The 57671-nt window shown below is 62.5% G+C and carries 56 protein-coding genes (2 of these 56 running past the window's edge); 19 read left to right on the plus strand and 37 right to left on the minus strand.

The window, feature by feature from the left end:
- A protein-coding gene (gene glyA, locus QMK32_RS00785; RefSeq protein WP_084346083.1) for a serine hydroxymethyltransferase crosses the window boundary here: on the minus strand, window positions 1-297 show its 5' end (the start). Its footprint begins 987 nt before the window's first position; the window shows 297 of its 1284 coding nt (coding positions 1-297); it begins with the start codon at window positions 295-297; its stop codon lies beyond the left edge, outside the window.
- 45 nt (window positions 298-342) lie between these two features.
- Window positions 343-1539: a DUF885 domain-containing protein gene (locus tag QMK32_RS00790; protein ID WP_283472406.1), complete on the minus strand. Its 1197-nt coding sequence runs from the start codon at window positions 1537-1539 to the stop codon at window positions 343-345.
- Between the two features lie 169 nt (window positions 1540-1708).
- Between QMK32_RS00790 and coaA the strand changes: the two genes are divergently transcribed.
- Window positions 1709-2632 (plus strand): type I pantothenate kinase, encoded by a 924-nt coding sequence (gene coaA / locus QMK32_RS00795; RefSeq protein WP_283472407.1) that lies wholly within the window; start codon window positions 1709-1711, stop codon window positions 2630-2632.
- An 8-nt stretch (window positions 2633-2640) separates the two neighbouring features.
- On the opposite strand, the gene QMK32_RS00800 is transcribed toward coaA, so the two are convergent.
- On the minus strand, window positions 2641-3423 hold the full coding sequence (locus QMK32_RS00800; protein ID WP_269305057.1) for an isoprenyl transferase: 783 nt from the start codon (window positions 3421-3423) through the stop codon (window positions 2641-2643).
- Between the two features lie 126 nt (window positions 3424-3549).
- On the opposite strand from QMK32_RS00800, the gene trhA reads away from it, so the two are divergent.
- Window positions 3550-4215, plus strand: coding sequence for a PAQR family membrane homeostasis protein TrhA (gene trhA, locus QMK32_RS00805; RefSeq protein WP_283472408.1), 666 nt, complete (start codon window positions 3550-3552; stop codon window positions 4213-4215).
- A 6-nt stretch (window positions 4216-4221) separates the two neighbouring features.
- Here trhA and QMK32_RS00810 read toward each other — a convergent pair whose 3' ends face one another.
- Genes QMK32_RS00810 through mca form a run of 3 tightly spaced genes read right to left on the minus strand, consistent with a single transcriptional unit; the run spans window position 4222 to window position 7400 of the window.
- Window positions 4222-6231, minus strand: a complete 2010-nt coding sequence (locus tag QMK32_RS00810) for a thioredoxin domain-containing protein (protein ID WP_283472410.1) — start codon at window positions 6229-6231, stop codon at window positions 4222-4224.
- A 2-nt stretch (window positions 6232-6233) separates the two neighbouring features.
- Window positions 6234-6524, minus strand: a complete 291-nt coding sequence (locus QMK32_RS00815; RefSeq protein ID WP_283472411.1) for a hypothetical protein — start codon at window positions 6522-6524, stop codon at window positions 6234-6236.
- Window positions 6525-7400, minus strand: a complete 876-nt coding sequence (mca, locus tag QMK32_RS00820) for a mycothiol conjugate amidase Mca (RefSeq protein WP_269305049.1) — start codon at window positions 7398-7400, stop codon at window positions 6525-6527.
- Between the two features lie 136 nt (window positions 7401-7536).
- Here mca and QMK32_RS00825 point away from each other — a divergent pair, with 136 nt between their 5' ends.
- The 3 genes from QMK32_RS00825 (at window position 7537) to QMK32_RS00835 (ending at window position 10051) form a co-directional block, all read left to right on the plus strand.
- Window positions 7537-7959 carry a DUF4307 domain-containing protein gene (locus QMK32_RS00825; protein WP_283472412.1) on the plus strand — a complete coding sequence of 141 codons (423 nt, stop codon included), beginning with the start codon at window positions 7537-7539 and terminating at the stop codon, window positions 7957-7959.
- A gap of 237 nt (window positions 7960-8196) precedes the next feature.
- Window positions 8197-8691, plus strand: a complete 495-nt coding sequence (gene greA, locus QMK32_RS00830) for a transcription elongation factor GreA (protein ID WP_084346091.1) — start codon at window positions 8197-8199, stop codon at window positions 8689-8691.
- A 106-nt stretch (window positions 8692-8797) separates the two neighbouring features.
- Window positions 8798-10051 carry an acyl-CoA thioester hydrolase/BAAT C-terminal domain-containing protein gene (locus tag QMK32_RS00835; protein ID WP_283472414.1) on the plus strand — a complete coding sequence of 418 codons (1254 nt, stop codon included), beginning with the start codon at window positions 8798-8800 and terminating at the stop codon, window positions 10049-10051.
- On the opposite strand, the gene QMK32_RS00840 is transcribed toward QMK32_RS00835, so the two are convergent.
- The 4 genes from QMK32_RS00840 to QMK32_RS00855 all read right to left on the minus strand — a co-directional run bounded on the left by QMK32_RS00840 (window position 10041) and on the right by QMK32_RS00855 (window position 14368).
- Window positions 10041-10835 carry an ABC transporter permease gene (locus QMK32_RS00840; RefSeq protein ID WP_269305043.1) on the minus strand — a complete coding sequence of 265 codons (795 nt, stop codon included), beginning with the start codon at window positions 10833-10835 and terminating at the stop codon, window positions 10041-10043. The two genes, QMK32_RS00835 and QMK32_RS00840, sit on opposite strands and share 11 nt — an antisense overlap.
- The gene (locus tag QMK32_RS00845) at window positions 10832-11800 is read right to left on the minus strand and encodes an ATP-binding cassette domain-containing protein (RefSeq protein WP_283472416.1); all 969 of its coding nucleotides are present in this window, start codon (window positions 11798-11800) and stop codon (window positions 10832-10834) included. Before QMK32_RS00845 ends, QMK32_RS00840 begins: the two co-directional genes overlap by 4 nt.
- 215 nt (window positions 11801-12015) lie before the next feature.
- Window positions 12016-13170 carry a threonine ammonia-lyase gene (ilvA, locus tag QMK32_RS00850; RefSeq protein ID WP_283473133.1) on the minus strand — a complete coding sequence of 385 codons (1155 nt, stop codon included), beginning with the start codon at window positions 13168-13170 and terminating at the stop codon, window positions 12016-12018.
- A 52-nt stretch (window positions 13171-13222) separates the two neighbouring features.
- A complete protein-coding gene (locus tag QMK32_RS00855) occupies window positions 13223-14368 on the minus strand; it encodes an NAD(P)/FAD-dependent oxidoreductase (RefSeq protein WP_283472417.1) in 1146 nt (381 codons plus the stop codon).
- Between the two features lie 124 nt (window positions 14369-14492).
- Between QMK32_RS00855 and QMK32_RS00860 the strand changes: the two genes are divergently transcribed.
- From QMK32_RS00860 to QMK32_RS00880, 5 genes are read left to right on the plus strand one after another with little or no spacing between them, the layout of a single operon-like run.
- Window positions 14493-14936, plus strand: a complete 444-nt coding sequence (locus QMK32_RS00860) for an Asp23/Gls24 family envelope stress response protein (protein WP_084346097.1) — start codon at window positions 14493-14495, stop codon at window positions 14934-14936.
- Complete coding sequence (locus QMK32_RS00865) at window positions 14933-15262, plus strand: hypothetical protein (protein ID WP_283472419.1); 330 nt, start codon at window positions 14933-14935, stop codon at window positions 15260-15262. The genes QMK32_RS00860 and QMK32_RS00865 overlap by 4 nt, the downstream gene beginning before the upstream one ends.
- The gene (locus QMK32_RS00870) at window positions 15259-15444 is read left to right on the plus strand and encodes a DUF2273 domain-containing protein (RefSeq protein WP_136171231.1); all 186 of its coding nucleotides are present in this window, start codon (window positions 15259-15261) and stop codon (window positions 15442-15444) included. The genes QMK32_RS00865 and QMK32_RS00870 overlap by 4 nt, the downstream gene beginning before the upstream one ends.
- Complete coding sequence (locus QMK32_RS00875) at window positions 15437-16372, plus strand: DUF6286 domain-containing Asp23/Gls24 family envelope stress response protein (protein ID WP_283472420.1); 936 nt, start codon at window positions 15437-15439, stop codon at window positions 16370-16372. The genes QMK32_RS00870 and QMK32_RS00875 overlap by 8 nt, the downstream gene beginning before the upstream one ends.
- A complete protein-coding gene (locus QMK32_RS00880) occupies window positions 16369-16929 on the plus strand; it encodes a hypothetical protein (protein WP_283472421.1) in 561 nt (186 codons plus the stop codon). The genes QMK32_RS00875 and QMK32_RS00880 overlap by 4 nt, the downstream gene beginning before the upstream one ends.
- 147 nt (window positions 16930-17076) lie before the next feature.
- Here QMK32_RS00880 and tuf read toward each other — a convergent pair whose 3' ends face one another.
- From tuf to QMK32_RS00950, 14 genes are all read right to left on the minus strand, one after another.
- On the minus strand, window positions 17077-18267 hold the full coding sequence (gene tuf, locus QMK32_RS00885; RefSeq protein ID WP_269305034.1) for an elongation factor Tu: 1191 nt from the start codon (window positions 18265-18267) through the stop codon (window positions 17077-17079).
- Window positions 18268-18388: 121 nt separating this feature from the next.
- Window positions 18389-20491 (minus strand): elongation factor G, encoded by a 2103-nt coding sequence (gene fusA, locus QMK32_RS00890; RefSeq protein ID WP_269305033.1) that lies wholly within the window; start codon window positions 20489-20491, stop codon window positions 18389-18391.
- Window positions 20492-20623: 132 nt separating this feature from the next.
- Window positions 20624-21094 carry a 30S ribosomal protein S7 gene (gene rpsG / locus QMK32_RS00895; protein ID WP_072805598.1) on the minus strand — a complete coding sequence of 157 codons (471 nt, stop codon included), beginning with the start codon at window positions 21092-21094 and terminating at the stop codon, window positions 20624-20626.
- Window positions 21094-21468 carry a 30S ribosomal protein S12 gene (rpsL, locus tag QMK32_RS00900; RefSeq protein WP_072805599.1) on the minus strand — a complete coding sequence of 125 codons (375 nt, stop codon included), beginning with the start codon at window positions 21466-21468 and terminating at the stop codon, window positions 21094-21096. The genes rpsG and rpsL overlap by 1 nt, the downstream gene beginning before the upstream one ends.
- 305 nt (window positions 21469-21773) lie before the next feature.
- A complete protein-coding gene (locus QMK32_RS00905) occupies window positions 21774-22292 on the minus strand; it encodes a DUF3558 domain-containing protein (protein ID WP_283472422.1) in 519 nt (172 codons plus the stop codon).
- Window positions 22289-22807, minus strand: coding sequence for a DUF3558 domain-containing protein (locus QMK32_RS00910; RefSeq protein WP_283472423.1), 519 nt, complete (start codon window positions 22805-22807; stop codon window positions 22289-22291). The genes QMK32_RS00905 and QMK32_RS00910 overlap by 4 nt, the downstream gene beginning before the upstream one ends.
- Window positions 22808-22840: 33 nt before the next feature.
- Window positions 22841-23476, minus strand: coding sequence for a TetR/AcrR family transcriptional regulator (locus QMK32_RS00915; RefSeq protein ID WP_283472424.1), 636 nt, complete (start codon window positions 23474-23476; stop codon window positions 22841-22843).
- Window positions 23477-23481: 5 nt separating this feature from the next.
- Window positions 23482-24246, minus strand: coding sequence for an enoyl-CoA hydratase family protein (locus QMK32_RS00920; protein ID WP_283472425.1), 765 nt, complete (start codon window positions 24244-24246; stop codon window positions 23482-23484).
- Window positions 24246-25406 (minus strand): acyl-CoA dehydrogenase family protein, encoded by a 1161-nt coding sequence (locus QMK32_RS00925; RefSeq protein WP_283472427.1) that lies wholly within the window; start codon window positions 25404-25406, stop codon window positions 24246-24248. Before QMK32_RS00925 ends, QMK32_RS00920 begins: the two co-directional genes overlap by 1 nt.
- Window positions 25403-27445 (minus strand): acetyl/propionyl/methylcrotonyl-CoA carboxylase subunit alpha, encoded by a 2043-nt coding sequence (locus QMK32_RS00930; protein WP_283472428.1) that lies wholly within the window; start codon window positions 27443-27445, stop codon window positions 25403-25405. The genes QMK32_RS00925 and QMK32_RS00930 overlap by 4 nt, the downstream gene beginning before the upstream one ends.
- Before the next feature lie 5 nt (window positions 27446-27450).
- Complete coding sequence (locus tag QMK32_RS00935) at window positions 27451-29049, minus strand: acyl-CoA carboxylase subunit beta (RefSeq protein WP_283472429.1); 1599 nt, start codon at window positions 29047-29049, stop codon at window positions 27451-27453.
- Window positions 29046-30194, minus strand: a complete 1149-nt coding sequence (locus QMK32_RS00940) for an acyl-CoA dehydrogenase family protein (RefSeq protein ID WP_283472432.1) — start codon at window positions 30192-30194, stop codon at window positions 29046-29048. The genes QMK32_RS00935 and QMK32_RS00940 overlap by 4 nt, the downstream gene beginning before the upstream one ends.
- A complete protein-coding gene (locus QMK32_RS00945; protein ID WP_283472433.1) occupies window positions 30191-31885 on the minus strand; it encodes an acyclic terpene utilization AtuA family protein in 1695 nt (564 codons plus the stop codon). The genes QMK32_RS00940 and QMK32_RS00945 overlap by 4 nt, the downstream gene beginning before the upstream one ends.
- Window positions 31882-32679 carry a TIGR03084 family metal-binding protein gene (locus tag QMK32_RS00950; protein WP_283472434.1) on the minus strand — a complete coding sequence of 266 codons (798 nt, stop codon included), beginning with the start codon at window positions 32677-32679 and terminating at the stop codon, window positions 31882-31884. Before QMK32_RS00950 ends, QMK32_RS00945 begins: the two co-directional genes overlap by 4 nt.
- Before the next feature lie 732 nt (window positions 32680-33411).
- On the opposite strand from QMK32_RS00950, the gene QMK32_RS00955 reads away from it, so the two are divergent.
- Window positions 33412-35436 (plus strand): HNH endonuclease signature motif containing protein, encoded by a 2025-nt coding sequence (locus QMK32_RS00955; RefSeq protein WP_283472436.1) that lies wholly within the window; start codon window positions 33412-33414, stop codon window positions 35434-35436.
- Window positions 35437-35528: 92 nt separating this feature from the next.
- On the opposite strand, the gene QMK32_RS00960 is transcribed toward QMK32_RS00955, so the two are convergent.
- Both QMK32_RS00960 and QMK32_RS00965 read right to left on the minus strand, forming a co-directional pair.
- Window positions 35529-37217: an MDR family MFS transporter gene (locus QMK32_RS00960; protein ID WP_283473135.1), complete on the minus strand. Its 1689-nt coding sequence runs from the start codon at window positions 37215-37217 to the stop codon at window positions 35529-35531.
- A 190-nt stretch (window positions 37218-37407) separates the two neighbouring features.
- On the minus strand, window positions 37408-38685 hold the full coding sequence (locus QMK32_RS00965; RefSeq protein WP_283472438.1) for an MFS transporter: 1278 nt from the start codon (window positions 38683-38685) through the stop codon (window positions 37408-37410).
- Between the two features lie 56 nt (window positions 38686-38741).
- Here QMK32_RS00965 and aroQ point away from each other — a divergent pair, with 56 nt between their 5' ends.
- The 3 genes from aroQ to QMK32_RS00980 all read left to right on the plus strand — a co-directional run bounded on the left by aroQ (window position 38742) and on the right by QMK32_RS00980 (window position 40620).
- Window positions 38742-39215, plus strand: a complete 474-nt coding sequence (aroQ, locus tag QMK32_RS00970; protein WP_283472439.1) for a type II 3-dehydroquinate dehydratase — start codon at window positions 38742-38744, stop codon at window positions 39213-39215.
- An 83-nt stretch (window positions 39216-39298) separates the two neighbouring features.
- A complete protein-coding gene (locus tag QMK32_RS00975) occupies window positions 39299-40021 on the plus strand; it encodes a DsbA family protein (protein ID WP_283472440.1) in 723 nt (240 codons plus the stop codon).
- A gap of 29 nt (window positions 40022-40050) precedes the next feature.
- Window positions 40051-40620, plus strand: a complete 570-nt coding sequence (locus QMK32_RS00980) for a vitamin K epoxide reductase family protein (protein WP_283472442.1) — start codon at window positions 40051-40053, stop codon at window positions 40618-40620.
- On the opposite strand, the gene QMK32_RS00985 is transcribed toward QMK32_RS00980, so the two are convergent.
- Complete coding sequence (locus QMK32_RS00985; RefSeq protein WP_283472443.1) at window positions 40617-40982, minus strand: RidA family protein; 366 nt, start codon at window positions 40980-40982, stop codon at window positions 40617-40619. The genes QMK32_RS00980 and QMK32_RS00985 overlap by 4 nt on opposite strands.
- Window positions 40983-41249: 267 nt before the next feature.
- Here QMK32_RS00985 and QMK32_RS00990 point away from each other — a divergent pair, with 267 nt between their 5' ends.
- Window positions 41250-42668, plus strand: a complete 1419-nt coding sequence (locus QMK32_RS00990) for a C40 family peptidase (protein WP_283472445.1) — start codon at window positions 41250-41252, stop codon at window positions 42666-42668.
- 56 nt (window positions 42669-42724) lie between these two features.
- A complete protein-coding gene (locus QMK32_RS00995; protein WP_283472447.1) occupies window positions 42725-43504 on the plus strand; it encodes an acyl-[acyl-carrier-protein] thioesterase in 780 nt (259 codons plus the stop codon).
- Here the strand turns inward: QMK32_RS00995 and QMK32_RS01000 are convergent.
- From QMK32_RS01000 to QMK32_RS01025, 6 genes are read right to left on the minus strand one after another with little or no spacing between them, the layout of a single operon-like run.
- Window positions 43423-44913 carry an AMP-binding protein gene (locus QMK32_RS01000; RefSeq protein ID WP_283472449.1) on the minus strand — a complete coding sequence of 497 codons (1491 nt, stop codon included), beginning with the start codon at window positions 44911-44913 and terminating at the stop codon, window positions 43423-43425. The two genes, QMK32_RS00995 and QMK32_RS01000, sit on opposite strands and share 82 nt — an antisense overlap.
- A 9-nt stretch (window positions 44914-44922) precedes the next feature.
- Window positions 44923-45525 carry an energy-coupling factor transporter transmembrane component T family protein gene (locus QMK32_RS01005; RefSeq protein WP_283472451.1) on the minus strand — a complete coding sequence of 201 codons (603 nt, stop codon included), beginning with the start codon at window positions 45523-45525 and terminating at the stop codon, window positions 44923-44925.
- The gene (locus QMK32_RS01010; RefSeq protein WP_269305375.1) at window positions 45522-46202 is read right to left on the minus strand and encodes an energy-coupling factor ABC transporter ATP-binding protein; all 681 of its coding nucleotides are present in this window, start codon (window positions 46200-46202) and stop codon (window positions 45522-45524) included. The genes QMK32_RS01005 and QMK32_RS01010 overlap by 4 nt, the downstream gene beginning before the upstream one ends.
- Window positions 46199-47326 carry a thiolase family protein gene (locus tag QMK32_RS01015; RefSeq protein ID WP_283472453.1) on the minus strand — a complete coding sequence of 376 codons (1128 nt, stop codon included), beginning with the start codon at window positions 47324-47326 and terminating at the stop codon, window positions 46199-46201. Before QMK32_RS01015 ends, QMK32_RS01010 begins: the two co-directional genes overlap by 4 nt.
- Window positions 47323-48429 (minus strand): class I adenylate-forming enzyme family protein, encoded by a 1107-nt coding sequence (locus QMK32_RS01020; RefSeq protein WP_283472455.1) that lies wholly within the window; start codon window positions 48427-48429, stop codon window positions 47323-47325. Before QMK32_RS01020 ends, QMK32_RS01015 begins: the two co-directional genes overlap by 4 nt.
- Window positions 48426-49043 (minus strand): biotin transporter BioY, encoded by a 618-nt coding sequence (locus QMK32_RS01025; protein WP_502943495.1) that lies wholly within the window; start codon window positions 49041-49043, stop codon window positions 48426-48428. Before QMK32_RS01025 ends, QMK32_RS01020 begins: the two co-directional genes overlap by 4 nt.
- A 127-nt stretch (window positions 49044-49170) precedes the next feature.
- Between QMK32_RS01025 and QMK32_RS01030 the strand changes: the two genes are divergently transcribed.
- Window positions 49171-49680 (plus strand): SixA phosphatase family protein, encoded by a 510-nt coding sequence (locus QMK32_RS01030; RefSeq protein ID WP_283472456.1) that lies wholly within the window; start codon window positions 49171-49173, stop codon window positions 49678-49680.
- Here the strand turns inward: QMK32_RS01030 and QMK32_RS01035 are convergent.
- Together QMK32_RS01035 and QMK32_RS01040 are read right to left on the minus strand one after the other, a co-directional pair.
- On the minus strand, window positions 49677-49880 hold the full coding sequence (locus QMK32_RS01035; protein WP_084346120.1) for a hypothetical protein: 204 nt from the start codon (window positions 49878-49880) through the stop codon (window positions 49677-49679). The genes QMK32_RS01030 and QMK32_RS01035 overlap by 4 nt on opposite strands.
- Window positions 49881-49950: 70 nt before the next feature.
- Window positions 49951-50958 (minus strand): MsnO8 family LLM class oxidoreductase, encoded by a 1008-nt coding sequence (locus QMK32_RS01040; protein WP_502943496.1) that lies wholly within the window; start codon window positions 50956-50958, stop codon window positions 49951-49953.
- A gap of 110 nt (window positions 50959-51068) precedes the next feature.
- On the opposite strand from QMK32_RS01040, the gene QMK32_RS01045 reads away from it, so the two are divergent.
- Window positions 51069-51446, plus strand: a complete 378-nt coding sequence (locus QMK32_RS01045; RefSeq protein ID WP_283472458.1) for a VOC family protein — start codon at window positions 51069-51071, stop codon at window positions 51444-51446.
- A 5-nt stretch (window positions 51447-51451) separates the two neighbouring features.
- On the opposite strand, the gene QMK32_RS01050 is transcribed toward QMK32_RS01045, so the two are convergent.
- Window positions 51452-52396, minus strand: a complete 945-nt coding sequence (locus QMK32_RS01050) for an endonuclease/exonuclease/phosphatase family protein (protein WP_283472459.1) — start codon at window positions 52394-52396, stop codon at window positions 51452-51454.
- 232 nt (window positions 52397-52628) lie between these two features.
- Here QMK32_RS01050 and QMK32_RS01055 point away from each other — a divergent pair, with 232 nt between their 5' ends.
- The gene (locus QMK32_RS01055; RefSeq protein ID WP_283472460.1) at window positions 52629-54251 is read left to right on the plus strand and encodes a GMC oxidoreductase; all 1623 of its coding nucleotides are present in this window, start codon (window positions 52629-52631) and stop codon (window positions 54249-54251) included.
- Window positions 54252-54393: 142 nt separating this feature from the next.
- On the opposite strand, the gene QMK32_RS01060 is transcribed toward QMK32_RS01055, so the two are convergent.
- Window positions 54394-57671, minus strand: partial view of a DNA-directed RNA polymerase subunit beta' gene (locus QMK32_RS01060; RefSeq protein WP_283472461.1) — the 3' portion only. 679 nt of this gene lie beyond the right edge of the window; only the last 3278 of its 3957 coding nucleotides appear in the window; its start codon lies beyond the right edge, outside the window; the stop codon is at window positions 54394-54396.

Below are 57671 nucleotides of genomic sequence, written 5' to 3' on the forward strand. Positions count from 1 at the left end.
ACCGGCGTGCGGCTGGACGTTGGCGAACTCGGCGCCGAAGAGTTCCTTGGCGCGATTGCGGGCCAAGTCCTCGATGACGTCGACGTGCTCGCAGCCACCGTAGTAGCGACGGCCCGGGTAGCCCTCGGCGTATTTGTTCGTCAGCACGCTTCCCTGTGCCTGCAGAACGGCACGGGGAACGAAGTTCTCCGATGCGATCATCTCGAGCGTGTCACGCTGACGCCCCAGTTCGCCTGCCATGGCCTCGGCGACCTCAGGATCGAGTTCGGCAAGGGACAGGTTGTTGACGTCAGTCATAACAGGGGTCTCCAAATGAGGGCAGCGATGTGGGCGACCTTTAGTTTACGAGATGCGTAATTGCCCCGGTGTCAGCGGCTCGTCGAGGAGGCGCCCGAACAACGCCGATCGCTCGCTGACGGTCTTGCCCTGAGCCAACCAACCGCCGAGAAGTTTGTATCCCTCGACGTAGGTGCTGCTGTAGGCACGCCACAACGGCGAGGACAAGAACTTCAGACTCTGCCGAGCACGCTTGGGCGATGCGAGGCCCCATTTTTCCAGGTACGCCGCGACGTCATCCTGACTCTTGTGTCGATCGTGCAGCAACAATGCCGCGTCCTGCCGCACCCCGAGTAACTGGCCCGACGCCGTCGACAATCGTTCGGCCTTCTCTCCGTCGAACCGCAGGCCGAGGTCGGCGTAGATTTCCTGCGCCCACACTCCCCATCCTGGTCCGACGATCGACTCGAGCGCCAGATCGGCAAGCCCCTCCGCCATCAGGCATTGCGGAGTGTTGACGAGAAACAGGGTCTGCTCCTGCTGCCCGGCCCCGACGAGGCCCATCTCTTTCCGGCAGTGCTCGGTGTGATGTCCGGGATAAGCCTCATGCGCGATGAGGTGCGGGAGGTTCGCCATGTGCTGTTCGAGATCGGAGTTGATGGCCACGGTGGACTTGAAGTCACCGAGGTAATAGTTGAATCCCGACCAAGGCTTGTCCCCCACAACCTCGTAACGCACCTGCTCGATTTCGGGCAGCGAATACTCTGCTCGCACGCGATCACGCAAGGCACTCGAGAAGGCCTCGACGCAGTCCTGGAGCCGATCGGCCGGGATTACGTCTCTGGCGCGGTGAGCGGCCAATCGCTCGGCGAGCGAACCCGGACCCGACAACACCTCGTCCATCTTTCGATGTGCCTGCGCATAGTGGTCCTGATCCCCGGGTTCGATGCGGACATCGAAATATGCGAAGACTTCGTCGACGAAACCGATATCTTCTCCCGCGAACTTGCGGCCCGAGCATTCCAGCGCACGCAAGTGGACATCGATGAATTCGGCACGTTGCGCGGAGAGATCGGTATTGGCCAGCTCGGCCCGCAATGCGACGGCCTGCCGCGCGAGGGCAGCGGGATCCGGAGCCGGCGCATTCTCGGTCTGTCGACGCAACTCGGGATCACCGGTGTACGCGTCGACGAAGCCCTCTTCGAGTCGGTCGAATTTCAGACCGAGTTGTAGATACTCACGGACGAGAGAATCGGCATTCATAAGATTCGACGATAGTGGCAGCAGTGAGATGAACGAACAGTGAACTACCCCGCCCGTGTGCGTACCAGTGGCACCAAGCACAATCTGAAGCCATGCGACTTCAGTGTCCCTCGTGCGCCTGGTGCGTACTCCCAGGTACGCACCAGGCACACGAGGTGTGTACCTCCGAATGAGCGAACCCAGCCCCTACGTCGAGTTCGATCGCGCTCAGTGGCGCACTCTTCGGCAATCGACGCCACTGGTGCTCACCGAGGAAGAACTCGTCGGCCTCCGCGGCTTGGGTGAGCAGATCGATCTCGAAGAAGTCGCCGAGGTGTATCTCCCTCTGGCTCGGCTTATCCACCTGCAGGTCGCCGCGCGGCAACGGCTGTTCGCGGCCACGGCAACATTTCTCGGCGAGAAGCACCCGGATCGTCAGGTGCCCTTCGTCATCGGAGTCGCTGGCAGTGTCGCAGTAGGAAAGTCGACCACGGCCCGAGTTCTGCAAGCACTCCTCGCGCGATGGGATCACCATCCACGCGTCGACCTGGTCACCACCGACGGCTTCCTGTATTCGACGACAGAGTTGATGCGTCGCGGCATCCTCCATCGCAAGGGATTTCCCGAAAGCTACGATCGCCGCAAGCTGCTCCGCTTCGTCACCGAAGTGAAGTCGGGAGCCGAAGAGGTTGCCGCACCGGTCTATTCACACGTGTCCTACGACATTCTGAAGGGCCAGTTCCACATGGTTCGTCAGCCGGACATTCTCATCGTCGAAGGCCTCAACGTTCTGCAGACCGGTTCACGTTTGATGGTCTCGGATCTGTTCGACTTCTCGATCTACGTCGACGCCAGAATCGAGGACATCGAGCGCTGGTATGTGAAGCGTTTTCTCGCGCTGCGTAAGACATCGTTCGCCGATCCCGACGCGCACTTCCATCACTACGCGAATCTGCCCGACGAGCACGCACGTCTGGCAGCCGAGGATCTCTGGCATTCGATCAACCTGCCGAACCTCGTCGAGAACATTCTGCCGACGCGTCCTCGGGCCACAATGGTGCTGCGCAAAGACAGCGATCACGCCATCAACAGGCTCCGATTGCGCAAGTTGTAGATCGGTATTCAGATTCCGAATCGGCGATGCCTGGCTGCATAGTCACGCAGCGCCCGAAGGAAGTCGACTCGGCGGAATTCGGGCCAGTACGCCTCGGTGAACCAGATTTCCGAATACGCGCTCTGCCACAGCAGAAATCCGGAGAGCCGTTGTTCACCCGAAGTACGAATCACCAGATCAGGATCGGGCTGGCCGGAGGTGTAGAGGTGAGTATCGATGCCCTTGACATCGATGGAATCCACCAAGTCGTCCCCGGTGAGTCCCTCGGCAATCTTCTCTCTCACCAATAACTGCACTGCGTCGGCGATTTCCTGACGACCGCCGTAGCCCACTGCGACGTTGACGTGTGTTCCGGTTCGCCCCGCGGTGTGAGCGGCGGCCTCTTCGAGCCTGCGCGCCGTCGAAGGTGGAAGGAGCTCGAGGGTGCCGACGATCTTGACCCCCCAATTCTGCTCGGGTCCGCAGATCTCCTCGACGACGTCGGTGATGATCTCGAGCAGTGAATCGAGCTCGTCGGGGTCGCGGGACAAATTCTCGGTCGAGAGTAGATAGATGGTGGCCATCTCGATTCCCGCGGCGTCGCACCAACCGAGCATCTCGGCGATCTTCAGTGCACCCATGCGATGACCGTGCGCGACGTCGGTGAAGCCGTTCTCACGTGCCCATCGGCGATTTCCATCACACATCACTGCAACGTGACGCGGATGGCGCATGCCGTCGAGCTGCATGAGCAAGCGCCGCTCGTACACGTTGTACAGCACGTTACGTACGTTCGTCGGGAGAATTTTCACCGAGACATCACCACAGTCGGATCACCACGGAGCACAACCTTACGCCGACGCAACGAAGCTACTCGCCGGTAGAGTACGGACCGAACCTACGGTTGCGTAGGTTCGGAGTCGAGAGGAAGTGATCGCATGACGATGTTCGGGATCGACCAACTACCCGCGAAACCTCGGATGCGCGGGTGGATTCATCTCTACGCTTTCGCGGTCTCCGTCGTGGCGGGCATCGTCCTGGTCACGTTGGCCTTCAGCTTGGTCTCCGTCAGTGCCGGAATCGCGACGGCGGTCTACGCGAGCACCGTCTGCGGTGTCTTCGGAGTGAGCGCTACGTACCACCGAATTCACTGGAAGACTCCTGCCACTCGCACGTGGATGAAGCGTGCCGATCACTCGATGATCTTTCTGTTCATCGCCGGCAGCTACACGCCGTTCGCCGTACTCGGACTCCCGGCAGCAACCGGCAGAACGCTGCTGATCGTCGTCTGGATCGGTGCACTCGGCGGCGTTGCACTCAAGATGCTGTGGCCTCTCGCACCCGTCTGGGTGGGCGTACCTCTGTATCTGATTCTCGGCTGGGCCATCGTGCCGGTCGCACCGACACTGATCGAGCAAGTGGGCTTCGCACCGTTCATTCTCTTGCTCGTCGGCGGTGTCCTGTACAGCATCGGAGCCATCCTGTACGCGACGAAATGGCCCAATCCCTGGCCCACCACATTCGGGCATCACGAGTTCTTCCACGCGGCCACTGTGCTTGCCGCGATCTGCCACCTCGTCGCCGTGTGGTTGGTGCTGTTCTAGCTCGAGTCAGCGCTGCAATGCGGCGATGAGCTCGACCTCGGTGGTGACGGGGCGATCACACACGAATCCGCGACACACGTACGCCGCCTCGTTGCCGTCGATCATGGGTCGATCGGCCAGCAGCGCGCTGGAATTCTCCACTCCGGCCATGATCGTCGTTCCTCCAGGAGCGTTCGCGCGAGCAACGGCGAGCAACCTGCTGTTCCCGACGCTCGATACCGCCACCTGCAGTGGTCCCCGTACCGACGCCTCGGCAACGGCAAGCCAGTGGCCACCCGATCGCGGTGCCCGCTCGAGAATCAAAGCCGCACGGGCAAGCCCCGCCGAGGCGAGTTCCCCGTATCGAGCCGACACTTCGAGCGGCACAAGCGCCTCTGCCGTCAGAAGAGCCTCCGTCACCGTCGATGCTCCCGACGGGGTTGCATTGTCGAGTGGGTCTCGTGGCCTCGTCACCAACGCTTCGGCGTCATCAGCGGTATCGAACCAACTGCCGGGATGATCCGGGTCGGCGAAGTGTTCGATCGCAGCGTCGAGAATCGCCTGAGCCCGAATCGACCAGATCTCCTCTCCGGTGGCCTGCAGAAGCGCGAGCGAGGCGACGGCGAGGCAGGAGTAGTCCTCGAGCACACCCGTTGCGACGCCGACGTGTGTGCCGAGCGAGGCGCGTCGCAGTCGTCCGTTCTCGAAGTGTGTCGCGAAGATCTGTTCACCGCAGACGACAGCGGCATCGACCCACTCCGGACGTCCCAGTCCCGCACCCACTTCGGCGAGAGCTGTGATTGCCAGGCCGTTCCAGGCGGTGACCACCTTGTCGTCGCGGCCTGGCTGCGGGCGCTGATCCCGAACCGAAAGCAGCAGTTCGGCCACGCGCCGGTACCGCTCGAGATCGTCCGGATCCTCGGGCAACTGCAAAACCGACATGCCGGCTTCGAATGTCCCTGCGCTGTCGACGACGAACAAGCCTGCAGCCCAGACGCCATCTTCGAATCCGAGAACGTCTACGAGCTGTTCCGGCGTCCACGCGTAGGTCGATCCCTCCACACCGTCTGTATCGGCGTCGAGAGCGGAGGCGAAACACCCATTGTCGGTTCGCAGTTCGCGTAGCAGGAAGCCCGCAGTCGCCTCGGCTACGCGAACGGCCAGCGGATCCCCCGTCACTCGGGCGAGGTGCCCGTACAAACGAAGTAGAAGCGCGTTGTCGTAGAGCATCTTCTCGAAATGTGGCACGACCCATTCCGCGTCGACCGAGTATCGCGCGAACCCGCCACCGATCTGGTCGTAGATTCCGCCGCGAGCCATTGCTGCCGCAGTGCGTTGGACCGTCTCGAGTACCGCTGCCGAGCCGGTGCGCTCGTAATGCCGCAGCAGGCCCTCCAACAGTGCACCTGGCGGAAACTTGGGTGCCCCGCCGAAGCCACCAAGATCTACGTCTTCGTCCTCGAGTACCGAGGCCACGGCGTCGGCCATCAGGTCGACGTCGATCGGACGGTCCGATGTCGGCATCTGTCCGGAGGTGTTTCGGAGGGCCGCAACGATCGCAGCGGAGGCGTCGAACACTTCTTCCCGACGCGTATTCCAGGTGTCCGATATCGCGGTCAGCAACTGCTCGAACGAGGGCATACCTCCGCGCGGTCTCGGCGGGGAGTACGTGCCGCAGTAAAACGGTTCGGCGTCGGGTGTCAGAAAGCACGTCATCGGCCAGCCGCCCTGACCCGTCATCGCCACCGTCGCGTTCATGTAGACGGCGTCGAGGTCGGGCCGTTCCTCGCGATCGACCTTGATGCACACGAAGTTGGCGTTCATCAGTGCCGCAACCGTCTCGTCTTCGAACGATTCGTGCGCCATCACGTGACACCAGTGGCAGGCCGAATATCCGATCGAGAGCAGGATCGGAACATCGCGTTCTACGGCCGAGTTCAACGCCTCGGGCGACCACTGCTGCCAATGCACCGGATTGTCCGCATGCTGAAGCAGGTAGGGGCTGGACGATACTCCGAGTGCGTTGGCACCGAGCACGGCTAAGTCTCGTCCTTGCCGGACCGCTTGTCCGTGGTCGACGTCTTGTCCGTGGTCGACGTCTTGGGCGGATCTGTCGTCAGCGCGCCGCGATCGGTCCCCTCGTCGAGTTCCTGATCAGGCCTCGGGTCTTCCTTCTCGAAAGTTTCGGGAAGCTTCTTGATTTTCTTGTTCATCGACCAGATCAGCAGAGCCGTACCGACGAGAAGCGCGACGATGATCACCAGCCCGACGGGCGAGGATTTACCGAACTCCGGGCCGGTCGGCTGCTGGGCCAGTAGCGAGGTGATCACTCAGACGTCCTTCGTTTCGATGCCGGCGAACAGATCGGTTTCGGGTAGCGACGTCTTGACCCGCGTCTTCGCCAATTCGAACTCCTCGGTGGGCCAGAGCTTGCGCTGCACATCGACGGGTACGGCGAAAAACACCCCGTTCGGGTCGATCTGCGTGGCATGCGCCCGCAATGCGTCGTCGCGCTGCTCGAAGTATTCGTCGGCAGTGACCTGAGTGGTGATTCTCTCCATGATTTCGTCGCGGTCCGTCGTCCACCGCTTCAACCAGTCGGCGAATGGGCTCTCTTCGCCGCGGTCGACGAACCAGTCGTTGAACAGTTGCATCCTCTTACGGAGGAAACCATGCGAGTAGTAGAGCTTGAGCGGTGTCCACGGTTCCCCGGCGTCGGGGAACTTCGTGGGATCACCTGCGGCTTCGAAGGCTGCAACCGATACCTCGTGACACCGGATGTGGTCCGGGTGCGGGTATCCGCCCTTCTCGTCGTACGTAGTCATCACGTGCGGTTTGAATTCGCGAACAACTTTGACCAGAGCCTCGGTGGACTCTTCGAGTGGAACCAGCGCGAAGCACCCCTCGGGCAGCGGGGGCAACGGATCGCCCTCGGGTAAACCCGAATCGACGAAACCGAGCCAGTGTTGGCGTACCCCGAGAATGCGGGCCGCCTCCGCCATCTCTTCCCGCCGCACTTCCTCGATGCGATCGTTCACACCGGGGATGTCCATCGCTGGATTGAGGATGTCTCCTCGTTCACCACCGGTCAACGTCACGACCAGGACATCGTTGTTCTCGGCGGCATACCGAGCCGTCGTCGCTGCGCCCTTGCTCGATTCGTCGTCGGGATGGGCATGCACCGCCATGAGCCGTAGTCCGGACACGTTCTTTCCTCACCTCAGCTTCGCCTGCTTCTTCCCTACACATATAGTTCCACTCGGCGCCGACACAGCGCGCACCGGCTGCCGTAGATCCACCAGCGAACACCGAGTTCCCCTGACCTTCACGACGAAAGCATGCATGACTTCCACGCTCCCCGAAGGCCGATATCCCGCGTCGACGTCACGGTCGGTTTCCCGCAGAACCAAGAACCTGCTGCTCATCGTGGTGCTCCTGGCAGGCCTGGGGATCGCCTACATCGGGTACGTGAAGTTTTCGGTGAAAGATATCGAGGGAACAGCGCTCGCGTTCGACCTGCTCGACGATTCCACCATTTCCATTCGTTTCAGCGTCACGCGCGCAGATCCTCAGGACGACGCGGTCTGTATCGTGAGGGCGCGTTCGCGTGACGGATCGGAAACCGGACGTCGCGAAGTCCTCGTAGCCGGCTCGGACGCACGCGAGGTCGAGGTAGTGTCGGTGATACGTACTTCTCAACCGCCCGCCGTCGGCGACATCTACGGATGCAGCCTGAAAGTCCCCGATTATTTGCGTGCAGGCTGACCTAGCGCCTGCTCGTGGTAAGATCGGCCGGTACACGGTTCCGCTTTGGAGCCGTGTATTGCTGCATTGACGGCCAGGGCGGCACTGTGGCCCGCGGCTGATGCTGCGCTCCAATGGCTCAAAAAACGGGCCTACCACGTTGGGGATTTGCACACTGCAATCCCCAGGTTTGCCGCGTGCGCCGTCCGCATAAAACTGGGAGTCCACCGCGACTTCTACTACAAGGGAGTGATCGAGATGACCGAGACCCAGGTGACCTGGCTTACCCAGGAGTCCCACGACAGGCTCAAGAGCGAACTCGACCAACTCATTTCCAATCGCCCGATCATCGCCGCCGAAATCAACGAGCGACGCGAAGAGGGCGATCTGAAAGAGAACGGCGGCTACCACGCTGCACGTGAGGACCAGGGCCAGCAGGAAGCCCGTATTCGCCAGTTGCAGGAACTGTTGAACTCCGCCAAGGTCGGCGAGGCCCCCACCCAGTCCGGTGTAGCACTCCCCGGGTCCGTGGTGAAGGTCTACTACGACGGCGACGAGTCCGACGCCGAGACTTTCCTCATCGCCACCCGCGAAGAGGGTTCCACCGACTCCAAGCTCGAGGTCTACTCCCCTAGCTCTCCGCTGGGTGGTTCACTCATCAATGCCAAGGTCGGCGACACCCGCCAGTACACCTTGCCGAACGGCAAGATCATGAAGGTCACGCTCGTCAGCGCGGAGCCTTACCACTCGTAGACATTGGTCTCGGTTCAGTCGAGTTTCCCCGGTCGGTAGTCATCCGACCGGGGAAACTTGCGTTATATGACCGACACCGAGCGCGGTCACGGCGCACACTTGGACAATGGATGCAGTGTCCCTGCAGGTCGACCCAGTCGAGGGCCCGATCGACGGCCCCACTACCTTTCGTGTCCTGGGCGTTTCCCCCGGCCTTCCGGTCCATCTCGATGTCGCCACAGTGGATGCGAACAACCACCACTGGGTGTCACATCAGGACTACAACATCGATGCCGAAGGTCGGCTTTTGATCACCGACCCCGACCGACCGTGGTGGAACATGTTCTTCGTCGACGAAGGGGTCGTGCCCGTCGCCTTCGCCGGATCGGACGGCGGACTCGACTACCGAATCTCGGTGCACGCAGTGGAGGGTTCGTCCAGCACCACGGTGCGTCGCACCTGGGGCGGAGATCTGGTTCGCGAGGATCTCGCGGGCGTCGGGTGGCGACTGCGGATCTATCTGCCCGATACCGGTGACGATGTCCTGGCCGGGGTCATCGTTCTCCCCGGCACAACAGGTGCACGAACGGCAGCGCCCACGGCGGCACTGCTCGCTTCACATGGATACGTGGCAGCCGTGCTGTCCTATATGGACGACACCGGTCTCCCCGAGCAGTTCGAGGAGATACCGGTAGAAGCGATAGCCGCAGGAATGGCAGCTTTCGCCGGCCACGAACGGGTCGACACACGCCGCATCGCGGTCTACTCCTGCTCGGTCGGGGTGTCGGTGGCGTTGTCGGCTTTGGCCCGCACTCCGAGCCTTCCGATCCGCGGCGTCATCGCGATGGCGCCCTCCCACGTCGTCCTGCAAGCCCGATCCAACGGTGGACCTCCACCCCGAACGTCTTCGCTGACCGTCTGCGGTAAACCGCTGCCGTACATGCCCATGCGAAGCGAACGGCTCATCGGGCAGCTGATCAAGACGGCCGCCCGACGGGTTTTCGCGACCGGCCCCACCTCACAAGCTCTGTCGTTACGACCCGCATACGCTGCCGGACTGAAAAACGACAAAGACGTCTACGACGCGACCATCCCCGTCGAGCGGATCGACGCTCCGCTGCTTGCGATCGCCGGCGATGACGACGCGGCGTACCCGTCCGACCGGATGGCGCGCGCGTTGATTGCCAGACGCAAACGCACTACGGACCGGTTGCTGATCCTGCCGAATGCCGGTCATATTCTGCGTCCCCCCGCAACGCCTACAACCGTCGACCGTAACTACGACACGGTGTCCGGTGGAACGCCCGCAGGCACCGCGAAAGCGCAGCGCCGAATGTGGACCGAGGTTTTGGATTTTCTCGAGACCAGCCTCAAGCAGTGAGAGTGCTCTCGTACTTACGCACCGACAACGGCACGAAGACTACAAGCAGAACGACAACCCAAATGAGCGTATAGAGCACTGGGTTTTGCAGTGACCACACGTCCGGCGGCGGCGCCAAAGGACTTGTGTTGCCGAACAACTCGCGCACCGCCTGGACAGTCGAGGAAATCGGATTCCATTCGGCGATCGTTTTGAGCAGCGGCGGGAAGCCGTCGATGGGCACGAATGTGTTCGCAATGAAGGTGACAGGGAATATAACGATGAACGAGGCATTGTTGAAAATTTCCGGTGACCGTACCGACAGCCCGACGAACGCCATCACCCAGGAGATCGAGTAGGCGAACAACAGCAGCAGGACGTACCCGGCAAGAGCCTCGAAGAACGACGTCGTAATGCGCCAGCCGACGATCAAGCCGGTGATCGACATGATCGTGATGGTCACCAGATTGTTGCCCACGTCGGCGGCAGTTCGTCCGATGACCACAGCCGAGCGTGCCATCGGCAGCGAACGGAACCTGTCCATCACACCCTTTTGCAGATCCTCTGCCAGCGAAGATCCGGTGATCGTGGCACCGAAGATCATCGTCTGAACGAAGATCCCACCCATCAAAAAGCTCTTGTAATCGCCGCCGCCAGGAATGTCGACGGCACTGCCGAACACGTACGCGAACAGAAGCACGAACATGATGGGCGACAGCGTCGCGAAGACCAGCAGATCCGGAACCCGCTTGATCTTGATCAGATTGCGTTTGCCGATGATCAGGGAATCGCGCACGACACTCATTTGGCTACCTCCACTGCAGCGTCCGACTCGGTGGCATGGCCGGTAAGGCTGAGGAACACGTCGTCCAGGTTGGGGCGTCTCAAGCCGACGTCGACCACGGAGATACCTGCTTCCCGCAACTTCACCAGGGCTGTCGTCAGGTCGTCCGCGCCACCGTCGACCGACATGACGATTCGGCGTGCCTGTGCGTCCCACTGCGGTTCATCGACACCGATCGGAGCCAACAACTCCTGGGCGCGTGCCCGATCGTCAGGATCGGTGAGGACGAACTCGAGCCGCTCACCACCGACCTGCGCCTTCAACTGATCCGCAGTGCCCTCGGCGATGATCGCCCCCTTGTCCAAGACGATGATCTTGTCTGCCAACCTGTCGGCTTCCTCCAGATACTGCGTGGTCAGCAGAATGGTCGTGCCGTCCTTGACCAGATCGGAGATGAAGTCCCACATGCCGATTCGGCTGCGCGGATCGAGACCTGTCGTGGGCTCATCGAGAAACAGCACCCGCGGCCTACCGATGAGACTGGCAGCGATGTCGAGCCTGCGACGCATACCGCCCGAATACTGCTTGGCGGTGCGGTCGCGAGCGTCGAGCAGATCGAACCGTTCCAACAGATTGTCCGCTCGCGAGCGCGCCTCGGCCTTCTTCAGTCCGAACAGGCGACCGACCATCTCGAGATTCTCGTATCCGGTGAGGTACTCGTCGACCGCGGCGAACTGACCGGTCAACCCGATGGTGGAGCGGACCTCGCCTGCCTGCTTTGCGACGTCGAGGCCGAATACCTTCGCGGTTCCCGAGGTCGCCTTCAACAGCGTCGCCAAGATGCGAACCGCCGTCGTCTTGCCTGCGCCGTTCGGTCCGAGAACTCCGAGAACCGTCCCCTCCGGCACCGAGAAGGTGATCCCGTTGAGCGCGACGTTCTTTCCGTACTCCAGTACGAGATTCTCTACTTCGACGGCATTCGCCACGACGTACCCTCCCTGTCGTTGTCATCAATACGTACTTCTCGTTACGGCAGACACTGAGGTCTCGAACAGTGCAGACTCTTGTCGCGTCGAAAACTGATCGGGCGCGTTCGCCCCACCTGAAGTCACGCTCGGATAGTACGGGCAGTCACCGACAAGTATCCGGGGAACTAATACCGCTCCGCAGATTTGTACGCGAACACTTGTGCAGGCCGGTCCTACAGCGTTCCGACGCCGAATGCCGATGCGTCGAGCGCGTCGAGAATCTCCTGACGGTGAATCGGGCCTCGGGTTTCGACGGTGAGCAGGACTTCGACCTCCTCCAAGCCGAGCTGACCACCGGTCCTCGAGTGCACGACGTCTACGACGCTCGCACCGAGTTTCTTGACGACCTCGAGCAGAGACAACAGCCCACCCGGTCGATCCGAAATCGTCACGCGGACAGCCAAATATCTGCCTGCCGCGCGCAGCCCGTGGGTGATGACATGGGTCAGCAGCAGCGGATCGATGTTGCCGCCGGACAGGATCGCGCAGACCGGCCCCCGGAGCTCGAGGTCGTCGCGGGTCATCAGTGCGGCCACCGCCGCCGCACCCGCGGGCTCGACGATGAGTTTGGCGCGCTCGATGCACAGCAGCAGCGCACGCGAGAGGGCGTCCTCGCTGACGGTGACGACTTCGTCGACCCAGTCGGCTACGTGAGCGAACGGAACTGCCCCCGGCAACCCTACTGCGATGCCGTCGGCCATCGTGGTCATCGATGCCGCTGCGATCGGGTGACCCGCACTCAGCGAAGCCGGCCACGCAGCCGCGCCCTCGGCTTGCACGCCGATGATCCGCACACCTGGTTTGTGGAAATGAAAGGCAGCAGCCACGCCTGCCAGTAGACCGCCGCCCCCGGTCGGAACGAGGACGGTACCGACCTCGGGCATCTGCCCGAGTAGTTCGGTTCCGAGTGTCGCCTGCCCGGCAACGATGTCCGCATGATCGAACGGGTGTATCAGGACGGCGCCGGTCCGCTCCGCGAACTCACGCGCGTGGGTCAGTGCCTCGTCGACGGTATCGCCGACGAGGTTCACCGTGGCACCGTAGGCCTTGGTGGCGACGAGCTTCGGCAGCGAGGCACCCGCCGGCATGAACACCGTCGAGGCGATGTTCAATTCAGTTGCAGCCCAGGCGACTCCCTGTGCGTGATTGCCTGCGCTCGCAGCGACGACTCCGTGGGCGCGCTCGGATGCGGTGAGCCGCGAGATCCGGTTGTACGCCCCGCGCGGCTTGAAGGAGCCGGTGCGTTGCAGGTTCTCGCACTTGAGACGCACCTCGTGACCGGTCAGGTCGGAGAGGATCCGCGACGCCACTACCGGCGTTCTTCGCATGACAGGCGCGAGAACGTCCTCCGCGTCGGCGATGTCCCCAGCCGTAAGAAGTTCACTCAAGAGGCAGCCCGATCTTCGCGCGCATCTTCATCACTCCCCCAGCTTTTCCGGCACCGACAACAGCGGTAAGAATTCCGTCACGGAAGTAGTAGGCCAAGAATTTTCTGCCGTCGTCATCGACAATCTTGACAGAATCGTCAGCCGAAGGCGTTCCGAGAGCCTGAATCTTCAGATCGTATTGGTCGCTCCAGAAGTACGGCACCTGCGGACGCGCCGGGGCTGCCTCGTGACCGAGGATCGCGGGCACCATGACCCGAACCTGATCGCTGACGTTGCTCCAATGCTCGACCCGCTTCGTCGCGTCGCCGACCGTCCATGCAGCGACATCGCCGACCGTCCACACATGGGGATCGCTCGTGCGTCCGACGGCGTCCGCGGAAATACCGTCGGCGATCTCGATTCCCGAGCCCGCCAGGAAGCCTGTGACGGGTGTCGAACCCACCCCGATCACTACGGTGTCGACCTCGATTTCGGTGTCATCGGTGAGCACGGCGTGGGTGACTCGATCGGATCCGCGCAGGGTCTTGATGCCGGTGCCGGTCCTGAGGTCGACTCCCTCCTCGCGGTGCAATCGAGCGACGAGCTCGCCCACCTCGGCGCCGAGCACCGAACCGAGCGGTGTCTGCTGTGGTTCGACGATCACGACGGCGGCACCCGCGTGCCGGAATCCTGCCGCGAGTTCACATCCGATGAAACCTGCACCGACGACAAGAGCACGGCTGCTGGATTCGACGTCTTTGCGTAGCGCCGCGGCGTCGTCCCGCGAACGCAGCACGTGTACACCTATCAGGTCCGGTAGCGAGGGGAGGCGTCGCGGGTGCAGGCCCGTCGCGAGCACGAGTTCGTCGTAGGCCAGGGTCGATCCGTCTGCCAACTCAACAGTCTGTGCGGCGGTGTCCACGGCAACTGCAGCCGAGCCCAGGCGCAGTTCGATGTTGTGCTCGAGGAAGTACTCGGCAGGTTCGAAGGTGGTGTCCTCACGTTCGCCGCGAATGACCTCCTTCGACAGTGGAGGTCTGTCGTACGGCAAATGGTTTTCGTCACCGACGAGCACGATGTCGCCGCCGTACTCGAGTTTGCGTAGTTCCTGGGCGGTCCGCAGACCTGCCAACCCTGCTCCAACGATCACAATTGCCATGACTGATCTTTACCAGACGGCGACTATTTCGGCGCTGGCCGGCCGCTTCGGCTCTCGCAGACGACCCGCGTATGCCGTGCGTTTTGTGTAGCCGCGCAGGGGCAGCATCACTACGATCATAGGTATGACCACAGACCCCAGGTTCGCTGCAGCGGGTTCGGCAGCGCTGACCACCACGCAGGGGCGAACGATCATCGCCGATGCCGTCGTCGCAAAGATCGCCGGCATCGCCACCCGCGAGATCGACGGCGTCTACGACGTCGGTGGTGGCACAGCCCGAGCGGTCGGAGCTCTCCGCGATCGGATACCGGGTGCCCGGGTCAACCACAGCCAGGGAGTCGCCGTCGAGGTAGGCGAGAAGCAGGCCGCGATCGACATCGGCATCGTTGCCGAGTACGGCGTGGCGCTACACGAACTGGCCGCAGGTATTCGCCGCAACATCATCACCGCGGTCGAAAGGATGACCGGCCTCGAGGTCACCGAGGTGAACGTCACCGTCTACGACGTCATGCTCTTCGACGACACCGAGACCGGACCTGATCCGGACCTCCGCCCGCGTGTGCAGTGAGCGCTTTACGCGAGATCGAACTCGCTGACACGGTCGCGTCGATCACGCTGAGTATTGCGGGTGTCAGCGCCCTGCACTCGGGCGAGTTCGGTGAGATCGCGACGTATCTGCCCGGCCGTAGGGTCGTCGGTATCCACATCCACGCCGACGTCTGCGAGATCCACATCAGCGTCGAGTATCCCAGCGACGTGCACGCGGTAGCTCGCGCAGTGCGGGATGCCGTCGGGCCACACGTGTCGGTACCGATCGTGGTCACCATCGAAGACGTCACCACACAACCGGTCGTCGAAGACGTCGCAATACAACCGACAGGGAGTCATCGATGACGTACACACTCGCGGGGTTGCTCACGGGCTTGCTGTTGGCGCTTGCCGGAATCATCGGCGGGTTCAGCGGATTCGTACTTGCACTGTTCCTCGGGGCCGTAGGGGTCGCCATCGGTGCTCACTTCGATGGTCGACTCGACCTCACGACATTGCTGCGTAGCCGCGGTCGCGGCCGTGGTTGATACGGATAGCGCCGCATCAACCGACACTGGCGGGCGAGGAACCCTCGTCATCAAGGAGCGTGCCATCGAACGCGTGGCCGTCGCAGCGGCACTGGCAGTGCCTGACGTCGTCCGTAGCGTCGGTGGAATATCACGCTTGACGGGCCGGGATCTGCCGCGCGCAGATGCATCGGTCGGCGAGTACTCGGTCTCGATCAACCTGTATGTGAGCCTGACGTGGCCGTGCCGAATCGCCGACGTCTCCGAGGCCGTCCACACCGAGGTTGCCCGTACCCTCGACAACATCGTTGGCCTGCCCTTGTATCGGCTCAACGTCATGGTGGCAGCCACATCCGCCGGAGAAGCTGTGGAACAACAGATCTCGGACGAGACGACTGTTGCGGCACCGAGACCGCGCCCACCGGCGGCGAGTCCGGCGGCACTCCCCGTCGCCGTTACGCTCGCCTTCGGCCTGCTGGCACTGGCCTTCGTCGCCGGTCGAGAATTCTTGATCGTGCACGACACGATCAGCGGAGCCCCCTGGATTCGAAACACGATCGAGCAGATTGCCGAATTGCACTGGGCGAGATGGATGATCGCCGCATCGGGAGCAGCGATGGTTGCGGGACTGATACTCCTCGCCATCGGCGTGAAACCCCGCACGCAGACACACACCGGGGCAACGTCGCCGACCTCGTCTTTGCCGATGGTATGGATGCGACCAACCGACGTCGCACGGATGTGCAGCGATCATGCAGGGGATGTACCCGGCGTCGAATCCGCCCGCACGACGGTCACGAAGAAACACATCACGGTCGAAGTACACCGAACCGAAGCAGGCGAGGACAGAGCGTTGACCGAAGCCGTCCGTGACGCAATAGCGCCGACGCTGTCGGTACTGGCCGACAACAGAGACACCCGTATCCGTCTCGAACAGACACGCGAATGAAGCGCGCGACTGCAGTCGTCGACCGTCTACTCGTCGTTGGACTCGGCGTCGCACTGCTCGGGGCCGGTGCATTCGCTCTCGCCTGGTACTTCGACCTTCCGCTCGCGGTGCGCACACTGTCTCGATTCGATAGGGACACGATCGCTGGACTACCTGCGCAAGATTGGTGGGAGGCAGCACTCGCTGGGACCGCCATCGTCGGCGCGATCGGCGCAATTGCACTGATCATCGGAAACCTCTCGCCGCGGCGCACCGGGACGATGCAGATCTACGCCGAGGAATCCCTTGCGATCCGAGTCGACCTCGGCGCTCTGGCACGTGGGATAGCCGCTGATCTCGCGTCGTTTCCCGAAGTCGAGTCCTCCCGGGGCCGGGCGATCGACGACCGAGGGACCGCGACGCTCGCGGTCACCGTGTCTGCATCCCCTGCCATCGACATCGACGCCTTCACACGGACCGTCGAGAAGAAGGCAGCATTCGTTGCCGAGTCCGTCGAAGGCGGAGCAGTCGCTCTTCGGATTCAAATGCATGTGAACGCTGCGGTGCCGTCCAAGTAGCTCGACGCATGAGTGATCCCTTGTAGCTATCTGATCGTATGAGTGGACCATTCAAGCGGGATGTGTAGCGGGTACAGGTACGAGCACACAAAAAAGAGGCGCCCACCTCCTTGCGGAGATGGGCGCCTCTCTTCGAGTGAAGCTAGATCACTTGAGGATCTTCGTAACGCGACCGGCGCCGACGGTACGACCGCCCTCGCGGATAGCGAAACGCAGGCCCTCGTCCATGGCGACCGGCTGGATCAGCACGACGTTCATCTCGGTGTTGTCACCGGGCATGACCATCTCGGTGCCCTCGGGGAGGGTCACAACGCCCGTTACGTCCGTGGTACGGAAGTAGAACTGCGGGCGGTAGTTGTTGAAGAACGGCGTGTGACGGCCGCCCTCATCCTTGGACAGGATGTAAGCGTTGCCCTCGAACTCCGTGTGGGGAGTCGTGGTACCCGGCTTGATGACAACCTGTCCACGCTCGACATCTTCGCGCTTGATGCCACGAACGAGCAGTCCGACGTTGTCGCCGGCCTGGCCCGAGTCGAGCAGCTTGCGGAACATCTCGATACCAGTGACCGTGGTCTTGGTCGAGCCGGGGCGGATGCCGACGATCTCGACCTCTTCGTTGACGTTGACCGAGCCGCGCTCGATACGTCCGGTCACAACCGTGCCACGGCCGGTGATGGTGAAAACATCCTCGACTGGCATGAGGAACGGCTTATCCGTCTCGCGGACCGGGTCCGGGACAGAATCGTCGACGGCCTGCATGAGCTCGAGAACGCTCTCGGCCCACTTGGGGTCACCCTCGAGTGCCTTGAGTGCGGACACCTTGATAACCGGTGCATCCTCGTCGAAGTCCTGCGCAGCGAGAAGCTCGCGGACCTCCATCTCGACGAGCTCGATGATCTCTTCGTCGTCGACCATGTCGGACTTGTTCAGGGCGACGAGGATGTACGGAACGCCGACCTGCTTGGCGAGGAGCACATGCTCACGCGTCTGCGGCATCGGGCCGTCGGTTGCCGCTACCACCAGAATTGCGCCGTCCATCTGCGCAGCACCGGTGATCATGTTCTTGATGTAGTCGGCGTGGCCGGGCGCGTCTACGTGTGCGTAGTGGCGCTTTTCGGTCTGGTACTCGACGTGGGAGATGTTGATCGTGATACCACGAGCCTTCTCCTCCGGAGCCTTGTCGATCTCATCGAAGGCCGAGGCCTCGTTGAGGTCCGGGTACTTGTCGTGCAGAACCTTGGTGATTGCTGCCGTCAGCGTCGTTTTGCCGTGGTCAACGTGACCGATGGTTCCGATGTTGACGTGCGGCTTCGTCCGCTCGAACTTCGCCTTCGCCACTATGTCCTCCTGGACTGATTTGTGCTTGCGGTTATGCAGCAGTGCGGTTGTCTCGTACAGCTCTTGTGAACTGCAAGGGTCGTGCGGTGGAACAGATACAGCGTGCCCAGCTGGGAAGAAATTATTCTCCCATTGCCTTCGCGATGATTTCCTTCGCGACGTTCACAGGAACTTCAGCGTAGGAATCGAACACCATGGAGTAGTTAGCGCGGCCCTGAGTCTTCGACCGAAGGTCTCCGATGTAGCCGAACATCTCCGACAGCGGAACCTGTGCCTTGACGATACGGGCACCGCTGCGTTCCTCCATGGCCTGAATCTGACCACGGCGGGAGTTCAAGTCGCCGATGACCTCACCCATGTAATCCTCGGGCGTGATGACCTCTACGGCCATGACGGGCTCGAGAATGACGGGGCCGGCCTTGCGAGCGGCTTCCTTGAACGCTTGTGAGCCGGCGACCTTGAAGGCCATTTCCGACGAGTCGACGTCGTGGTACGCACCGTCGAGGAGCGTGAGCTTGACGTTGACCAGGGGGTACCCGGCAAGGACGCCGTACTGCATGGCGTCCTGAGCTCCGGCGTCGACCGAACCGATGTACTCCTTCGGCACACGCCCACCACTGACCTTGTTCTCGAACTCGTACGTCGCGCCGTCTTCGCCTTCGAAAGGCTCGAGCTTGATGACGACCTTCGCGAACTGGCCGGAGCCACCGGTCTGCTTCTTGTGGGTGTAATCGTGCTTCTCGACCGTCTTGCGGATGGTCTCGCGGTACGCGACCTGCGGCTTACCCACATTGGCCTCGACCTTGAATTCGCGCTTCATACGGTCGACGAGGATGTCGAGATGCAGCTCGCCCATACCGCCGATAACGGTCTGACCGGTGTCCTCGTCCAGTTTGACGGAGAAGGTCGGATCCTCTTCGGCGAGCTTCTGGATAGCCATTCCCAGACGTTCCTGGTCGGACTTGGTCTTCGGCTCGATCGAGACCTGGATGACCGGATCCGGGAAGCTCATGGATTCGAGGATGATCTGGTTCTGCGGATCGCAGAGGGTATCACCCGTCGTCGTATCTTTCAGACCGATCACGGCGTAGATGTGACCGACGCCAGCAGAAGGCACCGGATTTTCCTTGTTGGAGTGCATCTGGAAGATCTTGCCCAGACGCTCCTTCTTGCCCTTGGTCGAGTTGACGACCTGAGCTCCGGATTCGACGTGACCGGAGTAAACCCGGATGTACGTCAGCTTGCCGAAGAACGGGTGCGTCGCGATCTTGAATGCGAGAGCCGCGAAAGGCTCATCGGACGAAGGCTTGCGAGTGAGCAACTTTTCTTCATCGTCGACTGCCTGGCCGGTGATGGACTCGACGTCCAGCGGTGACGGCAGGTAGTCGATGACCGCGTCGAGCATGGGCTGGACGCCCTTGTTCTTGAACGCGGATCCACACAGAATCGGATACAGCTCGCTGTTGACCGTCATCTTGCGGATGGCGCCCTTGATCTCGTCGACTGTCAGCTCTTCGCCGCCGAAGTGCTTCTCCAGAAGCGCCTCATCGGACTCGGCCACGGTCTCGAGCAGCAACGTGCGGTACTCGTCTGCACGCTCTTTGAGGTCTTCCGGGATCTCGATGGTCTCGTAGGTCTCGCCCAGCTTGGTTTCGCCGCGCCAGATCTTCGCGCTCATCTCGACAAGGTCGACGATGCCTTCGAATTCACTCTCAGAGCCGATCGGCAGCTGGATGACCAAAGGCGTGGCACCGAGCCGATCCTTGATGGTCTGCACGGTGTAGTAGAAATCTGCACCGAGCTTGTCCATCTTGTTGACGAAGCAGATACGCGGAACGTCGTACTTGTCTGCCTGACGCCACACCTGCTCCGACTGAGGCTCGACGCCCTCTTTGCCGTCGAAAACGGCTACGGCGCCATCCAGCACGCGGAGTGAACGCTCGACCTCGACCGTGAAGTCGACGTGGCCGGGCGTATCGATGATGTTGATCTGGTTTTTGTTCCAGAAGCACGTGACAGCAGCGGACGTGATCGTGATGCCACGCTCCTGCTCCTGCTCCATCCAGTCAGTCGTCGACGCACCGTCGTGCGTCTCACCGATCTTGTAGTTCACCCCGGTGTAGAACAGGATGCGCTCGGTGGTTGTGGTTTTACCGGCATCGATGTGGGCCATGATGCCGATGTTGCGGACCTTGTTAAGGTCGGTCAGCACTTCCTGTGCCACGGAATTCATCCCGTCTTATAAGTCGAAGAGGTGGGGCTGGTCCAGCGCTGCAGTTCTCGCACGGGGCCAGGTACTAGGTAAAGCGCCGGTGAGGTGCGGGTGCTATGAAGCTCCGCACCCTCCCGACAAGCATCACCAGCGGTAATGCGCGAACGCCTTGTTGGCTTCTGCCATCTTGTGCGTGTCCTCGCGACGCTTCACAGCGGCACCGAGGCCGTTGCTGGCGTCGAGCAACTCGTTGGCGAGACGCTCGACCATCGTCTTCTCACGACGAGCACGCGAGAAGGTGACCAGCCAGCGCAAAGCCAACGTGGTGGAACGGCCGGGCCGAACCTCGACAGGCACCTGGTAGGTGGCGCCACCGACACGACGGCTGCGAACCTCGAGGGCCGGCTTGACGTTGTCGAGTGCACGCTTGAGCGTGACGACGGGGTCGGTGCCGGTCTTCTCGCGCGCCTGCTCGAGTGCCTGGTAGACGATGCGCTCAGCGGTCGACTTCTTGCCGTCGATGAGGATCTTGTTGACGAGCTGCGTGACCAACGGGGAACCGTAAACCGGGTCGTTGATCAGCGGCCGCTTGGGTGCTGGGCCCTTGCGTGGCATTAGCTCTTCTCCTTCTTGGCGCCGTAGCGGCTGCGAGCCTGCTTGCGGTTCTTGACGCCCTGGGTATCGAGCGAGCCGCGGATGATCTTGTAGCGCACACCCGGGAGGTCCTTCACACGACCACCACGAACGAGCACCATGGAGTGCTCCTGCAGGTTGTGGCCTTCACCGGGGATGTAAGCAGTGACCTCGACCGCACTGGTCAAGCGCACGCGCGCGACCTTACGGAGAGCGGAGTTCGGCTTCTTCGGAGTGGTTGTGTACACGCGAGTGCACACGCCACGACGCTGTGGGCTTCCCTTGAGGGCAGCGGTCTTGAGCTTCCGCACCTTATCGGTGCGACCCTTGCGGACCAGCTGGTTGATAGTTGGCATGAACCGGCTTTCTTCGTGTTACGAGTCTCATCTTGATCGAGACTCAGGGATCTAGCAGTTGGAGCAAGAGAACACTGCTCCTCACCCTTACTACCTCCGCGGGTCTCTTGCACCCCACAGTCGGGTGTGTCGCATACCCCCACACGGCAGCCGTATCGCTTGCTCGAATGCGAACATGAGCACGGCTGTACCTCGCATAGGCACACAGACGGCCCGGGCATGCCGGACACGACGCATTACGATACCCGGCGGCGTTGCCTCGGGTCAAAACGACCCCCGCTGTGCTACCGGCTGGGCTTGGACATCTACTGACTCAGGTCGAAAGTCAGTTCCATCAACTCGGTCGCTGCCGCACAAGGGTCCGGATGGCCCGACCCTGGCAGGTACTGAACCCACCACCCGACGATGCCTGCGTCGGGCCCGCCTGCTGTGACACCGCACGAGTCGGGATCCTGGGGTGGCTGGCTGCGAATTGCGTTGCGTCCCTTCACCGAAATGTCGGTAACGCTGTACATCATCTTCTCGTTGGTTTTGCGTTCGGTGGCCAACGATCCGTTCTCGAACCAGTTCGACGTCACCTTCACGAGGCCGTTGGGGCCGATGACATCCCACCGGCAGATCGCTCCGAAGAATCCACGCGCGATGGCGTCGCCGCCGACGGTTGCCGCGATCTGGTCGTCGAGAACCCAATCGCATTCGGTCAGCAGGTTGGGCAGATCCCCACCTCCCGAGCCGTCGAAACCTGCCGCCCGCGGAGTCCCCTGCACTGTTGTGCTGCAGCCCGCTAGAAGGAGGGCTGCCGCCAAAATCAACGCTCTCTTCACTGGGCCCTCTCCACCGTCAGGGACGCAAGTTGCTCGGCGACACCGCATGGATCGGCCGACGGTCGCAGGTCCCCGTACGAAACCGACCAATGTACGAAGTCCTTGCCGAATTGCACGCCCACTTCGCACAGGTAACCCTCCGTGGCGGCCGAAAATCCGGGGTTTCCGTCGATCTCGATGTCCTCGGCCGGTCTACCGATCAATTCCGAACCGGAGCGCTCACGGTCGATGGGGCTGCCCCGATACCAGGAGAAGCTGACCGAAGGCCCGGAGAAACCCGCAACCTCCCACTCGCATCCCACCGAGTTACGGGTGATCATCGTGAACGCCGTCACCACGAACGCTCCACGCACTTCCTCGTCCGCGACCGAACCGCACTGGCCGAAGAACGGTCCAGGCTCGCCGGCGGAGGCTTCGGCCGAATCCTGGCTCGACGGCGCCGCGTCGTCACCGGTTCCGCAGGCGGCCAGCAGAATGCCGCACACCGCCAGGCCGATGGCTACTCTCCCCCGCATGCCCAGGACTCTACTGAATGTCCGTCGGAAGAATTAACCCTTGTGTAGGGCGGTCACGGTGTCGTCCTGGCGAATCCGAAGGGACGCGTCGAGGACGCCCGCCCAGGCCCGAACGATCTCGGCGCGCCGTCGCGAGTCGTCGCTGAGTACATCGGCCAACCCCAAGCCGCGGGCCAAGTCGAGCGTCGCCTGTACCAACCGATGGGTCTGCGGATCACGATCGTCGGCACCGAGATGTGCGACGGCAGTGCGATGTGCGACGCGACCGAACTTGTCCTCCAGTGGCAAGACCCTGGCGCGCATCTCCGGATCCGCCGCGGCCGCGGTCCACACCTGCAGCGCTGCCTTGAACAGTGGCCCGGTGTAGTAGTTCACGAGCCGATCCACCACGGCCTCGGTTCTGGCCGGACCGACCGGCAGTGCCACCGGTTCGCGTCCGGCGTGCTCCATTCGGGTATCGAACATGTACTCGAGGGCAGCAGTGATCAGGTCTTCGCGCGTCGGAAAGTGATGTTGCGTAGCACCGCGAGACACCCCCGCTCGTTCTGCCACGACGCTCACCGTCGTGGCGCCCCAGCCCTGCTCGGCGAGAGAGTCGATCGTTGCTTCGAGCAGCCGCAACCGCGTGGCCCTACTACGGTCCTGTTTGGGTTCACGCGGCGACGCCATCTTCCCTACTTCTTCCCTGTGTTCGGTATCGCCCAACTCGGTGGACGCTTCTGCAGAAAGGCCATCATCCCTTCTCGCGCCTCCGCCGACGCGAACAGCCTCGCCGAATGTGCGGCGAGCTCCTCGCCGCGACGATCGAATTCGGCAAGTATAGAAGCGGTGGTCAACCACTTCGACTCCGACAACCCTTGCGGTGACGCCTGCGAAATCGATGCGATAAGTTCCTTCATCAGCGACTCGGGATCCGGGCCTGCTGCACTGATCAGCCCGATGACCTCGGCCTCATGGGCCCCGAACTTCTCGCCGGTCAGAAAGTATCGGCTCGCGGCTCGCGAATCGAGTCGCGGAAGTACAGTGAGCGAGATGACGGACGGCGCAAGCCCGAGCCGCGCCTCGGTCAGCGCAAACGTACTGCCAGGCCCGGCCACGACGATGTCACAGGCACCGACGAGTCCCATTCCTCCCGCACGTACGTGGCCGTCGATCTTCCCGATGACCGGCTTGGGTGTCTCCAGGATCAGTCGGAGCAAGCCGAGCATCTGAGCGGTTCTGCTCTCGACCGATCCGCCCGCCTCGGATATATCGGCTCCGGCGCAGAAGGTATTGCCCGTGTGCGCGAGTACGACCGCACGAATATCGTTGTCCCTGCCCGCATCGACAAGTCCGGCAGTCAGTTCGTCGACCAGGACGGTGGACAACGCGTTTCGATTGTGTGGTGTATCGAGGGTCAGCGTGGTAACCGCATCTGCGGTATGAACCTGCACTGCCATCAGTACGACCTCGGCAAGCCCAGCGAATGCTGCGAGACGAAGTTCAGGATCATCTCGCGGCTGACCGGCGCAACACGGCCGATACGAACGGCGCCGAGCATCGAAGCCAGTCCGTACTCCTCGGTCAGGCCCGCGCCGCCATGGGTCTGAATGGCCTGATCGAGCGCTTTGATGCTCGCCTCTGCTGCTGCGTACTTGGCCATGTTCGCGGCCTCAGCGGCACCGAAATCGTCACCGCTGTCGTAGAGAACTGCCGCCTTCTGCATCATCAGCTTGGCGAGCTCGAGCTCTATCTTGACCTGCGCGAGGGGATGCGCAATGCCCTGGTGTGCTCCGATCGGCGTCTTCCACACCGTGCGTTCCTTGGCATACTTGACCGCGGCGGCGAGTGCGTAGCGGCCCAGGCCGACCGCCATTGCGGCACCGAGGATGCGTTCGGGATTGAGCCCGGCGAACAGTTGCATGAGCGCGGCATCGGCTTCACCGACGAGGGCGTCGGCAGGCAACCGAACATCATCGAGGAACAACGTGAACTGATGATCCGGCTCGATGATGTCCATCTGCATCCGAGTTTTCTGGAAGCCCTCGGTGTCCGTCGGCACAACGAACAAAGCCGGCTTCAGCTTGCCGCTCTTACTGTCTTCGGTTCTCGCGACAATGAGCACGGCGTCGGCCTGATCGACCCCGGAGATGTAGATCTTGCTGCCGTTGACGATCCAGTCGTCGCCATCTCTTCTGGCCGTGGTCGTGATCTGATGCGAGTTCGAACCGGCGTCGGGCTCGGTGATCCCGAAAGCCATGATTTTCGACCCGTCGGCAAGCGCGGTCAACCATGTCTGCTTCTGATCCTCGGTGCCGTACTTACCGATGATGGTGCCGCAGATCGCTGGGCTCACCACCACCAGGAGCAGACCTGCACCATGGGCAGAGAGTTCTTCCTGCACGAGCGCGAGTTCGTAGATGCCTGCTCCACCACCGCCGTACTCCTCGGGAAGATTCACCCCCAGGAATCCGAGCTTGCCTGCTTCGTTCCACAATTCGGTCAGCGGTTCACCGCGCCGCGCTTTGGGGAGCACGTAGTCGATGTAGTTGAAGCGCTTGCCGAGAGAAGAGACTGCCGTACGCAGCGCCTTCTGTTCCTCGGTTTCGATGAAGCTCATGTGTTCTCCCCTTCGTTCACTACTTCTTCGGTGACTACTGCTTCGGTGACTTCGGCTTCGGTGACCACGGCGAGTAAAGCGCCGACTTCTACCTGCTGTCCCACTTCGACATTCAGCTCGGTGAGTACACCCGCTGCTGGAGCGGTAACCGTGTGTTCCATCTTCATCGCTTCGAGCCACAGAATCGGCTGACCGGCCGTCACCGTGTCACCTGCTATCGCGCCGACGCGAACGACATTGCCCGGCATCGGAGCAAGCAATGATCCCGCCGCCACTTCCTCGCTCGGGTCGGTGAAGCGCGGTGTCCTGACCAACCGAACGGGCCCGAGAGAAGAGTCGACGAAGATGTCGTCTCCGTATCGTGCGACGTCGAAGAACCGACGAATACCGTTCTCGTCGAGCACTACTCGCGTAGGCGAAGTGGACACCAAGGTGACGCCGTCCAGACCTGTCGTGAGCCCGTACCGGCCGAGTGTGTATTCGACGGTGATGTCACCGGACTCGACCTCACCCAACGACGCGTCAATCCGATAGGACTTCCGCTGCGGCTGGGAGGGCAGGTTGCGCCACCCGCTCGGCAACCCTTTGTCGACCCGTGCCGTACTGCGATTGACGGCGGCATCGGCGAGCGCGGCAACGAGTGCCGAGAGCTGCACTGCCTGGGTGCCTCCTACCGGACGAGCGAGAGTACCTAGCCCATGGGTGTCGAAGAACGCAGTGTCGGTGTCCCCTGCCACGAAAGCCGGATGGCGCAGGACATTGACCAGGAGGTCACGGTTGGTCTTCAATCCGTGAATCTGCGCATTCTGCAACGCTTTCGCCAGCAACTTCGAGGCCTGCTCACGGGTGGGTGCATAGGAGATGACCTTGGCCAGCATCGGATCGTAATGAACGCCGACGACAGTGCCACTCTCGATACCCGAATCGACCCTGATACCTGCCTTCTCGAGGACAGTGAAGTGTGCACCAGGAATCTCGAACCGGTGAACCGGGCCACTCTGTGGTTGCCAATCCTGCGACGGGTCCTCCGCATAGAGCCGAACTTCGATCGAATGGCCCGAGGCATCAGGCTGGTCTGTGGGCAACGAACCGCCTCCGGCAACGTGGATCTGCAACGAGACCAGATCCAATCCCGTCGTACATTCGGTGACGGGATGCTCCACCTGAAGACGCGTGTTCATCTCGAGGAAGAAGAAGTTCCCACTTTCGTCCGCCAGGAATTCCACGGTTCCGGCTCCCTCGTACCGGATGGCCTCGGTGGCCAAGCGGGCCGCGTCGAAAAGCCGTTTGCGCATACCCGGAACCCGCTCGACGAGGGGCGACGGCGCCTCCTCTACGACTTTCTGGTGCCGCCGCTGCAGCGAGCACTCTCGCTCGCCGACGGTCCACACGTTGCCCTGACGGTCGGCCATGACCTGCACCTCGATATGGCGACCGGTTTCGATGTAGCGCTCGCAGAACACCGTCGAGTCACCGAATGCCGACAGCGCTTCCCGCTGTGCCGCTTCGATTTCTGCATGCAGCGCGGCGAGTTCACGCACGATCCGCATACCTCGTCCACCGCCACCCGCCGATGCCTTGACGAGAACCGGGAGATCGTCCTCGCCGATCGCGGCGGGATCGAGCTGCGTCAGCACCGGTACCCCAGCATCGGCCATCATCTTCTTGGACTCGACCTTGCTGCCCATCAGTTCGATGGCCTCGGCCGGCGGTCCTATCCAGATCAAACCGGCGTCCTGCACCTGCCTCGCGAATTCCGCATTCTCCGAGAGGAATCCGTAACCGGGGTGGATAGCATCGGCACCAGCTCGAATCGCTGCTGCGATGACGAGTTCGCCGCGCAGGTACGTCTCGGCCGAGGAATTTCCCGGCAGACGTACCGCGGCGTCGGCTTCCCGCACGTGCGGAGAATCGGCGTCTGCGTCGGAGAAAACGGCAACCGTGTCGATTCCCGCCCGACGGCAGGTGGCGAAAACGCGTCGAGCAATTTCGCCTCGGTTGGCGACCAGGATCGAGTTGATCGAGTTCATGTTGCTCATGTGCGTCACATCCGGAAGACACCGAAGTTTGCGGTGCCTTCGATCGGGGCAGAGGCGATGGCCGAGAGGCACATTCCCACTACCGTACGGGTGTCACGGGGGTCGATCACGCCGTCGTCGTACAGGCGTCCGGAGAGGAACAGTGGCAGCGACTCCGCGTCGATCTGCTTCTCGATCATCGCGCGCATGCCTGCGTCCGCTGCTTCGTCGAACACCTGGCCGCGCCCTTCGGCAGCAGCGCGTCCGACGATGGAGATGACACCCGCGAGTTGGGCACCGCCCATGACTGCGGACTTGCTCGACGGCCAGGCGAACAGGAAGCGCGGGTCGAAGGCTCGCCCACACATGCCGTAGTGGCCCGCGCCGTACGACGCGCCCAGCAGGATGGAGATGTGCGGGACGGTGGAGTTGGAGACGGCGTTGATCATCATGGAACCGTGCTTGATCATGCCGCCTTCCTCGTACTCCTTGCCGACCATGTAGCCGGTGGTGTTGTGCAGGAAAAGAAGTGGCGTGTTCGAGCGGTTCGCGAGCTGGATGAACTGCGTCGCCTTCTGTGATTCCTCACTGAACAGGACGCCTCGGGCGTTGGCGAGGATGCCGATCGGGTAGCCGTGCAGTTCGGCCCAGCCGGTGACGAGCGAAGATCCGTACATCGGCTTGAACTCGTCGAAGTCGGAGCCGTCGACGATGCGGGCGATGACCTCGCGCGGGTCGAACGGAATCTTCAGGTCGGTAGGAACTATGCCGAGGAGTTCTTCGGGATCCACCAGGGGCTCGATGACGTCGGCGCGCGGTTCCGGGCCCTGTTTCTTCCAGTTCAAACGCTCGACGATACTACGACCGATGCGAATGGCGTCCTGCTCATCGACGGCGAAATAGTCTGCGAGACCCGACTTTCGGGCATGCATTTCGGCACCTCCGAGCGACTCGTCGTCGGAGTCCTCACCGGTAGCCATCTTGACCAGCGGGGGTCCCGCCAGAAATACCTTGGACTGTTCCTTGATCATGACGACATGGTCCGAAAGACCGGGAATGTACGCACCACCGGCAGTGGAGTTACCGAAGACGAGGGCGATGGTCGGGATGCCCGCAGCGGACAGTTGCGTGAGGTCACGGAACATGCGCCCGCCAGGAATGAAGACTTCCTTCTGCGTCGGCAGATCGGCACCACCGGACTCGACGAGCGAGATGACCGGCAGACGGTTCTGGGTGGCGATGTCGTTGGCGCGAAATCCCTTCTTCAACGTCCACGGGTTGCTGGCGCCGCCGCGGACCGTCGGATCATTTGCCACGATCAGGCATTCCACGCCGCAGACGACGCCGATGCCCACCACGGTGCTGGCGCCGACCGGAAAGTCGCTGCCCCAGGCGGCAAGTGGGCACAGTTCAAGGAAAGCCGAGTCCTCATCGACGAGTAATTCGATGCGTTCGCGAGCTAGGAGTTTGCCGCGCCCCCGATGACGCTCGATGTATTTCTCGCCACCGCCGAGCAGTGCCTGGGTGTGCTCGGCATCGATCTCGGCAAGTTTGGTGTTCATCGCCTCGGTTGCCTCGACATACTGCGCGGAGGCAGTGTCGAGAGTGGACTTCAGCACGCTCATGCTTGATACCCCAATCGTTTTGCTGCGAGTCCGGTCAGAATTTCGGTCGTGCCTCCGCCGATGCCGAGGATGCGCATGTCGCGGTATTGCCGCTCGACTTCGCTTTCGCACATGTAGCCCAGGCCACCGAACAGCTGAACCGCCTGGTTGGCTACCCATTCGCCGGACTCGACGGCAGTGTTCTTCGCGAAACACACCTCGGCGATGAAGTCGTTGTTCTCCTGCATCGAACGCTCGACGATGCTGCGGGTATACACGCGGGCGATGTCGATCTTGCGGGCCATCTCGGTGACGGTGTTCTGCACGGATTGCCTTGCGATAAGGGGCTTTCCGAATGTCTCGCGGTCTCGAACCCACTGCAAGGTCAGGTCCAGGCATCGTTGTGCGCTGGAGTAGGCCTGTGCAGCCAACGCGACACGCTCGGTCAAGAAGGCCTGCGCGATCTGGGCGAATCCACTGTTCTCCGCTCCGACGAGGTTGCTGACCGGGACTCGGGCGTCGACGAAGGAGAGCTCGGCGGTATCCGACGCCCGCCAGCCCATCTTGTCGAGCTTGCCGGTCACCTCGAACCCTGGTGTGCCCTTCTCGACGACGAGCAGCGAGACTCCACCGGCACCGTCGCCGCCGGTGCGGACCGCGGTGACGACGAAGTCTGCTCGACATCCCGACGTGATGTAGGTCTTGGAGCCGTTGACGACGTAGTGGTCGCCGTCCTTCACTGCCCTGGTACGTAGGTGCCCGACATCGGAGCCGCCACCGGGCTCGGTGATGGCGAGCGAACCGATCTTCTCGCCGGCGAGGGTCGGGCGTACCCACTTGTCGATCTGGTCGGGATCACCGGCTGCGACAATGTGCGGCAGTGCGATTCCGTTGGTGAACAGCGAGGCGAAGAGCCCACCCGACGCGCCTGCTTGATGCATCTCCTCGCAAATGACGATGGCGTCGGCGAGATCCCCGCCCTCACCGCCGACCGATTCTTCGAACCCCGCTCCGAGCAGTCCGAGAGCCGCGGCTTTCTTGTGCAGGTCGCGGGGTATTTCGCCGTCGCGCTCCCAGTCGTTCATGTGTGGTGCGATGTCGTGTTCGACGAAGCTACGCACGGTCTTTCGGAGTTGTGCGCGCTCCGGAGTGTTCCACATTGTCATGAGAGTGTCCCTGTGAAGACGAGAGTTTCGGGGATGTCGATGTGGCGCGAACGCAGCCATTCACCGAGCCCCTTGGCCTGTGGATCGAAACGAGCCTGCGACGCGACGCCTTCCCCGAGGATGCCTTCGATGACGAAGTTGACGGCCCGAAGTTTCGGAAGAACATGCCTGGTGACGACGAGATCCGCGGTCTCCGGCAACATGAGTGCGACCTGCTCGACCGTCAGAGCGTGTGCCAGCCAGGCAAATTCGTCGTCCGTGCGAACCCAGACACCGACGTTCGCGTTCCCACCCTTGTCTCCGCTGCGTGCGGCGGCGATGGTGCCGAGTGGAACGCGAATGGTCGGTTCCGTCTCTCGCGCCGGTGGTAGTTCCGGTTCGGTCAGCGGTTCGAGTTCGAGCGTCTCGGTCGCGGGTCCGATTTCCCGTTGCGTTCCGTCCGGCAGCACGACCACCTGGGGCACTTCGCTGATCGGCACATAACCGGCGGTGAACACGCCGTACGGCGCACCGTTCCCTGGAGGCGCCGTCACCGAAAGCCCCGGATAGCTGGCCAGTGCCAGCTCGACCGCCACCGAGGAGAACTGCCGCCCGACAACATTCGGGTCGCTGTCGCGAACGACGCACCGGAGCAAGGCACTCGCGGTCTCCTCGGTCTCGGCGTCGGGCTTGTCGGTGCGCACGAGCGTCCAGTCGAGTTCGGTCGGCCGCGACGGAAGCCACGACTCGAACTGCTGCTGCACCAGTGCGGCTTTGGCCTCGATGTCGAGGCCGGTCAGGATCAGGGTGAACTCGTTGCGGAATCCACCGAGTGCGTTGAGAGAAACCTTGGCAGTGGGCGGGGGCGCTTCACCCTTCACTCCACTGACCAGCACGCGGTCGGCTCCGACCTGTGACACCGACGCAGTATCGAGTCGAGCGGTGACATCGGGGTTCGCGTAGCGGCCACCGGTGATCTCGTACAGCAGCTGAGCTGTGACGGTACCGACGCTCACCGCTCCCGACGTGCCTTCGTGTTTGGTGATGACGGACGATCCGTCGGCCTCGATCTCCGCGATCGGAAATCCTGGCCGCGACATATCCGCGATCTCGGTGAAGAACGAGTAGTTGCCACCGGTGGCCTGCGTACCGCATTCGATGATGTGCCCGGCAACAACGGCTCCGGCGAGAGAGTCGTAATCGGTTTTACTCCAACCGAAGTGGGCGGCTGCTGGTCCGACGATGACGGAAGCGTCGGTGACTCGCCCGGTGACGACAACGTCGGCGCCTGCGTTCAGGGCCTCGACGATACCCCAGGCGCCGAGGTACGCATTGGCGGTGAGCGGACTACCGAGGCCGAGTTCTTGGGCTCGCGGGAGCAAGTCGTCGCCGTACACATAGGCGATTTCGGCGCCTGTGCCGAGCCTGTCGAGTGCCTCGACCAGGCCGCTCGGGTTGAGGCCACCAGCGTTCGAGACGATTTTGACGCCCTTGTCGAGCGCGAGCCCCAGGCAGTCCTCGGCCTGGCGGAGGAAAGTCTTCGCGTAGCCTCGCGACTTATCCTTCGCCCGGTCACGGCCCAGGATGAGCATCGTCAACTCCGCGAGGTAATCGCCGGTGAGATAGTCGAGTTCGCCGCCCTCGAGCATCTCGCGCATCGCCGAGAGACGGTCGCCGTAGAAGCCGGAACAATTGCCGATTCTGACTGTCATCTTTTGGGTCGTCCTGGTCCTGGAGGGCCTGCGAAGGCTTGAGCGATGGTCAGCCAGTGCTGAGCGTCCGGTCCGACGGCCTCGATGTCGAGATTCTCGGGGTGCGCCCGCTGCGTCACCAGCAGACAGAAATCCGCTGCCGAGCCGGTGACGCGTTGAGCAGCGTCACCGGGGCCCCAGGTCCACAGCTCACCCAAGGGGGAGGTCAGCTCGACTCGGAACGGCTCGGACGGCGGAGTCTGTTGGTTGATCACATACGCAAAATCACGGGTACGGACGCCGATGTGCGCGACAGCTTCGATGCGCTCGGTCGGCTCGCGGGTGATGCCGAGTGCATCGGCGACGTCCTGGCCGTGGGCCCATGTCTCCATGAGGCGAGCGGTTGCCATCGAAGCAGCGCTCATGGGCGGTCCGAACCACGGAATCTTCACACCGGACGGGACACGTTTCAGCGCATCGGTCATGGCATGCCTGCGGGCACGCCAGAGCGCGAGAAGATCAGAATTTCCGGCCTCCTCCGCTGCGGCGCTGTCGACGAAACCAGCGGGATCGGACCATGCCGCCTTCAGCACGCCGTCGAACTCCGCAACAGCGGTCGCGTCCCCCGATGCCCCCGAGGTGGTGCGTTCGGCAACATTGTCGGTCCAGGACAGATGCGCGATCTGATGCGCGACGGTCCAGCCCGGCGCAGGTGTGAGCGTCGCCCATTGGTCTTCGGTCAGTCCAGCTACGAGAGTGTCGAGCGCATCACCCTCGGCGCGGAGGTCATCGACGATCGAGTCGAGGTCGGCCATGGAGAAAGTTTCACATCTGATCGATAAAAAAGCAAGCACGCTTGCTTGTTAATAATGCGATGACTTTGTGATGGCCGGGGGTGCGGTTCTTGCGCGAGCGCTCGTTCGCAATCAGTCCGGGCCGCGCGATGCGTCGAGGTTTGGCGGAGGAAGAACGTCGAGGGTGGCCGGAGGAAGAGGAGGGGCTGACAGGAGCCCCGGGGGCCGACCGGAGGGAGAAAGTCGAGACTGGCGGGTGAGAGGCAGGGGCCGGCCGGAGTGAGAGGGGCTTGCCGGAGTGAGTGGGGCTTGCCGGAGTGAGTGGGGCTTGCGACACGATCAGCACCCGCGGCCGATAGAAGCCAGGGCGTGCACAGGCCGCGAGCAGATCGACCACGAGCAAGTGCGGGCCGACAGAAGACCACAGGGTGCGAGCTCAGCACGGGGGCTGAATGAACACACAACAAGAGCGAGCTGGCCGACCGCAGGCCAACAGGCTTCCGGCTGGAATGTCGGCGACATGGCCTAGGCACGCGAGTTTCGTATTCGACTGCACTACAGGCGAATCGGAGAAGAAACCCCTTGACGGGAATCTCAACACTCGATATTGTCGAACATACGTTCTAACGTCGACTTGCCGGGGGGCTTCGATTCATGGGTTCGAGTCGCAGAGGTGCGTTCGCTTCATACGTAGGTCCACAGCCCACGCCGGTCATTGATCGATCAACACTTCAAGGACTGTCTGACACGACCTTGATCGAGAACCAGGCCTGCGCACGTAAAGTTCGGCTTGCAGCGTCGATCTGGGATTCGTGCATTCACCAGAACGTCCAAGTCGGTGACGTGATCATGGATGCGGGGAGCTATGCGGCATCGGAGACAGCGAAGGCGCTGGGATGCTCGAAGGCTGTGGCGGACACTTATGCGGAGATCGGTATGGATCTCCGGCTCCGATTGCCCAGGGTCAGAGCAGCTTTCGACGCCGGCGAGTTGGATCTCGCGCGGGTACGGGCGATCTATCGGAACACCAACCCACTCTCACTCGAAGTTGCCGTCCGCATCGAATCTGAAGTACTCCACGCAGCGCGCCGCCTCTCCCCCGGGCCACTCGCCACCGAAATCTGTGAAATCGTTCAGCGCGTTGCGCCGGAGGAGGCCGCTGCGCTTCGCAAAGATCTCGTCAAGCTCACCCGAGTTCGATACCGCGACAGAGACATGATCGCCACCATTGAGGCGGACCTCGAAGCAGGTGACGCCGCGGCGTGTTGGCAACTGGTCAACGAAATGGCGAACACTCTGTGCCACCGTGATCCGCGTACTCGTGGCCAGCGACTCGCGGCCGCATACGTGGCGCTCATGCATCAAGAGATATTTGTTCCGTGCGCGTGCGAACAGGATGAAGACAATCCGTGCACCGCCCGGCGGGAGTTGCCTGACCGCCGTAGCCCACTGACCACCGTGACGATCGATCTGCCGACGCTTGCAGGACTCGCCGACCTACCCGGATACCTCGCAGGACACGGACTGATCGATGCGGACTATGCCCGAGAACTTGCTGCAAACGGAGACTGGCAGCTACTGCTGACCGAAGCTGCCGACCTCGCAGCCTCACTCGGTCTTATAGACGTGATCCCTGATCAAGATGTCAATGTTCGGTCGGAGCGTGGCGAGGGTGACGGTGTGTCTGACGAGCGGACGGGTACGGGCGAGGGTCGAATTGCAGGTGATGGTACCGAAAGCTGTGGACCCAGCGAGAGTGTCGGGGCAGGCGGGATTGGAGGGTCCAGTAGGAGCGACGGGGCTGTTCAGGGTGACGAGGCCATTCAGGGTGACGAGGCCGTTCGAAACAGAACAGTTCAAAACGTGGAAGGTGAAATTGTCGAACCCGATGATTGCGCAGGCAACGGCGATGGCACTGGCGCTGACACCGATCTCGGTAAGCACACGGTGCTCAATCCGTTGGGTCATGGGCGCCGCAGGCGCGGACTCACCTTTCCAAAGCGTCCGGCAAAGTTGCAGCCATGCACGACACTGCCGAACGCGACTGAGTCCGTTACCGATTACATCGGGTCCTACACGCTGACAGCGCATATCGAAGAAATTGTTGCAGCTGATCCGGCGATTGCTGAGGCTCTGCACCCCGATGGCCACGGCGGATTCCTTGAACCACCCGACGGTGCGCTCACTTATCGCCCGAGTAGCGAACTTGCCAAATGCGTTCGACAACGGGATCGCACCTGCCGCCATCCGGGATGTGATGTTACGGCCGCAGCCTGCGAAATCGACCATGTGGTGCCCTATCGCCACCACGACCCGAAACACGGCGGATGGACGGTACTGACCAATCTGCATTGCCTTTGCCGCTATCACCACATGCTCAAGACGATGGGCGTCTGGGTTCCTGTCATGCTTCCGCGGGGTATCGACTACTGGACCTCGAGTTCCGGATCAACGGCGATCACTCTGCCTGGGGGCACAGTCGGGACGACCGATCTCTCCGACTACCGCCTGATCCCCCACATTCCACGCAAGCGACGCCCCCACTGCAGCCTCAAGCCTGCGAACACGAACAAGACGGACACCGAACTCACCGCACCTGACGAACCGGGCGAACCATTCGCCGATCGCCCGGCCGCGCAATCGGGCCAGCACAGCGGAAGCCAGCGCGACGCAGCGCGCAGCAATAAGACTTCCGCGAGCAGCAGCAGTCCCAACAGTCCGGGGAGTCGCGGAAGTCCCGGGAGGACGGAGGATGCAGATGGCCCTGCGCCGTTCTGAACTGTGAAACAGGAGGTCCCTCGTAACCATCGAAGGTTACGAGGGACCTGAGAGTGTTCCGTGGGATCGATCTTTCCTGAGCGCAGCTTTCGCTATAGATCCCCGCCTGCTCTTGCAGCCTCGACCTTTGCCGTGTCACCCCTGACAGCTTCGTCCTTGGCAGCTTCGTCCTTCGCAGCCTCGTCGCGTTCTTGCTGGGCTGCCGCGAGGCCGGACATCGTCCGCAGCGGCACCTCCTTGACGAAGATGACCAGCACGAATCCGATAACCATCAAGATGGAGACGGCAAGGAAGACATAGTCCATGGCATCGGAGAATCCGACGCGGAATGGTTCTGCCAGCGCACTGTCGAGCTTTTGCATGAAGGAACTGTCGACCAATGCACTACCAGCGATCGACGAGTCCTGCGCAATGATCGCGTCGGCGAAGCCCTTCTCCAGTGGGTCCGCACTCGTCGACGCGGACTGGACGGCTTGCTGGAACTCCGGCGTCGAACTGGCCGCGACCAGCGCGTCAGTGGTCTTCGGCGTGAGCTGTGTGAACAGCATCGACAGGAAGACTGCGACACCGAGCGTCGCACCGATCTGGCGGAAGAAGGTCGCAGCAGCAGTAGACACTCCCATGTCCTTGGGCGGCATCGCATTCTGAATTGCCAATGTCAGCGGCTGCATCATGGAACCGAGACCGATGCCGAACAATGCCATGACCAGCATGGTCTGCCACAGCGGAGTATCTGCGTGCACATAGTGGAAGAGGAACATCGCGATCGCCATCAGCGCTGTGCCAACTACTGGAAAAATCTTGTAGCGGCCAGTTTTCGAGATCATGCGACCCGACACGATCGACGAAATCATGAGGGCCCCCACCATCGGAAGTGTCTGATAGCCGGCGAGTGTCGGCGAAGATCCCTTGACGACCTGCAAATACTGCGGCAGCAACGAAATGCCACCGAACATTGCCGCACCAGCGATGACACTGACCGCGATACACAACGCGAACAGTCGATTACGGAAGAAGCGCATCGGGATCAGGGCCTCGTCGCCCATCTTTATTTCCACGAAAACGAATGCGAGGACACCCACGACACCGATCGCAAAACACGTCAACGCGAGCGGCGAAGTCCAGCCCCACACCCGGCCTTGTTCGGCGATGATGAGCAAAGGGACAAGACCGACCGACAACAGGAGCGCGCCCCACCAGTCGACGCGTGCCTCGCGTCGGAACACCGGAAGGTTCAGCACGCGCCACACGACGACAATCGCGATAATTCCGAGCGGGACGTTGATGTAGAACACCCACCGCCAACCCGTGATGCCGAGAATCGTGGACTGGCCGGCGAGCAGACCGCCGATGACCGGACCGAGCACACTCGAAGTACCGAACACAGCAAGAAAGTAGCCCTGATACTTCGCGCGCTCACGCGGCGGAACGATGTCCCCGATAATGGCGAGCGCCATCGACATCAACCCACCGGCGCCGAGGCCCTGCACCGCCCGGAATGCCGCGAGCTCGTACATCGACGTCGAGATACCGCACAGCATCGAGCCGATGACGAAGATCGAAATCGCCGTCATGAAGAACGGTTTACGGCCGTAGAGGTCGGAGAGCTTTCCGTACAGCGGCGTCGATATCGTCGAGGTGATCAGGTACGCCGTGGTGACCCATGCGAGTACCGAGAATCCGTTGAGGTCGTCGGCGATCGTGCGGACCGACGTCGACACGATCGTCTGATCGAGTGCTGCGAGGAACATGCCCATCATCAGCCCCGACAGGATCGTCATGATCTGCCGGTGCGAGAGTTCGCCGGACGCAGGCTGCGTCACTTCTTGTTCGGTTACCACCGCTTGGTCACACCTTTACGATATGTTTGCTTGCAACACACAAGTAAATTGGGAACACCAGCATGCTCTCGGAAACTCGAGATTGCAATCCGATATTTCAGACACGCAGCCCTGCCACCGCAGCGTCCAATTACGATTTTCGACGCGACTCGACAATCTCCCGGATCGTGCGCGGACGGATCCCTTCCGCTGCCAACTGCCGTCGAGTCTTGCGACGCGTCAGCAAGACTCCGGTGATCGCAACCACCCACACCGGATACTGCGCGAGAAACGCCAACCGGAACCCCTCGAAGGTGTACCCGCCGTTCGCTTGCAGAATCGCCCCGATGGACGCGATCACGAGCAGCGAAGCCAGGAACCCACCGATGTTCACCATTCCCTGGGCAGTGCCCAGATTGGCGCTCGGATTGAACGTGCGGGCGTAGTCGAATCCGATGACCGACCCCGGTCCCCCGACCGAGATCACGACGACGAGCATCACCAGCAACCACAGTGGCGCCGGGCCCGGCAGCGCGAGAACGATCGTCCACATCACAGCATTGCTGATCATGATGGCCAGCACCAGCCACGACCGCCGCATCGGATATCGGCCCGTCAGAAATCCGAGAAGCAAACCGGAGACGACGGCCGAGAACACCGAGATGGACAGCAACACACCTGCGGTCGATGCAGACAGACCCTGTCCCGAAGTCAAGTAGGGAATCCCCCACAACAAGGCGAAAACGGTGATGGAGAACTGCGTCCCCATGTGGCTGAAGAAACCGAGACGAGTGCCCGGGCGGCGCCACACCTGCCCGATCGTGGCGAGAGTCTCGCGCATCGAGGTCGACGGCTCGACGACCTCTGATCCAGGCGGCACATCACGGATCAGCGCCAATGCCAGGACGAACGCAAGGAAACCGAGCGATGCGGCACTGCCGAACGCACACGTCCAGCCCGCCCCGCCGAGCAACATCAAGAACGGCACCGCCGACAGAATCTGACCGGTCTGACCTAGCAAACCGGTCAGCTGCGAAACGATAGGAACCTGGCGCGGAGCGAACCACCGCGGGACGAGCCGCAGCACCGAGATGAATGTCAGCGCGTCGCCCACCCCGACGAGCGCCCGTGCGGCGACCGCCACCGGTAGCGACTCCGTCAGCGCGAGCGTGATCTGCGCGATCGTCATCAGCAGAGCACCGAGCGCGATCATCTTGCGTGAACCGACGCGATCCAGCACCACACCGGCAGGAATCTGCATCGCGGCGTAAACGACGACCTGAAGAACGACGAACGAAGACAGCAGCGACGGGCTGACCGAGAACCGATCGGCCGCGTTCAGGCCCGCCACTCCGAACGCGGTGCGGTGCAGGACGGCGACGATGTACGCGAAGACGCCTACACCCCAGACCAGCCACACAGCTTTCACTAGGACAGTGTGCCAACGACCTGTGAAATGATCTCCTTCAGTAGTACGCGCCCTGAATGAAAGTGAGCAATCACATGGTCGGCGACTCGAGCGCAGCCCGAGGACACATCCTCGTGCTCAACGGACCGAACCTGAACATGCTCGGCACTCGCCAACCCGAGGTGTACGGCCATGACACCCTCGCCGACGTCGTCGCACTGTGCGTGAAGACCGCCGCTGCGCACGGCCGAACCATCCGCGCCGAGCAGTCCAATCACGAGGGACAGCTCATCGACTGGATACACCAAGCACGCGGTACCGCATCGGGAATCGTGATCAATCCCGGCGGTCTGACGCACACCTCCGTGGCATTGCGCGACGCACTCGTCATCCCCGAAGTACCTATCATCGAGGTGCACATCAGCAATGTGCACGCTCGCGAGGACTTCCGTCACCACTCGTTCGTTTCCGCCATCGCCAGCGGCGTCATCGCGGGCCTCGGAGTGGCGGGATACGGATTCGCCGTCGAACGAATCATCAGCCTGACCTGACAGTCGAGTGCTCAGCCTGACCTCAGGTTCACCCGCCTATGATTGTCCCGGACTTCATTGGTCGGGCGAGCAAGGGATCTGCAGTGAGCAACGAGAGCAAGAAGAAAGCACAGGCTGCCGCAGCAGGCATGCAAGGAAAAGACAAGAAGCGACGCACGCTGATCCAGCTTGGAATTGCCGTCGTCCTCGTCGCCTTGATCGCCGCGATCGGATTCTCCATCGCGTCGAAGAACTCCGACTCCGACGCACCTGCTGCAGCCCCCTCGTCGACTCAGGACAACGGGGCGATCAGAATCGGTGATCCAAATGCAGCCGTCGTCGTCAGCGTCGTCGAGGACTTCCAGTGCCCGGCGTGCAAGCAGTTCGAAACGATAAGCGGAGACACCCTCGCCGAACTGGTCGCGGACAACACCATTGCCGTCGACTACCGCCCGATCGCGATCCTCGATCGCATGTCCTCGACCAATTACTCCACGCGCGCCGCGAACGCGAGCCTGTGCGTCGCCGAAGCCGATGTCTCGGCGTGGCCGGTCTGGCACAAGGCGATGTTCGATCAGCAGCCCGCCGAGGGCGCTGCAGGCCTCAGCGACGACGATCTCGTGGCCATCACCACACTGGCGCAGATCGAGAGCCCTGAACTGTCGAGCTGCATCACCGACGGCACCTACACCGACTACGTGACGAGCCAGACCAAGGCCGCGCTCGACGAGGGCATCTCGAGCACACCGACTGTCTCCGTCAACGGAACGGTCGTGTCGAACCCGACTCCGGACGCTCTGCGCGCCGCGATCACCGCTGCACAGTGACAGGAGCGATGTGAGAGGACAGGTGCGGAGTGAGAGCGAGTAGAGCCACCGCCTGGGTCCTCACGATCGGCGGTTTTCTCGGTCTCCTCGGGGCGCTGACCCTGACCATCGAGCGAATCAAGTTGCTCGAAGACAGTGCGTACGTGCCGTCCTGCAATCTCAATCCGGTGCTGTCCTGCGGTTCGGTCATGACGACCGAGCAGGCTGCCTTGTTCGGGTTCCCCAATCCGATCATCGGAATCGTGGCCTTCACCGTGGTGCTGATGACGGGGATTCTGACGTTCGGCCGAATCGAACTGCCGCACTGGTATTGGCTGGGTCTCAGCACCGGCACCGCACTCGGTGTGGTGTTCGTGCACTGGCTGATCTACCAGAGCCTCTACGAGATCCATGCGCTGTGCCCGTACTGCATGGTCGTGTGGGCAGTGACGATACCGATCTTCATCGTCTCGCTGTCCCAACTCGTCGACCGCGAACGCGCAGGCACCGTCACCCGAGCTCTCCTCGAATGGCGCTGGACCATCTTGGCCGTCTGGTACGCAATCGTCATCGCCGCGATCGGAATCGAGTTCTCCGACTACTGGTCGACGCTCGTCTAGAGCACCGCGATCGCATCGATCTCGATCAGCAACTCGTCCATCGCGAGCCTGCTGATTTCGACAACGGTCTGCGCAGGCCTGCTCTCGACGAACAGCTCGCCCAAAATGCCGGTGTACGTGTCCAAGTCACCGAGGTCGGTGAAGTACACGGTCAGTTTGACGACGTTGGCCAAGGTGCCGCCGGCCGCGTCGAGAATGAGCCGAATGTTCTCGAACGCCAGCCGGATCTGAGCTGAGACGTCCCCGATGCCCGCGAACTGTCCGTCGGCGGTGATCGATGTCTGGCCGGACAGATACAGCGTGCGGTCGGCGTTCTCCACGACGACGCACTGCGACAGTAGCTGTGCACCGGGGTCCCACACGGTCTCGGGCGTCAGGACGTATTTGTCGATGATCTTCGCTCCCCTATTCGGAATTTTCGGTAGTGATTTCTCACCGCCAACCTACGCGGAACACCAGCTCGGGACGGTGCGACGTTTGGGTCAGGGGTGATTCTTTTGTCGACAAACACTAGAACGTGTTCTATTTCGCTCCGCAAATCGATTCCACAGTGCATGATGTGTGAGTCACCTCACATGGATGGGTTGACATGGAACGTCGGGGAGAGCTCGAGCACCAGGAGTTGTTACATGGCAGGCGATCCAATCGCAGTCATCGTTGCCGTAATCGTGTCCGCTGCAGGAGCGGTGGCGGCGACAGACCTTCCCCCACAGGTCAAAGACGGCGCCCACAGCGTCGCGGCGGCCGCGGAGGACACCGGTCCAACGTTGCAGAAGCAACTCGATGACCTGCTCGGTACTTTGCCCACGCCGGCAGCAGATGTCGCGGGCACTGCCCTCGACAACGCAGCGACGGCCGTCGAAGATGCAGCCGAACCGATGTTGCCCCCGAAACCAGCAGAACCCCCCCAGCCGGAAACTGCACCCGCCGCCGACGTTCCGGCGTCTGTTGCCGCCGTGATGTCGACGACAAGCGATACGACCACTACACCAAGCGCCTTTGCGCCCTCGGTGTTTCCCACCAACGCAGGATCGGTCCAGTTCGGCGGATTGACGTACTCGCTCGGGCAGATCACCAACCAGACCGCATTCATGCCTGCAGCCGAAGCACTCAGGCGAGCGCTGTTCCCCGGTCTACCTGCGACGTTCACCGGGGTCTCGCTGTCACCGATAGGCGCGATCACCGCGTTCGTTCCCTGGCTGACCCGCGCAGGATCGATCTGTGGCGGAGTCAAAGCACCGACGATCGCCGCATTGTACGCAGCGGAGAACGGATTCCGGCACGGACCGACCTCACCGGTATCGGTGTCCGGTGCCCGCGGGCCCGGCCAGTTCATGCCCGCCACCTGGCGCACCTACGGCAAAGATGCCGACGGCGACGGCGTAGCCGACATCAACGGCATCGCCGACTCGGTCATGGCGTCCGGAAACCTGCTCTGCGACATCAACAGTCAAGTCGAGAAGTGGAAGTCGGCCGGATTGGTCAAGGGCGACAGTCTCGACCTGACCATCGCCGGATACAACGCAGGTGCAGGCGCGGTCCTCAGATCCGGCGGAATGCCGTCGGGAACACCCGATTACGAAAATCAAACGAAGCCGTACGTGGCCAAGATTCGCGCGACGGAAATGCAGTTCGCTGCAATCCTGACGCCGTTCGCCGGCATCGATATTTCCGGTATCGGTGGACGAGCAGTGCAGCTCGCAATGGACTACCTCGGCCTGCCGTACGTGTGGGGCGGCGGCAACATCAACGGGCCTTCCGGTGGTGGGTTCGACTGCTCGGGGTTGACGTCCTACGCGGTGTTCAAGGCCTCCGGTGGCACGGTGACACTCCCCCGGACCTCCGAGACCCAATGGGGCGTCGGCACCGAGATTCCGATGTCAATGGCTCAGCCCGGGGATCTACTGTTCGGGAACTGGCAATCCGGTGGGCCGGGGCACGTGGCCATCTACATGGGCAACGGTCAGATGGTCCACGCCCCCACCACCGGTGACGTCGTCCGCGTCGGTCCGGTCTTCGACGGAATGAAGGCTCGTCGAGTTCTCTGACCCGCACCGGGTAGGTTCGGTTCGAGCACGAACCCACCGGTAACAAGGAGCGACACGTGGACAATGCCGGAACCGTAGAGCCAGCGGGCTTCGACGACGCCCTGGCACCACTACCTGCCGAAGGCGAAGGGTTCGAAACCGATTGGCCGATACGTACCGGTGATGTCGCCCCAGCCGGCCGCTTGCGCTTCGACGGGATCGCGCGCTACCTGCAGGACATCGGGTCGGACAATCTTGCAGCGACACCTCTCGGTCTCACCGATCCTTTCTGGATCGTTCGACGTACGGTCATCGACGTCCACGAACCCGTACAGTTTCCCGACCACATTCATCTGCGGCGCTGGTGTTCGTCGATGTCCACTCGTTGGTCCAACATGCGGGTCTCGATGTCGACCGGCAAGGGCGGTTCCATCGAAACCGAGGGCTTCTGGATAAGCATCAGCGCGAAGACCGGTATGCCGACACGGATCAGCGACGATGCCCTCGACATGCTTGCACGCACCACCGATCAGCATCGACTCAAATGGAAGGCATGGCTCACCGAGCCGGTGCCGCCCGAGTCGGACACCGATATCAAGTTTCCATTGCGTGCCACCGACATCGACTCGTTCGATCACGTCAACAATGCGGCATACTGGCATGCCGTCGAGGAGTTCCTGGTCGATTACCCGGATCTCGTCGCCGGACCGCACCGGGCCGTCATCGAGTACCTGTACCCGGTTCTCGGCAAAGAACAAGTCGGTATCCGGCACCGCTACGAAAGTGGTTCGCTGACAGTCTGGTTCGTCGTCGACGGCGCAGTCCGGACGGTCGCGAAAATTGCCCCGATCTCCTGACGATCGACCTTTCCCCGCGGCGTCCGCGGCAACTGTTCGAGCGTCAGAATCTGTACCGGAACACTAGGGCTCGGTAGCTCTCGACGCAGATGCCGCCAGATCTCGGCGGTGGACGGCGGGTTCGCCCCTTCCACGATCACCACCGCGGGGACTTCCCCCATACGAACGTCCGGGACTCCGACGCACACTGCCTCCACAATGCCAGGAATCGCGGTGAGCGCGGACTCGATGGGAGCCAACTCCACATTCAGACCCGCCCGAATCAGAATGTCGGTGTCCCTGCCGAGTAACGTCAACTGCCTGCTCCCGAGACTGCCCGTGCGGCCCTCGAGACTTTGACAGCGCTCCAGATTTTCACCGCCGTCCAGATTTTCACCGCTTCCGAGTCTTCCCCGGTCCCCCACGGTCATCCATCCGTCGACGGGGCCGCCGGCCACACCGTCCTCGGTGAGGTAGCCGTCGAACAGCATGTCACTGCGCACATGCACGATCGAGTCCCTGATCTCGACGTCGACGCCGTCGAACAATGTCCCCGGCCCCGGGTCGATGCCGCGGTCGAAGGAGACGAAACTCAACTCCGACGCTCCGTAGAAGTGCACGATCGAGGCATTCGGGAGTGCCTCCTGCAGCGCCGATCTGCCGGAGGACGGCCAACGCGCTGCGCTGGAGAGCACTTCGCGCACGCTCGGCACCGGTCCGATCCCGGACCGGACCACATCCCAGGCAATAGTCGGAACCGAATACAGGTGGGTCGCGCCGCTGGGAAGCGAACTGTTCACGGGCCGGAGGTCGACGATCGCGCCTCGGGTGAGTCCGTGCAGCGCACCGTAGAGGAAGTGCGTGTGATCGAGCACCCCCGGCGTCGCCACGCGGTCGCCCGCGCGGATGTCGAACGTCGAATCGGAACGGTCGAGGGTTCGGGCCCAGGAGCGTTGATCACGGACGAACAGTTTGGGTTCCCCCGTGGTGCCCGAGGTGATTCCGATGAGAAGTTCACTGTCTTCGTCGGCAGCGCACTGTGCCCGAACACCCGTCACCTGGATGCTGTCGACAGAAGTCGGGGACGCGGCGCCCATCCTCCGCAACCGCGCGTGCTGATTCGGTGCTGCCAGAACAACATCGGGTTGCGTCAGAGACAGCACGCGGGCGAACTGCTCGGGCAGCAAGTGACGATGCAGAAGTACCACACCAATTCCCGACGCCATCGCCGCTGTCACGGCTACGAGCGACCCGATGTCCGACGTCGGCAGCACGGCCACTCTTCGCATTCCCGACATGCCTGCCGCCGTGGCAGTGACCAGCTCACCCAACTCGCCGTACGTCACTGCGCTTCGCCGGTCGACGACGGCAAGAGAGGAAGGCTTGTCGCGGATATGCCGCGCGATCCGATCGGTCAGCAGTTCGCTCACTGGAGAACCTCAGTCATCGTCGACACCCCTCGCGACAAGGGCATCGCCCATCGCGTCCGCGGTTCGCAGCGCACGGACCAGCACGGGCGTCACGAGTGCGGTCATGGACCATTGCAGGCCTCGCGCTTTCCGTGCCTCGGCGACCTCGTGCACGATCGTCGCGAGAATAGGTATGCATCTGATCGCCAGGGCGAGCATGAGGCCGATCCGGTCGGGGTCGACGCCGAATCTGCGCAGCGGCCCCAGAGCACGGGTGACTGTGTCGAGCATGTCGGTCACGCGTGTGGTGAGCGTGACCAGCGCGGCCAATGCCACCGAGATCAGCAGAACGCCGCACACCACGACAGCACGAGCGGGAGAGGTGATTATCACTTGAAAGACGCCGATGATCAGCAGCATCCAGATGATCGGGCGTAGTTGGGCGAGAGCAACTTTCACAGGTATACGAGCGAGAAGGAACAGTGCCACGACCAGCGCAGCGACGATCCCGACCTGAATCGGTGTTCGGACCACGACGGTAGCGGTCACGATCGAGGTGATGAGCAGGAGCAGCTTCACCCCCGCAGGCAATCGATGCAGGAACGACGTCCCCGGCCGATACAGGCCGATCATTCGACGAGTTCCCGATAAGCCGGAACCGCATCTTTCGGGGCGCCGTCGAACGCGACGAGCCCGTCGTCGATGACGATGACGCGCTCGAAGCTGTCCAGCAGCGCTAGATGATGCGTCACGACGATCACTTGCTGATCCATCGAATCGAGTGCCTCGGCGACGACGCGGGCATTGCGCAGATCGAGGAGCGTCGTCGGCTCGTCGGCAATGACGACCTCGGGGCGCCGGATGAGGACGGCTCCGATCGCCAGGAGCTGCTTCTGCCCGCCGGACAACAGATGGGACGGATGCTCTGCGTGGTGGTCGAGGCGGAATCGCACCAGGATCTCGTGCACACGTTCGGCGATCTCGGCCTTGCTCAGTCCCGAACGGCGCAGCGAGAACGCGAGATCCTCCGAGACTGTAGGCATGACGATCTGCGTATCGGGATCGGTGAAGACGAAGCCGACCTTCTTACGGACCTGCGCGCCCTTCTTGGATGCGTCCACACCGTCGACGGTCACGGTCCCCGACGTCGGCGCCAACAAACCGTTGATCATCCGAGCCAGTGTGGACTTACCCGAACCGTTGGAACCGATGATCCCCACACGCCGCTCACTGAACCGAAGGTCGATGCCGCGCAACACCTCACGATCACCGAACGCATGCTTGACACCCTCGAACACCACTTCACTCACCATGCACGCTCCACAATCATCGCAATCCCTTGTCCGCCGCCGATGGCGCACGCAGCCAACCCCAACTGGGGGCCACCGTCAGCCAGCATCTGAGAGGCCAAGCGCACCAACAGGATCGCGCCCGAAGCCCCCCACGGGTGACCCATCGCAATGGCTCCACCCTGCGGGCACAGCAGGTTTTCGTCGAGCCCCAGTTCGTCCGACACCGCGAGTACCACCGCCGCGAAAGCCTCGGTGATCTCCACAACTCCCACATCGGACAGGGCGACGCCCGTTCGACGCAACACCTTCTCGATAGCGGGAACCGGCCCGAGGCCGGGCAATGCCGGATCCGAGCCGGCAACGGCCGCGCCCAGAACACGCAGCGCTGGAAGGCCTTTGGCGCGCGATTCGGTGGTGATCGCGAGCGCCGCTGCGCCGTCGGAGATTCCGCACGAGTTGCCGGCCGTACCGGTACCCGACGGCGAGAAACTCGGTCGAAGCCGCGCCAGCCGTTCGACGGTCATATTCGCTCTGATGCGTTGATCTCGCTCGATCCCGGCGATCGGCACGATCTCGGACGTGAAATTCGATTCGGCGGCAAGCCGGTGTGACCGTGCGGCATACGCGTCCAGGCGAACACGGTCGATACCTCGACGTTGTGCAAGATCGTCGGCAGCGACGCCCATGTCCGGGTCATCGAAGTCGCCGGGTGCAAAGGGCGCACGGGTGTAGCGAACTGGTTCCGCCCCTGCCTGCGGTGGCCAGAATCGCCACGGTGCGGTACTCGCCGACTCGACTCCGCCCGCAAGGATCAAGCTCTCGTCCCCGCTGCGCACCCGCATCGCGGCCTGCATCACCGCGTCGAGCCCCGAACCGCACTGCCGATCGACCGTCACCCCCGGCACCTCGACGCCAAGTCCGGCGCTCAGTGCAGCAATACGGGCCGGATCGCCACCGGGCCCCAGACAATTGCCGAGAACCACGTCGTCCACTGCGTCCTCGCACCCCGATTCACGCAACGACGCCAACACCGCCCGCAGCACCGGAGCAGCGAGGTCGGTCGTCGCCAGATCGGCAAATCCGTGACCGGCTGTACCGATCGGGGTCCGCCACGGAGCGACGAGAACTGGAGCGGAGGTCATGAGATCGAGTCTGTCACCCTCGCACGGGCGATCTTGCCGCTACCGGTGCGCGGTAGAGCCGGGACGACTATCCAGCGCCTGGGCACGGCCTCACGGAACAAGCGTCCACGAGCCTCGGCCTTGACGGAATCCACATCCGCCCCGTCGTGAAGCTCCACAACGGCAGTCACCGTCGCACCGAGCACCGAATGCGGCGTTCCGACGACAGCCGAAGCCCGGACACCATCGATCGAATCCAACACCAGCTCGACGTCCTCCGCGATCACCGTAGTTCCGCCCACGTTGACCGCGGCATCACCGCGTCCGCGCACGACGAGCTGCCGATTCGGCCCGAGCTCGGCAAGGTCTCCGACGCCGAACCACTCCGGACCTCCGAGGACCCGATACGGCGAGCGCACGAACAGAAGCCCCTCGCGAACCTCCGCTTCGAGGCCCGCCAGCAAAGTCAACGGTTCCGGCACCCGACGCGCAGCGACCAGGGACAGCTCTGCGGCACCGTAGTACTCGACGAGGTCGATGCCGTGTGCGCGTTCCTGTGCTCCCGCATCCAGGGCCGTACCTGCCACGACGGCGAGGCGGAGCGCCGGTGCTCGATCGAGAAGATCGCGAAGGACCGCAGGGACAGCATGGGCCACGGTCGCACTCGTGCGGTCGTCCGTGACACAGGCACCGATCCACAGAGCATGAACGGACGCGAACAAGTGCATCGTGGCGTGCAAAGGTCCGGTGACCAATACTCGATCAGCAGCGGTGATGCCGGTGATCGAAGAGAACTCGGCGAAGCTGTCGGTCCACGACGCAGCAGTGCGAGCCAATGCACGCGGCCTGCCGGTCGAACCCGACGTCGCGACGAGCAGGAAAGCGTCGGGATCCACGTCCCCCCGGACCGGCCTGGCGGCCGGGTTCTCCACTCGCACAGCTGCACCCTGACGCGCTGCGGCGAACACACAGATCAGGGCATCTGCAAGATCCAACTCCGACGCGTCGTGCATACGGGACTCGGGCCATCGGTCGACGGCGGCGTCGAACTGTTGGTAGTCGAGGGCTCGCCCGTTCCAGTCGATCGCGAGCCGTGACCCGCGCCCGCCCAGGAACAGACTCACGAACGAATCAAACCGGGATACGCTCGGTGCACGCTTTTGGCGACGACGGCGCCGATGACGACCTTGACCAGGTCACCAGGGATGAATGCGAAGTTGGTGGAGATCGCGCCCCACACGCCGATGTCGGTGCGCAGCAACAGGCCGATCGTGCCGAAAATGTAGATGATCACGATTGCGCCAAGGGCATTGATCGCCAAACCGAGCGCTATCGGATATTTCGGAAGGATGCGAGCCGTCAGCAGGCCGATGACGAACGCCGCCGGGATCCACCCGATGAGATATCCGGCGCTGGGGCCCGCGAGTGCTGTCAGGCCGGTGCGGCCACCGGACAGCAGAGGCAGCCCGATGAGGGTCAGTGCGATGAACACCACGACGGCGGCCGTGCCTTTGCGGGCACCGAGGATCGCGCCGGCGAGAATGACGCCGAGGGTTTGGAGCGTGATGGGCACGCCACTGAAACCCACCGTGATTGCGCCGGGGAGTCCCAGGGCGGCCAGCAGCGCGGCGAAGACGGCTATCTGCGCCATGTCCCGTGCCGAAATCCTTACCTTGGAACCGGACGCTGCTTCGGAACTGGACGCTGCCGAGCTCTGTGCACCTTCGAGACCTGCCATGACGACTCCTTGTGAGCGCAAACTTGAACGGCGTTCAAGATAGCAGGTGCGCACCCTGCGGTCTGCATCGCGACCTCCACCGCCCCAGCATATGGAAGTGCTGGCCCCGGCCCGATACGGTGGATCGATGGCCGAACTGCGCACCCTCGTACTCATGCGACACGGTAAATCCGGCTACCCGGAAGGGACGCCGGATCACGATCGCCCCCTCGCGGAACGCGGCCGGCGCGAAGCAGCACTCGCAGGCCGTTGGATCGCCGAGAACGTCGGCAACATCGACGCCGTCATATGCTCCACTGCCACTCGCACCCGCGAAACCTTGATCGCGACCGGTATCGAAGCGCCGGTGCGATTCGAACAACGGATCTACGGCGGCTCTCCCGAAGAAATTTTCGAGGAGGCCACACTGACCGAACCCGCCACTTCGACGCTGCTCATCGTTGGACACGCCCCCGGAATTCCCTGGACTGCACTGGAACTGGCGTCGGAAAACGAGTCTTCGGCAATCGATGCCATCACCATGAAGTTCCCGACGTCAGCCATCGCCGTACTGACCATCACCGCATCATGGGCAGAACTGGGGCCGGGTATGGGCTCGCTCACGCAGTTCCATGTCCCCCGGGAAACGTCGGACTAACTGCGCAACTTGGCGACGACCAGGCCCACGACGCCGATCGCCAGTAGTAGAACCACAGCGGTTCCGAATCCGGCGAGCCACCATACGAGACCGAAAACGACCAGGGCAGGCGCCGCTGCGATCACCGCGATAAGCGGGTTCTCACGCACTGTTTCGAGCGCGGATTGTGCATGAACTCTGTCCAGCTTCTTGCCTGCCATGACGACCTCTCCGGTAACTGATTCGTCTCTTTCATCACTGTACTGCGCAACGACCGCACGCGGCGATGGCTCAGCGCGACAGCGAAGGAGCAAACAGCTGCCGCAATTCGGCGTCGGCGACTGCCAGCGCGGTTCGGTCGTACGTCGACGTCGACGCCAGAATCTCGTCGGCGTCGGTGCGCTCGACCAACTCCTCGAGCCGAAGGCCAACCTCGTGAGCCGTGCCGTGCACCGACGAGTCGATCGACCGTTCCACCCGCTCCCTCGTTCGAGTGGGCGCTGCGTCGAAATCGATTTCTCGGGTCGGAACGAGCGGTGGAAACTCTCCGGTGGTCCGCGATCGAGCCATAGCCCAGGCCTCGGGCAGCATCAACTCGCGAGCAAGGGCTGCCGAGTCCGCGATCATGACGTCGAGCGAGACGATGACGCGGGGGTTCGGCGTGAGCTCGGTGGGACGGAACTGACGTCGATAGGCTGCGATCTCGGCACCGTCGCCCCAGAGAATCGGGCCGCCGACCACCACGGGCAATCCCGCTTTCGCTGCTATCGCCAACCCCTTCCCTGTTGCCAGGACGTACATCGGCAGGGCAGGCACCGCAGGCCTTGCCGTCACCGGGCCCGTCCCGTCGAGAAATCCCGAGAGTTCGGCGAGATCGTCGGCGAACGTCTCCGCTTCATCACGACCGGTTCGGAGCGCGCGGCGGACAGGTTCGGTGAAGCCGAGCGAGCGTCCGAGACCCACGTCCACACGCCCCGGATAGAGAGCGGCGAGCATCGCGAACTGCTCGGCGACGACGAACGGCTGATGGTTCGGCAACATGACACCACCGGAACCGAGCCGGATCCGCGAGGTGTGGGCACCGATTGCCGCAAGCAACACCGGCGGGGCGCCACTGGCAATACCGGGAACCCCGTGATGCTCTGCCACCCAGAACCGATGGTAATCAAGCTGTTCGGCGTGGACAGCCCGCTCGATCGAACCGGCCAAAGCGGAAGCGTCGTCGAAACCTGTCCTCGTGCGGGAGCGATCGAGTATGGACAGAAGCACACCAGCGTCAACAGTCGATCGGTCGTGCATATTTCTCCGGCCAGCAGTGTTCACCTAACGAAAATTCGGATCGCGGACCGAAACTGTCCGCAATACTTGGCAGGCTTGCTGTCACCACAACGAAAGGGAGCGAACGAAACATGGACATCAAACTCGAACTCGTCATGATCCCGGTGAGCGACGTAGACCGAGCCAAGGACTTCTACGTCAAAATCGGGTTCAACGCAGACCACGACGAGCGGCCCATGGACGGGATCCGCTACGTCCAACTGACCCCGCCCGGATCCGCCTGCTCCATCGCCATCGGCGAAGGCATCACCACCGCGGCACCGGGAAGCGTCGAGGGCATGCAGGTCGTCGTCGTCAGCGCCGAACAGGCGCGCAAGCACCTCATCGCAGCAGGCCTCGACGTCGACCCCGTCGTCGACTTGGGATGGGGCAAGTTCGTGTTCTTCGCCGATCCCGACGGAAACAAATGGGCCGTCCAAGAACTCCCGGACTACGCCCCCAAAGACTGACCGCCTCAGGGCTCGCGTAGCAGCAAGTCTGCGCGGATGCCGCGGTGATCGGAGCCAGGAAGCTCGACGACTCCCACATCGATCACGGCGGCGTCGCTGACGAGAATATGGTCGATCGCTATCAACGGCGGGTACCACGCGTCGGCAGAATACGTAGCCAAGTGACCAGCGCCGACCTCCATCGCGGCGTCACGGTAACGATCGCTCAGCAAGTCTCGGTACCGCTTGTGGTCGAACGTCGCATTGAAATCCCCCGACACCACCACCGGGCCCTCGTCTAGCGGGATCTTGTCCATCAACTGCCTGAGCGCGGCAAGTTCGCGCACCCACGCCGATGGGTGCCGTGGCCACGGCGGCACCGGGTGCACCGCAAACACCAGCGGCCACGGACCATCAGGCACCTGCACACGCGCTGACAGCAATTCGGTGATGTAGCCATCGTGCCGAGTCTCGTCACCGATTGGATACCGCGAATAGATGCCGGTTCCGTTTCCACCCGACGCCGCGCTGACGAACGTGTACGGAAGGCGTTCGAGAATCCCCGCCGCAACGAGCCCCTCGTGCGCCGAACGAGTCAACTCGACCACGGTCAGCACATCGGGCGCGTGAGCATCCACTGCAGCCACAACAGCACCCGGATCAGCCTCACCGAGCAGGATGTTGGCACTCATCACACCGAACGGCGTGCCCTGAACGCTGCGCTTACGAAGCCGCGCCCGAACCAGAGGGAACTGAGTCGAGACCGCAACTGCGACAACCAAAGAACCTGCTACGACGCCCCACCACCCGGCACCCACACCGAGAAGAACAGCACCCGGAACGGCCGCCACCATGAGAAGTCGCGCAAGCGCGGCCGCAACGAGCATGAACTGACCCGTCGAATCCACAAGATGCGCGGCAATGCCCAGCAACGCCACCGCAACGAATACGGCCCCCAGAACGATGATCATTCGCGCCAGTGTCCCAGTTACACCTGTGCAAGAGCTGGCAAAACCTGGTCACCCGGGGGCTGCGTCTGACAAACCCGGTCACTCCGCAAGCTCCGCTCCTGACAAACCCGGTCACTCCGCAAGCTCCGCTCCTGGGAAATCTCACGTAATCCGAAAGACCAGTCGCTTTTCTGCTGCGCAATGAGGAACAATGGCCGACGAGCCGCGATCGACGTCAGGGGACAGAACACACGTGAAACGCAGGCAACTTCTTCAACTGGCAGCAGCAGGTCTGCTTGGACTTACCGCACCTCCACTTCTTTCCGGAACACGAGCACACGCGATCCCGATCGGCGTCGGCTCCATCCGGTCACTCGTCCCAGAAATTTTCGCCGAACCGCCACGACCGCCGGAGCACTCGTCGGTCATCGTCATCGGTTCCGGCTTCGGTGCCAGCGCGGCCGCGTTGCGCCTCGCGCGGGCCGGTAGTCAGGTCACCGTCCTCGAACGCGGTCTGCGCTGGCCGCGAGACCCATGGCGCGAGATCTTCACCGCCGACATGACCGCCGACGGCCGTGGCCTGTGGCGACAAGATTCGTTCACCAACATCACCGGCCTACCGGTCGGGCCCGTGGACCTGTTCGGCGGCGTCCTCGACACCACGCGTTTCGAGAACCTCTCCGTCTGGCGCGGTGCCGCTGTCGGCGGAGGATCCATCGTCTACACCGGCGTCACGATCGCCCCGGAACGCCGATTCTTCGACCTCTCCTTCGGCGGACGGCTCAGCTACGACGACATGGCCGGAACCTGGTACCCCAAGGCCCGATCGATGCTGATGCCGTCGCAGATGCCCGACGACATCTACAACAGCCCAAATTTCGCGCACTCTCGAACCTGGGACGACCACGCCCGACGCGCCGGCTACCAACCCGAACGAATCGACGGCAACTGGAACTGGAACGTCCTGCGCGACGAAATGACCGGACGGTCCCGTCCTTCCGCAACCGTCGGAGCAAGCACCTTCGGAAACTCGAACGGCGCCAAGCACGACCTGACCCAGAACTACATCCCCCAGGCCGAGAACACCGGACGAGCAACCGTTTGCCACAGCCACGAAGTCGCCTCGATCGGCAGTGAATCCGGTGGCCGCTACCGCGTCGAGGTGCGACGCCTAGACCCCGAAGGCAACGTTCTCGAAACTCGGACGCTCACGTGCGACAAACTCGTCCTCGGAGCCGGATCCATCGGCACCACAGAGCTTCTCGTGCGCGCGCAAGCCACCGGCACCTTGGGCAATCTGAACGAGTTCGTCGGTCGCGGCTGGGGCACCAACGGCGACGCCTCGATGACGCGATCGCTCGGACCTGCTGCCGGCGTACCGCAGGGCGCACCGTGCGCATCCCGAATCGTCGACGACTCCGGACTCCCCCTCACCGTCGAGAACTGGTATGTCCCCGGTGTACCCATCGATCTCGGCTTCATCGGCTCGCTCGGCATGACGATCGACCCACTCCGGGCCGATTTCCATTACAACGCCGCCACCGACGGGATGACACTGAACTGGCCGAAGGGCGGCAGCCGTGACACCGTCGAAGCACTTCGCGCAGTACAGAACAAGATGGCTCAGGCCGGCGGCACCGTGGTCTCCGCGGAGCCGTTCACTCGCGACGTCGACGACACCTTCACCGCCCACCCACTCGGTGGTGCAGTACTGGGCGACGCCACCGACTCGTACGGACGCGTCAAAGGGCACGACGGACTCTACGTCGTCGACGGCGCCCTGATCCCCGGAAGTACGGGCGCAGCCAACCCATCGCTCACCATCACCGCCCTGGCCGAACGGAACATCGCGAAAGTGATTGCCGACGGGCGGTAGCCCGGTTCGAGCTCGGCCACACCCGCGCACGAATCAAGCCCCGCCACCCGACCGAAGTCGGAGTGCGGGGCTTGATTCGTTACCGCACGAAAAAGCCCCGCCACCCGACCGAAGTCGGAGTGCGGGGCTTTTGCGTTATTGGCTAGCGGTACTCGTTGGAGAAGCCGTAGTCGTCGAGCGGCACTGCTGCGCCGGTGTTGGCTCCGAAGCCATCCGGGCTGTAGTACTGATCGTCGTACGACGGCACCGCGTATGCTGCGGCACGCGCCTCTTCGGTCGGCTGCACCTGGATGTTCCGGTACCGGTTGATGCCGGTACCAGCCGGGATGAGCTTTCCGATGATGACGTTCTCCTTCAGACCTATGAGCTTGTCGCTACGGCAGTTGATAGCCGCATCGGTAAGCACACGAGTGGTCTCCTGGAAGGACGCTGCAGACAGCCACGAATCGGTTGCCAGCGAGGCCTTGGTGATACCCATCAGGACCGGACGACCGGCTGCGGGCTCGCCACCTTCGGACACGACGCGACGGTTCGACGCCTCGAATTCGCTGCGCTCGGTAAGTGAACCGGGCAGGAATTCGGTGGAGCCGGAGTCGATGATCGTGACACGACGGAGCATCTGGCGCACGATCGTCTCGATGTGCTTGTCGTGAATCGACACACCCTGCGACCGATACACCTCCTGGACCTCGTTGACCAGGTGGATCTGAACCTGGCGAGGACCCATCACGCGCAGAACCTCGTGGGGATCGGCAGCACCTTCCATGAGCTGCTGGCCGACCTCGACGTGGTCACCGTCCGACAGGAGTCGCTCGGTACCGTCGTCGTGCTTGAAGGCACGCAGACGCTGACGCTTGGAGAGCTTGTCGTAGACAACCTCCTCACCGCCGTCGTCCGGAACAATGGTGATCTTGTAGAAACGATCGCCGTCCTCGAGCTGGATTCGACCCGACACGTCCGCGATCGGAGCCTTGCCCTTCGGCACCCGTGCCTCGAACAGCTCCTGAACGCGAGGCAGACCACCGGTGATGTCATCTCCGGCGACACCACCCTGGTGGAAGGTACGCATGGTCAGCTGAGTACCGGGCTCACCGATCGACTGTGCGGCGACGATACCGACAGCCTCACCGATGTCGACCAACTTGCCGGTGGCCATCGAACGGCCGTAGCACGTGGCGCAGACGCCGGTACCGGTGGTGCAGGTCAGGACCGAACGAACCTTGACCGACGTGACGCCCGCTTCGAGCAACGCGTCGATGGCCGGATCGCCGAGGTCGTGTCCACGAGAGACGATGACCGTGCCGTTCGCGTCGACAGCATCGCTCGCCAAGGTGCGGGCGTACGTGCTGGTCTCGACGTGAGCGTCGCGGATCATCGTGCCATCGGCGAGCTTCTCGGCGATGATCGTGTTGATGCCACGCTCGGTGCCACAGTCGGTTTCCCGAACGATGACATCCTGCGAGACGTCGACGAGACGACGGGTCAGGTAGCCCGAGTCGGCGGTACGAAGTGCCGTATCCGCCAGACCCTTACGAGCACCGTGCGTGTTGATGAAGTACTCGAGGACCGTCAGGCCTTCCTTGAAGGAAGACTTGATCGGACGCGGGATGAACTCACCCTTCGGGTTGGTCACCAGGCCCTTCATGCCGGCGAGCGACCGCACCTGAGTCATGTTTCCGGCTGCGCCGGACTTCACGATCATCGGGATGGGGTTGTCGTCGGGGAAGTGCGCCTCCATGGCCTTACCGACCTGCTCGGTCGCGTCCTGCCAGATCTTGACCAAGGCAGAGTTGCGCTCGATCTTGTCGAGTGCGCCTCGCTGGTACTTCTTCTCGATCTGATCGGCCTGCGCCTCGAAGGTCTCCATGATCGCCGGCTTCTCCGGCGGCACGAGGACGTCGGAGATGGAGATCGTGACACCCGAACGCGTGGCCCAGTAGAAGCCAGTGTCCTTCAGCTTGTCCACGGTCTGCGCAACGACGATCATCGGGTAACGCTCGGCGAGATCGTTGATGATCGTCGCCTGACGCTTCTTCGGCATCTGCTCGTTGACGAACGGGTAGTCCGCCGGGAGCAGCTCGTTGAAGAGAACGCGTCCCAATGTCGTTTCCGCGATCCAAGACTCTCCACGACGCCAACCGTCGGGGAAACGCTCGGTCTCGATGTCGCGCGGCGGACGCTGCAGCGTCAACCGAACCTTGATCTGCGACTGCACGGTGAGCGAACCGCGGTCGACCGCCATCTGGGCCTCGGCCGGGCTGGAGTACGCACCGAACTCGGCATGGTCCGTCTTGGCGTCGGCACGTTCACCGATGGCACCGTCGTCGAGACGAGTCAGGTGGAACAGACCCGTGACCATGTCCAGACGCGGCATGGCGAGCGGACGACCCGACGCAGGCGAGAGGATGTTGTTCGAGGACAGCATCAAGATGCGTGCCTCGGCCTGAGCCTCTGCGGACAGCGGCAGGTGGACAGCCATCTGGTCACCGTCGAAGTCGGCGTTGAACGCCTCACACACGAGCGGGTGCAGCTGGATTGCCTTGCCCTCGACGAGCTGTGGCTCGAACGCCTGGATGCCCAACCTGTGCAGGGTAGGTGCACGGTTCAGCAGTACCGGGTGCTCGGCAATGACCTCTTCGAGGACATCCCATACCTGCGGGCGCTGACGCTCGACCATGCGCTTGGCTGACTTGATGTTCTGCGCGTGGTTCAGATCCACCAGACGCTTCATCACGAACGGCTTGAACAGCTCGAGTGCCATCAGCTTCGGCAGACCACACTGGTGCAGCTTGAGCTGAGGACCGACGACGATCACGGAACGACCCGAGTAGTCGACGCGCTTACCGAGAAGGTTCTGACGGAAGCGACCCTGCTTGCCCTTGAGCAAGTCGGAAAGCGACTTGAGCGGACGGTTACCCGGTCCGGTGACCGGACGTCCACGACGGCCGTTGTCGAACAGTGCGTCGACCGACTCCTGCAGCATCCGCTTCTCGTTGTTGACGATGATCTCGGGAGCACCGAGATCGATCAGACGCTTGAGGCGGTTGTTGCGGTTGATGACACGGCGGTACAGGTCGTTGAGGTCGGACGTTGCGAAACGTCCACCGTCGAGCTGAACCATCGGGCGAAGCTCCGGTGGGATGACCGGAACAGCGTCGAGAACCATGCCCATCGGCGAGTTGCGGTTGTTCTGGAAGGCCGCGACGACCTTCAGACGCTTGAGCGCGCGAAGCTTCTTCTGGCCCTTGCCGCTACGAATGGTTTCGCGCAGCGACTCTGCCTCGGCATCGATGTCGAAGGTCTGCATGAGCTTCTGGATCGACTCGGCACCCATGGCGCCGGTGAAGTACTCGCCGTACCTGTCGATGAGTTCGCGGTAGATGAGCTCGTCGACGATGAGCTGCTTCGGGGTCAGCTTCG

The sequence above is a fragment of the Rhodococcus sp. H29-C3 genome (assembly GCF_030063405.1).
GTDB lineage: Bacteria > Actinomycetota > Actinomycetes > Mycobacteriales > Mycobacteriaceae > Rhodococcoides.

Coding starts and splice junctions, on each gene's coding strand:
- QMK32_RS01025 (WP_502943495.1), bottom strand. CDS start 49,043: ATGGCAGGTCTCGAAGGTGCACAGAGCTCGGCAGCGTCCAGTTCCGAA.
- QMK32_RS00945 (WP_283472433.1), bottom strand. CDS start 31,885: ATGACAGTCAGAATCGGCAATTGTTCCGGCTTCTACGGCGACCGTCTC.
- QMK32_RS00840 (WP_269305043.1), bottom strand. CDS start 10,835: ATGAGTGTCGTGCGCGATTCCCTGATCATCGGCAAACGCAATCTGATC.
- QMK32_RS00960 (WP_283473135.1), bottom strand. CDS start 37,217: ATGACGATCCTGTCGGGGCTGATGATGGGCATGTTCCTCGCAGCACTC.
- QMK32_RS00910 (WP_283472423.1), bottom strand. CDS start 22,807: ATGCGGGGGAGAGTAGCCATCGGCCTGGCGGTGTGCGGCATTCTGCTG.
- QMK32_RS00870 (WP_136171231.1), top strand. CDS start 15,259: ATGACGTACACACTCGCGGGGTTGCTCACGGGCTTGCTGTTGGCGCTT.
- QMK32_RS00860 (WP_084346097.1), top strand. CDS start 14,493: ATGACCACAGACCCCAGGTTCGCTGCAGCGGGTTCGGCAGCGCTGACC.
- QMK32_RS00880 (WP_283472421.1), top strand. CDS start 16,369: ATGAAGCGCGCGACTGCAGTCGTCGACCGTCTACTCGTCGTTGGACTC.
- QMK32_RS00790 (WP_283472406.1), bottom strand. CDS start 1,539: ATGAATGCCGATTCTCTCGTCCGTGAGTATCTACAACTCGGTCTGAAA.
- rpsG (WP_072805598.1), bottom strand. CDS start 21,094: ATGCCACGCAAGGGCCCAGCACCCAAGCGGCCGCTGATCAACGACCCG.
- aroQ (WP_283472439.1), top strand. CDS start 38,742: ATGAAAGTGAGCAATCACATGGTCGGCGACTCGAGCGCAGCCCGAGGA.
- QMK32_RS01035 (WP_084346120.1), bottom strand. CDS start 49,880: ATGGCAGGCAAGAAGCTGGACAGAGTTCATGCACAATCCGCGCTCGAA.
- QMK32_RS00920 (WP_283472425.1), bottom strand. CDS start 24,246: ATGGCAGTGCAGGTTCATACCGCAGATGCGGTTACCACGCTGACCCTC.
- QMK32_RS00855 (WP_283472417.1), bottom strand. CDS start 14,368: ATGGCAATTGTGATCGTTGGAGCAGGGTTGGCAGGTCTGCGGACCGCC.
- QMK32_RS01030 (WP_283472456.1), top strand. CDS start 49,171: ATGGCCGAACTGCGCACCCTCGTACTCATGCGACACGGTAAATCCGGC.
- trhA (WP_283472408.1), top strand. CDS start 3,550: ATGACGATGTTCGGGATCGACCAACTACCCGCGAAACCTCGGATGCGC.
- QMK32_RS01015 (WP_283472453.1), bottom strand. CDS start 47,326: ATGACCTCCGCTCCAGTTCTCGTCGCTCCGTGGCGGACCCCGATCGGT.
- greA (WP_084346091.1), top strand. CDS start 8,197: ATGACCGAGACCCAGGTGACCTGGCTTACCCAGGAGTCCCACGACAGG.
- QMK32_RS00935 (WP_283472429.1), bottom strand. CDS start 29,049: ATGAGCGTGCTGAAGTCCACTCTCGACACTGCCTCCGCGCAGTATGTC.
- rpsL (WP_072805599.1), bottom strand. CDS start 21,468: ATGCCAACTATCAACCAGCTGGTCCGCAAGGGTCGCACCGATAAGGTG.
- coaA (WP_283472407.1), top strand. CDS start 1,709: ATGAGCGAACCCAGCCCCTACGTCGAGTTCGATCGCGCTCAGTGGCGC.
- QMK32_RS00950 (WP_283472434.1), bottom strand. CDS start 32,679: ATGGCCGACCTCGACTCGATCGTCGATGACCTCCGCGCCGAGGGTGAT.
- QMK32_RS00940 (WP_283472432.1), bottom strand. CDS start 30,194: ATGACAATGTGGAACACTCCGGAGCGCGCACAACTCCGAAAGACCGTG.
- QMK32_RS00925 (WP_283472427.1), bottom strand. CDS start 25,406: ATGAGCTTCATCGAAACCGAGGAACAGAAGGCGCTGCGTACGGCAGTC.
- QMK32_RS01040 (WP_502943496.1), bottom strand. CDS start 50,958: ATGCACGACCGATCGACTGTTGACGCTGGTGTGCTTCTGTCCATACTC.
- QMK32_RS01050 (WP_283472459.1), bottom strand. CDS start 52,396: ATGATCATCGTTCTGGGGGCCGTATTCGTTGCGGTGGCGTTGCTGGGC.
- QMK32_RS00825 (WP_283472412.1), top strand. CDS start 7,537: ATGACTTCCACGCTCCCCGAAGGCCGATATCCCGCGTCGACGTCACGG.
- QMK32_RS00930 (WP_283472428.1), bottom strand. CDS start 27,445: ATGAGCAACATGAACTCGATCAACTCGATCCTGGTCGCCAACCGAGGC.
- ilvA (WP_283473133.1), bottom strand. CDS start 13,170: ATGCGAAGAACGCCGGTAGTGGCGTCGCGGATCCTCTCCGACCTGACC.
- QMK32_RS00915 (WP_283472424.1), bottom strand. CDS start 23,476: ATGGCGTCGCCGCGTGAACCCAAACAGGACCGTAGTAGGGCCACGCGG.
- QMK32_RS01045 (WP_283472458.1), top strand. CDS start 51,069: ATGGACATCAAACTCGAACTCGTCATGATCCCGGTGAGCGACGTAGAC.
- QMK32_RS00835 (WP_283472414.1), top strand. CDS start 8,798: ATGGATGCAGTGTCCCTGCAGGTCGACCCAGTCGAGGGCCCGATCGAC.
- QMK32_RS01005 (WP_283472451.1), bottom strand. CDS start 45,525: ATGATCGGCCTGTATCGGCCGGGGACGTCGTTCCTGCATCGATTGCCT.
- QMK32_RS00990 (WP_283472445.1), top strand. CDS start 41,250: ATGGCAGGCGATCCAATCGCAGTCATCGTTGCCGTAATCGTGTCCGCT.